General features: G+C 70.8%; 46 protein-coding genes and 2 pseudogenes (2 of these 48 running past the window's edge). 17 read left to right on the top strand and 31 right to left on the bottom strand.

Annotated elements, in window-relative coordinates; genetic code table 11:
- The 13 genes and pseudogenes from ACGGCP_RS15100 to ACGGCP_RS15040 all read right to left on the bottom strand — a co-directional run.
- Positions 1-97 (bottom strand): annotated as a pseudogene (locus ACGGCP_RS15100) (hypothetical protein) (its annotated part extends 128 nt beyond the left edge of the window); the annotation flags it as partial.
- Positions 98-306: 209 nt separating this feature from the next.
- Complete coding sequence (locus ACGGCP_RS15095; protein WP_392966291.1) at positions 307-1,086, bottom strand: HpcH/HpaI aldolase/citrate lyase family protein; 780 nt, start codon at positions 1,084-1,086, stop codon at positions 307-309.
- Complete coding sequence (locus ACGGCP_RS15090; protein ID WP_392966288.1) at positions 1,083-2,273, bottom strand: CaiB/BaiF CoA transferase family protein; 1,191 nt, start codon at positions 2,271-2,273, stop codon at positions 1,083-1,085. Before ACGGCP_RS15090 ends, ACGGCP_RS15095 begins: the two co-directional genes overlap by 4 nt.
- The gene (locus tag ACGGCP_RS15085; RefSeq protein WP_392966286.1) at positions 2,270-4,231 is read right to left on the bottom strand and encodes an SUMF1/EgtB/PvdO family nonheme iron enzyme; all 1,962 of its coding nucleotides are present in this window, start codon (positions 4,229-4,231) and stop codon (positions 2,270-2,272) included. Before ACGGCP_RS15085 ends, ACGGCP_RS15090 begins: the two co-directional genes overlap by 4 nt.
- Positions 4,218-5,129: a ribokinase gene (locus tag ACGGCP_RS15080; RefSeq protein ID WP_392966284.1), complete on the bottom strand. Its 912-nt coding sequence runs from the start codon at positions 5,127-5,129 to the stop codon at positions 4,218-4,220. Before ACGGCP_RS15080 ends, ACGGCP_RS15085 begins: the two co-directional genes overlap by 14 nt.
- The gene (locus ACGGCP_RS15075) at positions 5,126-6,478 is read right to left on the bottom strand and encodes an ADP-ribosylglycohydrolase family protein (RefSeq protein WP_392966281.1); all 1,353 of its coding nucleotides are present in this window, start codon (positions 6,476-6,478) and stop codon (positions 5,126-5,128) included. The genes ACGGCP_RS15080 and ACGGCP_RS15075 overlap by 4 nt, the downstream gene beginning before the upstream one ends.
- The gene (locus ACGGCP_RS15070; protein ID WP_392966279.1) at positions 6,475-7,620 is read right to left on the bottom strand and encodes an ADP-ribosylglycohydrolase family protein; all 1,146 of its coding nucleotides are present in this window, start codon (positions 7,618-7,620) and stop codon (positions 6,475-6,477) included. The genes ACGGCP_RS15075 and ACGGCP_RS15070 overlap by 4 nt, the downstream gene beginning before the upstream one ends.
- Before the next feature lie 60 nt (positions 7,621-7,680).
- Entirely contained in the window at positions 7,681-8,958 is a 1,278-nt protein-coding gene (locus ACGGCP_RS15065) for an ABC transporter substrate-binding protein (protein ID WP_392966277.1), read from the bottom strand.
- 38 nt (positions 8,959-8,996) lie between these two features.
- Entirely contained in the window at positions 8,997-9,830 is an 834-nt protein-coding gene (locus ACGGCP_RS15060; RefSeq protein WP_392966275.1) for a carbohydrate ABC transporter permease, read from the bottom strand.
- Positions 9,831-9,862: 32 nt separating this feature from the next.
- The gene (locus ACGGCP_RS15055; protein WP_392966272.1) at positions 9,863-10,765 is read right to left on the bottom strand and encodes a carbohydrate ABC transporter permease; all 903 of its coding nucleotides are present in this window, start codon (positions 10,763-10,765) and stop codon (positions 9,863-9,865) included.
- Positions 10,762-11,778 carry a LacI family DNA-binding transcriptional regulator gene (locus tag ACGGCP_RS15050; protein ID WP_392966269.1) on the bottom strand — a complete coding sequence of 339 codons (1,017 nt, stop codon included), beginning with the start codon at positions 11,776-11,778 and terminating at the stop codon, positions 10,762-10,764. The genes ACGGCP_RS15055 and ACGGCP_RS15050 overlap by 4 nt, the downstream gene beginning before the upstream one ends.
- 110 nt (positions 11,779-11,888) lie before the next feature.
- Positions 11,889-13,304, bottom strand: coding sequence for a hypothetical protein (locus ACGGCP_RS15045; RefSeq protein WP_392966267.1), 1,416 nt, complete (start codon positions 13,302-13,304; stop codon positions 11,889-11,891).
- A 107-nt stretch (positions 13,305-13,411) separates the two neighbouring features.
- Positions 13,412-13,786: a MerR family transcriptional regulator gene (locus ACGGCP_RS15040; RefSeq protein ID WP_392966265.1), complete on the bottom strand. Its 375-nt coding sequence runs from the start codon at positions 13,784-13,786 to the stop codon at positions 13,412-13,414.
- Between the two features lie 65 nt (positions 13,787-13,851).
- On the opposite strand from ACGGCP_RS15040, the gene ACGGCP_RS15035 reads away from it, so the two are divergent.
- The 3 genes from ACGGCP_RS15035 to ACGGCP_RS15025 all read left to right on the top strand — a co-directional run bounded on the left by ACGGCP_RS15035 (position 13,852) and on the right by ACGGCP_RS15025 (position 18,147).
- Positions 13,852-15,063, top strand: coding sequence for an MFS transporter (locus ACGGCP_RS15035; RefSeq protein ID WP_392966263.1), 1,212 nt, complete (start codon positions 13,852-13,854; stop codon positions 15,061-15,063).
- Positions 15,064-15,205: 142 nt separating this feature from the next.
- Positions 15,206-15,919, top strand: coding sequence for a hypothetical protein (locus tag ACGGCP_RS15030; RefSeq protein WP_392966261.1), 714 nt, complete (start codon positions 15,206-15,208; stop codon positions 15,917-15,919).
- Between the two features lie 230 nt (positions 15,920-16,149).
- Entirely contained in the window at positions 16,150-18,147 is a 1,998-nt protein-coding gene (locus ACGGCP_RS15025) for a glycosyl hydrolase (protein ID WP_392966258.1), read from the top strand.
- A 39-nt stretch (positions 18,148-18,186) separates the two neighbouring features.
- Here the strand turns inward: ACGGCP_RS15025 and ACGGCP_RS15020 are convergent, their stop codons facing one another.
- Positions 18,187-19,410, bottom strand: a complete 1,224-nt coding sequence (locus ACGGCP_RS15020) for an ROK family protein (protein ID WP_392966256.1) — start codon at positions 19,408-19,410, stop codon at positions 18,187-18,189.
- 98 nt (positions 19,411-19,508) lie between these two features.
- Between ACGGCP_RS15020 and ACGGCP_RS15015 the strand changes: the two genes are divergently transcribed.
- The 5 genes from ACGGCP_RS15015 (at position 19,509) to ACGGCP_RS14995 (ending at position 27,333) form a co-directional block, all read left to right on the top strand.
- Positions 19,509-21,179 (top strand): glycoside hydrolase family 13 protein, encoded by a 1,671-nt coding sequence (locus ACGGCP_RS15015; protein WP_392966253.1) that lies wholly within the window; start codon positions 19,509-19,511, stop codon positions 21,177-21,179.
- A gap of 228 nt (positions 21,180-21,407) precedes the next feature.
- Positions 21,408-22,565 carry an L-rhamnose isomerase gene (rhaI, locus tag ACGGCP_RS15010; RefSeq protein ID WP_392966250.1) on the top strand — a complete coding sequence of 386 codons (1,158 nt, stop codon included), beginning with the start codon at positions 21,408-21,410 and terminating at the stop codon, positions 22,563-22,565.
- Positions 22,566-22,580: 15 nt separating this feature from the next.
- Positions 22,581-24,602 (top strand): bifunctional aldolase/short-chain dehydrogenase, encoded by a 2,022-nt coding sequence (locus tag ACGGCP_RS15005; protein WP_392966248.1) that lies wholly within the window; start codon positions 22,581-22,583, stop codon positions 24,600-24,602.
- Complete coding sequence (locus ACGGCP_RS15000; protein WP_392966246.1) at positions 24,599-26,068, top strand: rhamnulokinase family protein; 1,470 nt, start codon at positions 24,599-24,601, stop codon at positions 26,066-26,068. Before ACGGCP_RS15005 ends, ACGGCP_RS15000 begins: the two co-directional genes overlap by 4 nt.
- A 32-nt stretch (positions 26,069-26,100) precedes the next feature.
- Complete coding sequence (locus ACGGCP_RS14995) at positions 26,101-27,333, top strand: alpha-hydroxy-acid oxidizing protein (protein ID WP_392966243.1); 1,233 nt, start codon at positions 26,101-26,103, stop codon at positions 27,331-27,333.
- A gap of 40 nt (positions 27,334-27,373) precedes the next feature.
- Here ACGGCP_RS14995 and ACGGCP_RS14990 read toward each other — a convergent pair whose 3' ends face one another.
- Positions 27,374-28,846: an RICIN domain-containing protein gene (locus ACGGCP_RS14990; protein ID WP_392966240.1), complete on the bottom strand. Its 1,473-nt coding sequence runs from the start codon at positions 28,844-28,846 to the stop codon at positions 27,374-27,376.
- 237 nt (positions 28,847-29,083) lie between these two features.
- Between ACGGCP_RS14990 and ACGGCP_RS14985 the strand changes: the two genes are divergently transcribed.
- Both ACGGCP_RS14985 and ACGGCP_RS14980 read left to right on the top strand, forming a co-directional pair.
- The gene (locus ACGGCP_RS14985; protein ID WP_392966237.1) at positions 29,084-29,557 is read left to right on the top strand and encodes a hypothetical protein; all 474 of its coding nucleotides are present in this window, start codon (positions 29,084-29,086) and stop codon (positions 29,555-29,557) included.
- A gap of 19 nt (positions 29,558-29,576) precedes the next feature.
- Positions 29,577-30,056 (top strand): annotated as a pseudogene (locus ACGGCP_RS14980) (phosphotransferase); the annotation flags it as partial.
- 198 nt (positions 30,057-30,254) lie between these two features.
- On the opposite strand, the gene ACGGCP_RS14975 reads toward ACGGCP_RS14980, so the two are convergent.
- The 10 genes from ACGGCP_RS14975 to uxaC form a co-directional block, all read right to left on the bottom strand.
- A complete protein-coding gene (locus ACGGCP_RS14975) occupies positions 30,255-30,983 on the bottom strand; it encodes an HAD family hydrolase (protein ID WP_392966234.1) in 729 nt (242 codons plus the stop codon).
- Entirely contained in the window at positions 30,980-33,604 is a 2,625-nt protein-coding gene (locus ACGGCP_RS14970; protein ID WP_392966232.1) for a family 78 glycoside hydrolase catalytic domain, read from the bottom strand. The genes ACGGCP_RS14975 and ACGGCP_RS14970 overlap by 4 nt, the downstream gene beginning before the upstream one ends.
- A gap of 8 nt (positions 33,605-33,612) precedes the next feature.
- Positions 33,613-34,920, bottom strand: a complete 1,308-nt coding sequence (locus ACGGCP_RS14965; RefSeq protein WP_392966229.1) for an MFS transporter — start codon at positions 34,918-34,920, stop codon at positions 33,613-33,615.
- A gap of 97 nt (positions 34,921-35,017) precedes the next feature.
- Positions 35,018-35,557, bottom strand: a complete 540-nt coding sequence (locus ACGGCP_RS14960) for a gluconokinase (RefSeq protein WP_392966226.1) — start codon at positions 35,555-35,557, stop codon at positions 35,018-35,020.
- A complete protein-coding gene (gene manD, locus ACGGCP_RS14955; protein WP_392966223.1) occupies positions 35,554-36,792 on the bottom strand; it encodes a D-mannonate dehydratase ManD in 1,239 nt (412 codons plus the stop codon). Before manD ends, ACGGCP_RS14960 begins: the two co-directional genes overlap by 4 nt.
- A gap of 9 nt (positions 36,793-36,801) precedes the next feature.
- Positions 36,802-38,595 carry a beta-glucuronidase gene (uidA, locus tag ACGGCP_RS14950; RefSeq protein ID WP_392966221.1) on the bottom strand — a complete coding sequence of 598 codons (1,794 nt, stop codon included), beginning with the start codon at positions 38,593-38,595 and terminating at the stop codon, positions 36,802-36,804.
- A gap of 34 nt (positions 38,596-38,629) precedes the next feature.
- Entirely contained in the window at positions 38,630-39,448 is an 819-nt protein-coding gene (locus ACGGCP_RS14945) for an SDR family NAD(P)-dependent oxidoreductase (protein WP_392966219.1), read from the bottom strand.
- Between the two features lie 9 nt (positions 39,449-39,457).
- Positions 39,458-40,663: a family 1 glycosylhydrolase gene (locus ACGGCP_RS14940; RefSeq protein ID WP_392966216.1), complete on the bottom strand. Its 1,206-nt coding sequence runs from the start codon at positions 40,661-40,663 to the stop codon at positions 39,458-39,460.
- A 27-nt stretch (positions 40,664-40,690) separates the two neighbouring features.
- Complete coding sequence (locus ACGGCP_RS14935; RefSeq protein WP_392966213.1) at positions 40,691-41,989, bottom strand: mannitol dehydrogenase family protein; 1,299 nt, start codon at positions 41,987-41,989, stop codon at positions 40,691-40,693.
- On the bottom strand, positions 41,986-43,380 hold the full coding sequence (uxaC, locus tag ACGGCP_RS14930) for a glucuronate isomerase (protein WP_392966211.1): 1,395 nt from the start codon (positions 43,378-43,380) through the stop codon (positions 41,986-41,988). The genes ACGGCP_RS14935 and uxaC overlap by 4 nt, the downstream gene beginning before the upstream one ends.
- 187 nt (positions 43,381-43,567) lie before the next feature.
- Between uxaC and ACGGCP_RS14925 the strand changes: the two genes are divergently transcribed.
- Positions 43,568-44,590, top strand: a complete 1,023-nt coding sequence (locus ACGGCP_RS14925) for a LacI family DNA-binding transcriptional regulator (protein WP_392966208.1) — start codon at positions 43,568-43,570, stop codon at positions 44,588-44,590.
- Here ACGGCP_RS14925 and ACGGCP_RS14920 read toward each other — a convergent pair.
- Positions 44,587-45,480, bottom strand: a complete 894-nt coding sequence (locus ACGGCP_RS14920) for a LysR family transcriptional regulator (RefSeq protein WP_392966206.1) — start codon at positions 45,478-45,480, stop codon at positions 44,587-44,589. The genes ACGGCP_RS14925 and ACGGCP_RS14920 overlap by 4 nt on opposite strands.
- Before the next feature lie 98 nt (positions 45,481-45,578).
- Between ACGGCP_RS14920 and kdgD the strand changes: the two genes are divergently transcribed.
- The 5 genes from kdgD to ACGGCP_RS14895 are packed head-to-tail and all read left to right on the top strand — an operon-like array spanning position 45,579 to position 50,986.
- Complete coding sequence (kdgD, locus tag ACGGCP_RS14915) at positions 45,579-46,496, top strand: 5-dehydro-4-deoxyglucarate dehydratase (protein WP_392966202.1); 918 nt, start codon at positions 45,579-45,581, stop codon at positions 46,494-46,496.
- Positions 46,493-47,854: an enolase C-terminal domain-like protein gene (locus tag ACGGCP_RS14910; RefSeq protein WP_392966200.1), complete on the top strand. Its 1,362-nt coding sequence runs from the start codon at positions 46,493-46,495 to the stop codon at positions 47,852-47,854. The genes kdgD and ACGGCP_RS14910 overlap by 4 nt, the downstream gene beginning before the upstream one ends.
- Before the next feature lie 37 nt (positions 47,855-47,891).
- On the top strand, positions 47,892-48,890 hold the full coding sequence (locus ACGGCP_RS14905; protein ID WP_392966197.1) for a Bug family tripartite tricarboxylate transporter substrate binding protein: 999 nt from the start codon (positions 47,892-47,894) through the stop codon (positions 48,888-48,890).
- 14 nt (positions 48,891-48,904) lie between these two features.
- Positions 48,905-49,444 carry a tripartite tricarboxylate transporter TctB family protein gene (locus ACGGCP_RS14900; protein ID WP_392966195.1) on the top strand — a complete coding sequence of 180 codons (540 nt, stop codon included), beginning with the start codon at positions 48,905-48,907 and terminating at the stop codon, positions 49,442-49,444.
- A 24-nt stretch (positions 49,445-49,468) separates the two neighbouring features.
- Positions 49,469-50,986 (top strand): tripartite tricarboxylate transporter permease, encoded by a 1,518-nt coding sequence (locus ACGGCP_RS14895; RefSeq protein WP_392966192.1) that lies wholly within the window; start codon positions 49,469-49,471, stop codon positions 50,984-50,986.
- 62 nt (positions 50,987-51,048) lie between these two features.
- Here the strand turns inward: ACGGCP_RS14895 and rhaS are convergent, their stop codons facing one another.
- From rhaS to ACGGCP_RS14875, 4 genes are read right to left on the bottom strand one after another with little or no spacing between them, the layout of a single operon-like run.
- The gene (rhaS, locus tag ACGGCP_RS14890) at positions 51,049-52,119 is read right to left on the bottom strand and encodes a rhamnose ABC transporter substrate-binding protein (RefSeq protein ID WP_392966190.1); all 1,071 of its coding nucleotides are present in this window, start codon (positions 52,117-52,119) and stop codon (positions 51,049-51,051) included.
- Positions 52,120-52,131: 12 nt separating this feature from the next.
- Entirely contained in the window at positions 52,132-53,115 is a 984-nt protein-coding gene (locus ACGGCP_RS14885; protein WP_392966188.1) for an ABC transporter permease, read from the bottom strand.
- A complete protein-coding gene (locus ACGGCP_RS14880; RefSeq protein ID WP_392966185.1) occupies positions 53,105-54,124 on the bottom strand; it encodes an ABC transporter permease in 1,020 nt (339 codons plus the stop codon). The genes ACGGCP_RS14885 and ACGGCP_RS14880 overlap by 11 nt, the downstream gene beginning before the upstream one ends.
- The gene (locus ACGGCP_RS14875) at positions 54,125-55,642 is read right to left on the bottom strand and encodes a sugar ABC transporter ATP-binding protein (protein ID WP_392966183.1); all 1,518 of its coding nucleotides are present in this window, start codon (positions 55,640-55,642) and stop codon (positions 54,125-54,127) included.
- Positions 55,643-56,090: 448 nt separating this feature from the next.
- Here ACGGCP_RS14875 and ACGGCP_RS14870 point away from each other — a divergent pair, with 448 nt between their 5' ends.
- Positions 56,091-57,134: an NAD(P)-dependent alcohol dehydrogenase gene (locus tag ACGGCP_RS14870; RefSeq protein ID WP_392966181.1), complete on the top strand. Its 1,044-nt coding sequence runs from the start codon at positions 56,091-56,093 to the stop codon at positions 57,132-57,134.
- A gap of 51 nt (positions 57,135-57,185) precedes the next feature.
- Here the strand turns inward: ACGGCP_RS14870 and ACGGCP_RS14865 are convergent, their stop codons facing one another.
- Positions 57,186-57,249, bottom strand: the final stretch of a protein-coding gene (locus ACGGCP_RS14865; protein WP_392966178.1) for a helix-turn-helix transcriptional regulator. Its footprint extends 806 nt past the window's final position; 64 of the gene's 870 nt are visible here — the last part of the coding sequence; its start codon lies off the right edge, out of view — the gene reads right to left on this strand; the stop codon is at positions 57,186-57,188.

Below are 57,249 nucleotides of genomic sequence, written 5' to 3'. Positions count from 1 at the left end.
CGACGAAGCCCTTGGTCGGGGCGGTGGTCGCTTCCGCAGTGGCGGTGGGCATGTGCTTGTTCTCCATGTCGTAGAGCTTCGCCGTACGCGCTTGCACCGAACTGTCCTGCCGCTGTCGCGGGGGCGGAGGGGCCTGACAGGTGGTGCCGTCGCGTCGCACGGCCTTTCGCCTTCACTGTGCGAAAGGGATCGGGACATGGACAATGCCGAAGAACTGAATGGCGCTTCAGCGCCAGTGAACTCCCTGTTCGGAAGCGGTCCTGTTCAATCGTGCTGAACAAGCGTTACGCGGTTCGCTTATGCCGCTTAGGGATTGAGGAGGCGATGGGCGCGGCCGAGCATCGCCGGGTCGACCATCTGGCCGTCCGGGAGGGTCGCGACGCCGCCCTGTTCGAGCGCCTCGATGACGGCGCGGGCCCAGGCGCGCTCCTCCTCTGAGGGAGCGAAGACCGACCTGATGACCGGGATCTGCTTGGGGTGCACAGCGACACGGCCGCGCAGGCCGAGGGCGCGGCCGCGCTCGGTGTCGGCGCGCAAGCCGTCCAGGTCCTGGATCGCGGGGTAGGCCGAGAGCATCGGGGCGGCGAGCCCGGCCGAGCGGGCCGCGACGAGGAGGCGCATGCGCGTGTGGTCGCGCACCAGGTCGTCGGTGCTGCCGAGGTCGCTCGCGAGGTCGGCTTCGCCCAGGGCGATCTCGTGCACGGCCGGGTGCGCGGCGATCGCGGCGGCGGCTTCGAGGCCGCGCGCCGACTCGATGAGCGCGGTCAGCGGGAGGCCGTCGGCGAGGTAGGCGATCGCGTCGAGTTTGCGGGCCTCGTCCACTTTGGGGATGCGCAGGCCGACCTGCGCGCCGGTCTCCCGGATCGCCCGGATCTCATGGGCCGCACCGGCGTTCACGCGCACCTGGATCGCGACCGGCGGCGGCGAGGCGAGCCAGGCGACGACGTTCTGGAGCGCCCTGCCCTTGGAACGGTCGGCGACGGCGTCTTCGAGGTCGAGGATCACGACGTCCGCGCCGGAGGCGGCGGCCTTGTCGAACCGGTCGGGCCGGTCCCCGGGTACATAGAGGGCGGTGAGGGGGTTCATACGATCCCTTTCTGGCGCAGCAGGTCCAGCTGCTCGCGGGTGACGCCCGCCTCCGCGAGCACGGCGTCGGTGTCCTGGCCGTGGCGGCGGCCGGGCCAGCGGACCGCGCCGGGGGTGGCGGAGAGGCGGAAGAGCACGTTCTGCATCTTGACGGGGCCGAGGTCCTCGTCGTCGATCTCGAGCACGGTCCCGATCGCCCGGTACTGGGGGTCGGCGAGGACGCCGCGCACGTCGTAGACGGGGGCGACGGCCGCCTGGGCGTCCTCGAACGCGGTGATCACCGCCGCGGTCGGGCGGGCGCCGATCCAGGCAGCGACCGCGTCGTCCAGTTCGTCGGCGTGCTCGGCGCGGGTGTGCCCCGACGCGAACCAGGGCTCAGTGGTGAGGTCGGCGCGGCCGACGAGGCGCATCACGCGTTCGGCGATCGACTGGGAGCTGGTCGAGACGGCCACCCAGTCGCCGTCCCCAGTGCGGTAGACGTTGCGGGGCGCGTTGTTGACCGAGCGGTTCCCGCAGCGGGCCTGGAGGATCCCGAGCTGGTCGAACGCGGTGATCTGGCCGCCCAGGAGCATGAGGATCGGCTCGATGATCGCGAGGTCGATGACCTGGCCCGCGCCGTCGCGGTCGACGCCGCGCAGCGCCACGAGCACCGCGTAGGCGGCCGCCAGCGCGGCGACGCCGTCGGCGAGGCCGAAGGGCGGGAGCGTGGGCGGACCGTCGGGCTGGCCGGTGAGGGCGGCGAAGCCGCTCATGGCCTCGGCGAGGCTGCCGAAGCCGGGGCGGGAGGCGTAGGGGCCGGTCTGGCCGAAGGCGGTGACGCGGGCGATGACGAGGCGCGGGTTGGCCTGGTGGAGGGCGTCGGGTCCGAGGCCCCAGCGTTCGAGGGTGCCGGGGCGGAAGTTCTCGATGAGGACGTCGGCGTCGGCGGCGAGGCGCAGGAGGAGGTCGGCGCCTGCGGGGTCGGCGAGGTTGAGGGTGACGGCGCGTTTGTTGCGGCCCAGGGTCTTCCACCAGAGGTTGACGCCGTCTTTGGAGGGGCCGTGGCCGCGTGCGGCGTCGGGTTTGGCGGGGTGTTCGACTTTGACGACGTCGGCGCCGAAGTCGCCGAGGAAGGTGGCGGCGATGGGCCCGGCGAAGAGGGTGGAGACGTCGAGGACCTTGAGGCCTTCGAGGGGTGCGGTCATCATTCCTCCAGGTCGAAGGCGAGGCGGAAGCCGATGTTCGGTGAGCGTTCGAGACCGAGGCCGGGGATGAGGTATTTGAGGCTGAACGAGGGCTCCTGGGGGCCGCCGTCGGTGTACCAGTCGGAGCCTTCGGCGCGGTAGTCGCTGCCGCCCTTGAGCATCGCGAAGCGGGTGACGCCGTCGGAGTGCTCGCTCTCGGTCCAGTTCCAGACGAGTGGCGTGCGGCGGTGGAAGCCGGGCTGGGCGGCGGCGAGCTGCCATTCGAACTCGTCGGGGAGGCGGGCTCCGGCCCAGGCGGCGTAGGCGCGGGCGTCCTGGAGGGACACGTCGGCGACGGGGCCGTCCGGTGCGTGGGGTCCGTGGAGGAAGCGGTTGGGGACGAGGGGCCGGTAGCGCGTTTCGGCGAGGAAGCGGGCGTATTCGGCGGCCGTGACTTCGGTGGGGGCCACGGCGACCGGGCGGCGGATCGTGACGTCGATGCGGGCCTCGCGGTCGTCGTGGAGGCGGGGCGGGAGGGGCTTCCACTCCTCGACGTAGGGTGCGCCCTGGTAGAAGCCGGTCTCGCGGCGGCGGTAGGTCACCGGGAGGCGGTAGGAGCCGGGTTCGACGCGGATGCCGCTCCCCGGGGTCGCGGAGGGGGCGGGGATGGTGCGGAAGGCGGTGCGGACGGGGAAGCGGGCGTCGGCCGAGCCGGGGTCTGCGGCGGCGGCTTCCAGGAGTGGGGCGAGCCAGTCGGGTTCGGAGGTGCCGGGGGCGAGTTCGAGGATGCCGGTGAGGCTCCTGGCGGGGACGGTGACTTGGGCGGGGTCGGTGGCGCCGGCGGTGAGGTCGTACCGCTTGCCGCCCTTGGCGAGCAGCGGGTCGCCGGTCCAGTCGGCGTCGGCGCGGTTGATGATCGTCCACAGTGTCATGCCGTGGAGGTGCCAGCGGGAGCTGTAGACGCCGGCGTCGATCGCTTCGGGGCTCGCGCCTTCGAGGGGCGCCCATTCGCCTTCGATGAGGATCTCGGCGGCGGCGCGTTGGACGCGGAGCATGCGGCGGAGGGTGGCCTTGTCGCGTTCGCTCCAGCCGACCCAGACGCCGAACACGGTGTCCCACACGAGGATGCCGGTGCCGTTCATCCACGCCGACTGGAGTTCGCCGCTGTGATCGCGGTTCCAGCGGCGGATGGAGTGCATCATGTGGCGGCGCTCGTACCAGTGCGCGCGCTGCACGCCGGGGGCTGCGGAGTCGGCGAACCACTGGGCCCAGCTGAGGAGGTGGTCTTCGACGCGCGGGTTGGCGACGCGGGATTCGCCTTCGAGGACCTGCGGCGGGTTCGTCGCGGCGAGCGCGCGGGTGAGGGCGGCGTCGCCTTCTTTGAGGGTGTCGAGGAAGACGCCGTCGACGCCGAGGTCTTGGGTGAGAGCGGCGAGCGCTTCGGCGTCGGTGCGGCCGGTGCGGCGGGTGCCGGTGTCCCAGGGGTTGTAGTCGATGAAGACGCGCAGGCCCCGGGAGTGGAACTCCCCCACGAGGTCGGCGAGGCCGGGGATGTCGCGGTAGTAGTCGAACTGGTTGCGGTCGTCGATGCCGATGACGGGGTAGGCGTGCCAGAGGACGAGGCCGTCGAGGCCGCCGTGGTCGGCGGTCGAGTCGAGGAAGGCTTCGACGGTGAAGCGCTGGTGCTCGTGGTCGAAGAGGCGTTCGTCCCAGAGCCAGACCTGGGCGACGGCGTAGGCGCGGGCGGCCCAGCGGGTCTCGGGGTGCTCGTAGGCGGCGCCGCTGTAGGCGAGGCGCCGACGGGCCTCCTCGCGCCAGGCGGCGAGGTCGGCCCGCCAGCGGGGCCAGTCGGCGGGGTCGGGCGGGGCGGCGAAGATCTTCGCCACGTCGCCTTCGTCAGGGTCGATCCGGCCGCCGGGCGGCAGGTGGGTCGGCAGGTCGAGCGGCCTGGGGACTAGCGGGTTGAAGTCATTGGGAGGCAAGGAACTTGTGCACCTCTGTTCCTGTGGGGATGGAGGGCCCGGCGCCTCGGCGCTGGACGGCGAGCGCGGACGCGGCGGTCGCGAACTCGGTGGCCTCCACAAGGGATCGCTCCATGTCGGTGTTGCGGTCGAGGGTGGCGGCGAACGCGCCGACGAACACGTCGCCCGCGCCGGTGGTGTCCTTGACGTCGACGGGGAACGCGGGGACCTTCACAGGGACGGTGCCGTGGCCGCCGACGAACGCGCCTTCGGAGCCGAGGGTGATGACCACGTCGCAGCCGTGGGCGGTGAGGACGGACATGAGAGAGCGCTCGCCGGTCCCGGCCGGTTCGCCCGCGAGCTCGGCGGCTTCGTGCTCGTTGACGATGAGCACGTCGACCTGGCTGAGCAGTTCGACGGGGAACGAGCCGCTCGGCGCGGCGTTGAGGACCACGACGGTGTCGGCGGCGCGGGCGGCGTGCATCGCGGCGGTGACGGTCGGGAGCGGCGTCTCGAGCTGGAGGACGAGCACGTCGGCGGCCCTGATCTCGGCGAGCTCGTCGTCGGTGAGGTCGACGAGTTCGGCGTTCGCGCCGGAGTTGACGACGATGGAGTTCTCGCCCTTGCGGTCCACGAAGATGACGGCGGTGCCGGTGGGGGCGTCGACGCGGCGGTCCAGGAGCGTGATCTCGGCGTTCCGGGCCTGCCCGGCGAGGCGGTCGCCCGCGGCGTCGCGACCGAGCGCCACGATGAACTTCGTGTCGGCCCCGGCGCGGGCGGCGGCGATCGCCTGGTTGTTGCCTTTGCCGCCGGGGAAGGACGCGGAGCCGCGCGAGAGGACGGTCTCGCCGGGGGCGGGGATGCGCTCGACCTCGTAGACCAGGTCGAGGTTCGCGCTTCCGATGACGACCACGCTCATTGGGATACCTCCATTGTCCGAATCGCTAGGGCGGTGAAACGCGCCCCTGCGAAGCCTGGCACAGACGTGGCCAGCCGGTCGTCGAGTGGCGCGATCCAGTGAGCCGGGAGTTTCCCGGCGCCGGTCGCCGCGCCCGCGATCGCGCCTGCGGTAGCGCCGACGGAGTCGGTGTCCCAGCCGCCGGAGACGGCGAGGGTCACGGTGCGCTCGAAGTCGCCGGAGCCGCGCGCGAGGGCGAACGCGAGGAGCGCGGCGTTGTTCAGGACGTGGACCCAGTGGAGGTGCCCGTACTCGTCGTGGAGGAGGTCGATCGCGGCTTCGTCCCCGAGGTCGCCGTGGGCGAGTTCGAGGCCGCGCCGGATCGCCTTGGCGTAGCGGCTGCGGGGCGGGACGAGGGCGAGACCGGCGGCGATGCTGGTGGCGACGGAGGCGCCGGTGACGGCCGCGGCGCTGGCGGCAGCGGTGAAGACGGCCCCGTAGAGGCCGTTGCGGCCGTGGCTGAGTCGCGCGTCCTGGAGTGCGAGGCGGGCGGCTTCGCGGGGGTCGCCGGGGCTGGCCCAGCCGTACAGGTCGGTGCGGATCTGCGCGCCGATCCAGTCGCGGAAGGGGTTGCCGACCCGGCCCGCGGTCTCGGGTTCGCGGCCGTCGAGGAGGTTGCGGTAGGTGATGCGCTCGGCGGTGAAGACCCGGCCCGCGGGGAGGAGGTCGAGCCAGGCCTGGGCGACGTCGGCGGTGGTGAAGGCGCGGCCGTGGCGTTCGAGGAGGTGGAGGGCGATGAGCGGGAAGTTGAGGTCGTCGTCCTCGGGCATGCCGTCGATGTTCTCGGCGAGGCTGGTGGGGCGGCTGCGTCGGTTCCACGGGTACTGGGCGGCGGTCGCGGGGTCGAGGCCGTGTTCGGTGAAGTAGGCGTGGAGGGGCCAGTTGCCGGTGGCGCGGGCGATGGCGCGGATGCCTTCGAGCGGGAGCTTCTCGACGGGCTTGCCGAGGAGGCACCCGGCGGCGCGGCCGAGCCACGCGCCGTGGACGCGGTCGGCGCGGTCGGCCGGGGCGTTGTCGGGCAGGAGCGGGACGGCGGCGTTCGCGAAAGTGCCGGTGAGGTCGTCGGGTTCGTCGGCGAGGAGGTGTTCGGGGTCGGGGATCCGGTCGAGCGCGCTCAGGAGTTCGCGGGCGAGGGCGCGCAGCGGTTCGGGCGCGGGCTCGGGTGAGGCGCCGCTCGCGGCGGGGTCGGCGTTCCCGCCCGCGGCGAGCCAGCGTTCGCGGATGTCGGCGGTGTCGCGGCCGTCGAGGTCGGCGGCGGCGAGGGCGTGCGGGAGGAGGTCCTCGGGCTGGGTCCAGGAGAGGCGCATCATGCGGCGGCTCCGGCGAAAGCGCTGCGGGCCTTGGCGACGCGGGCGGCGCGTTCGGCGTCGGCGGCCCACACGTCGCGGGCGACGGCGGCGATCACGGGGCCCGTGGCGGTGATGTCGGTGCGGGAGCCTTCGCTGACGCCTGCGATCCACTCGGCCGGGACGACCTCGAGGCCGCCGAGGGCTCCGGCGATCGACCCGGCCATGACGGCGATCGAGTCGGAGTCGCGGCCGTAGTTGACCGCGCCGAGGACCGCTTCGCGGTAGTCGCCGCCGGTGGCGATGAGCAGGCCGATGGCGACGGGGAGTTCTTCGATGGCCTTGGTGCGACTGGGGATGCGCGCGTCCCGGGCAGGGGCGCGGTAGTCGGGGCCGACGGTGTCGAACGGCTCGACGGCACGACGCAGCTCGGCGAGGCCGGTGCGCCAGTCGCTGATGCCCTGGGCGGCTTCGGCGACGGCGGCGACGGCGTCCCGGGTGCCGTCCTTGGCAAGGCGCAGCGCGGCCGCGACGACCGAGTCCACATCGGCTTCGGGGCGCATGGCCTCGGCGACGGCCGCCGCGTAAACGCCTGCGGCCTCGCGGCCGTAGCTGGACTGGTGGGCCCCGGCGATGTCGACCGCCTCGGCGTAGGCCGCGTCGGGGTCCCCGGCGTTGACGATGCCGACCGGAGCGACGTACATGGTCGCGCCGCAGTTCACGATGTTGCCGACCCCGGCCTCGCGGGGGTCGATGTGGCCGTAGTGGAGGCGGGTCACGAGCCACTTCTCGGCGAGGAAGATCCGGTGGAGCAGCAGCGCCTCGGACTCGAGCTCGGGGATCCAGCGCTTGTCGCCGATGAGGAGCGGCACCAGGTGCTCGGCGATCGCGTGCGCGTCGAGGTGGTCCCGTACGGCCGCGTACACGTCGACGAGGGCCGTGGTCATCAAGGTGTCGTCGGTGATGTGCCCGTCGCCCTTGTGGTACGGGGCGATCGGGCGGGCGTTGCGCCAGTCCTCGAGGAACGGGGGCACGATGCCCTCGATGAAGCCGCCGTAGCGGGCCTGGATGGCCTCGGGGGTGTTCCCTTCGGCCGCACCGCCGAGCGCGTCGCCCACCGCCGCTCCCGCGAGGGCTCCGGTCGCCTTGTCCTGCAAGGTGTCCATAGGTCTCCTTCGTGTCGGGTCCGCCGGGGCCGAGGGGCGCCGGCCCCGGCGGAACGCGTGCTAGCCCAGTTCGTTCCAGCCGTCGGTGAGCTGCGTCGACAGCTCCTCGGCGCTGATCTCATCGGCGAGGTACTGCTGGAGGGCGGGGGTGGCGTACTGGTCCTTCCACTGCGGATAGGTCACAGCGGACTGGAACGGCGCGGCCGTGAGCCCTTCGCCCGAGGTGAGGATGGCCTCCCAGCCGTTCTCACCAGCGGTGTTCTGGGCGACCTGGTCGCGGGCCGCGCTGGAGGCCGGGATGAGCCAGTCGCCCTCGGCGAGCTTCGCCTGGTGCTCGGCCTGCATGAAGAAATCGATGAACGCGGCCGCGCCCTCCACGTCGTCGCTCTCGGCCGCGACGGACATCGTCTGCGGGTTCGCGGCCTGCGCCGCGCCCGCAGTGCCCGCGAGCGGCGGCAGGACACTCCAGTTGAAGCCCTCCGGGGCGGACTCGGTGATCTGCTGGGCCACGTAGTTGCCCGCGACGTACATCGCGTACTTGCCGTCGAAGAAGCCCGGCAGCACGTCCGAACCGCTCTGCGTCAGCGAGACCGGGTCGAGCGACTGGTCATCGTAGGCCATGGCGTGGATGCGCTCGGGCACGGCGAGCTCGTTCTCACCCACCGCGATCTCCACGGCGTCGCCTTCACCCGAGAAGTACGTGCCGCCGAAGCCGAGCGAGAGACTCATGACGGCAGCGGTCGGCTGCTGCATGCCCCAGCCGACACCGTAAGTGCCGTCGGCCGTCAGTTCCTTTGCGAGCGCCTGGAACTCGTCCCAGCCCAGGGACTCCCCCGCCGGGATCTCCACGCCCGCGTCGGCGAACGCGTCCGTGTTCACGAACACCACATAGGACTGGAGCAGGGTCGGGGCGGCCACGACCGACCCGTCCGAGGCGGTCACCGACTGCCACACGTCCTCCGAGACCGCGCCCTTCACGTCCTCGCTCAGGTGCGGGCCCAGGTCGGCCAGGTAGCCCTGCTCGGCGAAGCCCATGATGTCCGCCGACTCGTCGTGGATGACGTCGGGCGCGGTGCCGCCCTGGAACTGGGTCACCAGCTGGTCGTGCACGTTGTCCCAGCTGCCCTGCACCAGCTCCACCTGCGTGTCCGGGTTCGCCTCGTTCCAGGCGGCGACGATCTCCTCGGTCGCCTTGATCGTCGTGTCCTGGAACGCCAGCGACTGGAACGTGAGCGTCGATCCTTCGGTGTCGTCGCCGCCCACGCCGAAGGCGGAGCAGCCGGTGAGCGCTAGTGGCAGTGCCAGTACGCCCGCGACGGCGCTGTTGCGAGTGCGCATGGTTTCTCTCTTTCGGTAGGCACGGGCGGGCAAGGGGATCAGCCCTTGACCGCGCCGCTGAGGAGTCCGGCCGTGAGCCGTTTCTGGATGAGCAGGAAGAACACGAGGCTCGGAATGCACGACAGGAGCGCCGCCGCCGCGAGCTGGCCCAGCTCGACCTGGCCCTCCGCGCCGAGGAAGCGCGCCAGCGCGAGCGGCAGCGTCTGCATGTCCGGGTCCTGGATGAGCACGAGCGCGAAGAAGAACTCGTTCCAGGAGTTGATGAAGGTGAACAGGCTGGTGGCGACCAGGCCCGGGGCGAGGAGGGGCATCACGATCCGGGCGAGGGTCTTCAGGCGGCTCGCGCCGTCGACCGCGCCGGCCTCTTCGAGTTCGACGGGGATGGCGGCGACGTAGCCCTGGAGCATCCACAGCGCGAAGGGCAGGGCCCAGACGGCGTAGACGAACACGAGGCCGAGGAGCGTGTTGACGAGTCCGATGTCCTTGAGCAGCAGGAACAGCGGGATGATGATGAGAATGAAGGGGAAGACCTGGCTGAGGAGGATCCAGCCGGTCGCGGCGGCCCGGAGCTTTGTGCGGAAGCGGACGAGGGCGTAGGCGGCGGGCAGGGAGACGGCGGTGACGATCGCGGTGGTGGTGACCGCGACAAGGAGGCTGTTCCCGGCGGCGGTGTAGAGGTCGGCCTTGTCGATCGCCGACGTGAAGTTGTCGAGGTTCAGCTGCTGCGGGAGGAGCCCGGCGTCGGGCGAGCGCAGCTCCTGCGGGGTCTTGAACGCGGTGGTCAGGAGGAACACGAGCGGGAACCCGAGGAAGCACATGTAGGCGAGGAGGGCGAGGTACTGGAGGGGGCGGGCGAGCCGGTTGCGGCCCATCGTTTTGGGCTGTGCCCCCTTAAAAACTGTCGTCATTGGAGGCGCCTCCGCATCTGGCCGCGCAGGTAGAGGAACAGGAACGCGCCGATCACGATCACCATGACGTTGCCCATGGCCGCCGCGTACCCGAAGTTGCCGTAGCGGAAGGCCTCGTTGTAGGCGAAAAGGCTCGGCAGCATCGTGGTCCCGCCGGGGCCTCCGGCGGTGAGCACGAAGACCAGCGCGAAGGAGTTGAAGTTCCAGATCAGGTCGAGGGTGGTGATGGCGATGACGATGGGCCGCAGGGAAGGCAGTGTGACGTGCCAGAAGCGGCGCCAGGTGCTCGCGCCGTCGATCGCGGCGGCCTCGCCGAGTTCGGCGGGGACGGACTGGAGTCCGGCGAGGAGCGTGATCGTGGTCTGGGGCATCCCGGCCCAGACGCCGACGATGATGACGACAGGGAGTGCGGTGGAGGCCTCGCCGAGCCAGTTGGTGTCGCCGGGGAGGCCGATGGCGTCGAGGGCGCGGTTGACGGGGCCGTAGTTGCGGTTGAGCATGAGCTGCCACATGATCGCGATGATCACCGGGGGCATGGCCCACGGGATGAGCGCGAGGGTGCGGGCGAGCCAGCGCAGCCGCAGGTCGAGGTTGAGGAGCAGGGCCAGGCCGAGAGAGGCGAGGAACTGCAGGATCGTGACGCTGAAGGCCCAGATGAGGCCGATCTTGAACGACTCCCAGAAGAGGCCGTTCCCGGCGAGTTCGATGTAGTTCGCGAGGCCGTTGGCGTGCGTCTCGGCGTTGAGTCCGGCTTCGGCGTCGGTGAAGCCGAGGAGGACGCCGTAGACGAGCGGGTAGACGCTGAAGATCATGACGGGCAGGAGCGCGGGGAGGACGAGGAGCCAGGCGTCGCGGCCGTCGGTGGAGCGCCTGCGGCGCACGGGTGGAGGGGTGGTCATCGGGCGGTCTCCTGCGGGGTCGATTCGCGGAGCGACAGGCTCGGGGGGATGACGAGCCTGCGGACGGGGGTGTCGGGGTCGGCGATGCGGCGGACGAGCAGTTTCGCCGCGGCGGCGGCGCGTTTGGCGGAGCCGAGGTCCACGCTGGTGATCGAGGGCGTGGCGAGTTCGGCGGCGTCGGTGTCGTCCATGCCGACCACGGCGACGTCGTCGGGGACGCGGGCACCGGCGGCGGCGAGCTCTTTGAGGGCGGCGACGGCGAGGAGGTCGTTGGCGCACACGATCGCGTCCGGTGTGGAGCGCGCGAGGAGTTCGGCGGCGGCCTTGCGTCCGGCGCGGTAGGTGAATCCTGTTGCGGTGACCTGGAGTTCGGGTTTCACGTGGAGGTCGAAGCGGTCGGCGGCGGCGAGGTATCCGGCGAGGCGGGACGAGCCGGGGACGGTGTCGACCGGGCCGTTCACGAGGGCGATGCGGCGGCGTCCGCAGGCGACCAGGTGCTCGACGGCGAGCCCGATGCCGGTGGCGGAGTCGGCGCGGACGTTGTCGAGGGCGACGTCGTCGGGGAGCGAGCCGATGACGGCGATGGGCAGGCGGCTCGACCGCATGGCGTCGACGAGTTCGGCGGTGATCCGCAGTGGACTGAGGATGAGGCCGTCGGCGTAGCCGCGGTTGAGGCTGCGGAGGAGGTCGATCTGGTCCCCGGGGTCGCTTCCGGTGGAGGACACCACGAGACGGTAGTCAGCTTTGGCGACCACGCCGGTGACGGCCCGCATCATCTGGACGTAGACGGGGTTGCCGACGTCGGCGACGGCCAGCGCGATCTGGTCGGTGCGGCCGGTGCGGAGGGTGCGGGCGCTGGCGTCGGGGACGTAGCCGAGGGCGTCGGCCGCTTCGCGGACCTTGCGGGTCAGCTCTTCGGAGGCCGAGCCCCCGTTGAGGACTCGCGAGACGGAGGCGACCGAGACCCCGGCGCGAGCGGCCACGAGCGCCAGGCTCGATCGCTTCGCAGGCATGGGCGGCCCCTGTCCTCGTCGTTGAGAACGTTCTTAAGAACGATTTCACGAACGCTAGCAGAGTTCGCCTTCATTGTCACTACTCGATTTTCGGCTTGTGAGTTCGCAGGTCAGCCGCTGAACGGCATCACCCGGGCGATCTGGATGGTGCCGTCGCCGCCCGCGGCGGGGTAGGCGACGCTGCCGTCGTCGTAGGTCTTGAAGGCTTGGAAGCTGTGGTCGGGGACGTCGATGGAGAAGTCGTCGCCAACGGCGGTTCCCATGCCGGAGTTGAGGATCCGCGCGGTGATGCCGTCGCCGTCCTCCCAGGCGAGGAGCATGAGGCCCTGCCCGTAGTTGACGAGGTGCGGGTGGGCGGACTCGATCCCGGTCTCGATCGAGTTGGAGTCGGGTTCGAACTGCTCCAAGCGGATCTCGCCGCTCTGGCTCCAGGCGGTCCAGTAGTGCGGGCCGTCGCCGGTGAAGATGAGGTCGCCGCCGAAGAGGGTGCCGTCGCAGACGCCGAAGGCGACCGTCTCATAGGGATCAGGTTGGGCTATACGGCATTCGTTGTCCGTGGCGCAGACCATCCCGAACTCCTCGTTGCCGGGGTTCCAGACGATCCGGGTGTTCCAGCTGTGGCTGCAGCCGACTTCGAACGCGTCGGGGTGGTCGACGAGGTTCCCGTCCTTGTCGACGACCTGCATGCGGTCGCCCTGGTGGATGTCGACGCAGTCGCCGTTGGCGACGGTGATGGCGACGCCGAAGTACGCGGCGAAGTGCTCGCCGTCGGTGGCGAGGCGGCCGTGGTGCTGGTACCACCAGATGAAGCGGGCGCCGTCGTCGTAGCCGCCCAGGCCGTCGCCGAGGTTGGTGACCTCGCGTTCCCAGACCTGGTTGCCGTCGTTGTCGAAGCGCACCATGTGCATCGTGTTGCACGGGCTGGACTCGCCGCCGCAGAGCTTCCCGCCACCGCAGTCGCCCTCGCGGGTCACGAGCACGACGACGCCGTCCGCGTCGGCGATGACGTCCTGGAGGTCGATGCCCTCGAACGCGATCGGGTCGCCTTCCAGCTTGTCGTCGCAGTCGAGCTTGCCGAGGTGGATCTGGTCATCGGTTCCCACCCAAGCGAGCCAGGACCCGCCGGGCCTGGCGGCGATGGCCATCGGCAGACGCTCGGTGTCGCCTTCCTGCCCGTACCCGATCGCGTTCGCGTCGACCTGGGTGACGGTGACTTCCGGTGCGGCGCCGGGGACCCGCTCGCACTCCCCCACCGCTTCGGGCGAGGGGGACTCGGGCCCGGCCAACGCTGCCGCGTCGGGGGCTTCGTCAGTGGTCGCGGCGGCGGCGGTCTCGGAGGCGTCTGCTGGGGATTCCAGTGGCGCGTCGTCGCCTTCGGAGGCGGTGGGCGAGGTCGCCAGGGCCGTGGCCATGGTCGTCCCCGCGAAGAGGAGCGCCGCCGCGGCGGCCACTATGGAGATGCGTTTCCAGTTCGCCAAGCGGGGCTTCCGTTCGTCGGAGGCCTCAGGCTGCGAAGGTCTACTCATTGCCGGTTTCGTCCTTCGGTATGCCCGCGCGCGGCCGGGCCGCGCGTGGAATGTGGATCGAGCAAGCCGACCCTACCCACAGCGCGATGACCGTTCACATGCCGCCCTCAGGCGCTCGCCTCCTGCGCGAGGTGCACCGTCTCGATGTAGCGGGCGATGGCGTCCCGGTTGCGGGACATGGTCGCGATGCGCTCGGTCATGCCGTCGAGCTCGCGTTCGAGGAGGTGGAGGGTCTCGGGAGTGGCGTCGTAGACGTGGATGTCGCCTGGCTGCTTGAGGCAGGGCAGGACTTGGCGGATGACCCGGGTCGGCATCCCGGTGTCGAGGAGGCCCCGGATCTGGAGGGCCTTGTCGACGCTTCCTTCGCCGTAGTTGCGGTAGCCGTTGGCGCAGCGGTCGGGGATGAGCATCCCGGTCTCCTCGTAGTAGCGCAGCATCCGCCGGGGGATGCCGGTCCGCTCGGACAGCTCGCCGATTCGCATATGTCGCACCTCACTCGGTCTTGGCTTGACCCTCACATAGGTGTGAAGGTCGGAGGGTACAGGGTATGACCACAACGCATGCCGATCGTATTCCCGATCAGACGAAACCTGTTGCGCCCGAACGCCTCCCGCTCTGGCCGCTGCTCGCGCTCACCACGGCCGCCTTCATGGCGATCCTCACCGAGGCGCTGCCCGCCGGGGTGCTGCCGGAGATGGCCGCGGGGATGTCGGTGAGCGAGTCCGCCGCCGGGCAGACCCTCACGATCTACGCGCTGGCCACGGGGTTCTCGGCGATCCCGGTGGTGACGGCGACCGCGTCGTGGCCCCGGCGGCGGCTGATGCTCGTCGCGGTCGCGGTGTTCGCGGTCGCCAACGCGGTCACGGCGCTGTCGTCCTCGTACGTCCTGACGATGGGCTTCCGGCTCGCTGCGGGGGTCGCGGCGGCGGTCGTGTGGGCCGAGCTGGTCGGGTACGCCAGGAGGCTCGCGCCGCCGCACCTGCAGGGGCGCGCGATCGCGCTGACGATGGCGGGCGTGCCGCTGGCGCTCTCGCTGGGCATCCCGCTGGGGTCCTTCCTTGGCGACCTGTTCGGGTGGCGGATGACGTTCGGGCTCATGGCGATCGTCTCGGTGCTCCTCATGGCGTGGATCCGGGTCGCGGTGCCGGAGTTCCCGGGGCGGAAGGCGGGCGAGCGGGAGCCGATCCTCGCGGCGCTGCGGCTGCCGGGCGTGGTCGCGGTGCTGTTCACCGTGGCGGCGTACATCCTCGCGCACAACATCCTGTACACGTACATCGCGCCGTTCCTGGCCGCCAACGGGATGGACGGCAGGCGTGAGGCGGTGCTGCTGGTGTTCGGCGTCGCCTCGGTGGCGAGCATCGTGGTGACCGGTGCGCTCGTGGACCGGCGGCTGCGGCTGCTGACGATCACCGGCGCGGTCCTGTTCCTGGTCGCGGCCGGAATCCTCACCGTGTTCGCGTCGAACCCGGTCATGCTGTTCCTCGCGGTGGCCCTGTGGGGCCTCGGCTGGGGCGGCGTGCCGACGGTGATGCAGACGGCGGTCAACGACGCGGGCGGGGACCGGGCGCAGCCGCTGCTCGTGACCACCTGGAACTCGTTCATGGCGGGCGGCGGCGCGCTGGGCGGGGTCATGCTGGGCGCGTTCGGTGCGGGCTCGTTCCCTTGGGGCGTAATGGCATTGATGGTGCCGGTGCTCGTCGTCGTGGTCGCCGCGCGGGCGCACGGGTTCCCGAGCAGGCGCCCGGGTCTGGAGCCGTGAGGTTCCCGAAACCATAGACACACATCTATGCATTGACCGGATGCGGTGCTGGCCATAGTATGGCGAAAAGTCGCCCGAAAACCTTTTCGGACGGTTTCGGGTGGCTACCGGCCTTACCTGCCGACACTCACGGAGGTATGCAGTGGAAGAACAGCAAGCGACGAACCCGCGGTTCTCACGCCGCGCCGCGCTCCTCGGCGCGGTCGCCGCACCGGCGGCCGGGGCGCTCGGCTCCCTCGCGTTCGCCGAGGGCGCGGGCGCGGCCCCGCCCACGGGCACCGTCCGCGTCTACTGGCTGCGGCCGACCGACGTGCCGTACGACCAGCGGTACCCGGACGGGATCGCGAACGTCATGCGCGAGACCCAGCGCTACTACCGGCAGGAACTGGGCGTCACGTTCCGCCTCAACGACCCGGTCGTGGAGGTCGTCGCGGGCGAGCACGACGCGGCCTGGTACGAGAACACCCCCAACGGCGGCGAGGAGTACTGGTGGGTGGTGTTCAACATGCAGCAGGAGCTGATGCGGCGGCTCGGCCTGAACGCGCCCGACCGCCGGTGGATCAACATCGGCGAGATCAGCGCCGAGAAGGAGGGCGTCTCCGGCGGCGGCGGTGGCGGCGGCTGGGCGATCCTGTCCGGCCACGACGCCGACGGCGCGGCGGGCCTCGGCGGCGACATGAACCGCTGGTACGGCGGCATGGTCCACGAGATGGGCCACGCCCTCGGGCTCCCGGACTCGAGCTTCACGGACGGCACCCCGATGTCAGCGTCGTTCTACTCGTACCCGAACTGCCACTTCAACACCCAGCAGAAGAACGGCATCCGCAACGGCCCGTACGGCAGCTTCCTGTCGTAAGGGGACGGTTCGGGAGCGCCGCGCGGGTCCTTACCCGCGCGGCGCTCGTGCGTCGCGGAGCCGCCGCACGCGCCGAACCGACTCAGTGGCGTCCGAGCCGTTGACATCGATGAATTGCTATGGATATCCTGTGGTCGGCTTAACCGATTCAGTTTCTGAAACCCCAGGTCAGAGCCGTACACCGGATCCAACCCCTCCTGCGAGGGCCCTTCGTTCCAAAGGAGACGCAAGTGCCTTTCCCCGCATTCCGCGCACCCCGCCGCGCCGTGATCACCTTGGGCGCCGCCGCCGTCGCGGCCGCCAGCGTGCCGCTCGCCGCGAGCGCCGAGACCGCCCGGGCCTCCCGGGTGAAGATCGTCGACAGCTGCGCCACCCGCGAGACGCGCGCGCTCTTCCAGTACATGCTCGACCAGCAGGGCCAGGGCATCCTGTTCGGCCACGAGCACTCCCTCACCGACGGCTTCACGTTCAGCGAGTTCACCGAGACGACCTCGGACGTGGAGGCGACCACGGGCGACTATCCGGCCGTGTTCGGCTGGGACACCCTGATCCTCAACGGGTTCCAGAAGCCCGGCGTGTACGGCGGCACCGTCGAGCAGAACATCGAGGCCTTGAGCTGGGCCTTCGAGAAGTCCGACGCGCTCGGCGGGATCAACGTGCTCAGCGCGCACATGTACAACTTCGTCACGGGCGGGGACTTCTGGGACACCGCGGGCCGCGTCGTCAGCCAGATCCTGCCCGGCGGACCGAAGCACGCCGACTTCAACGAGTTCCTCGACCGGATCGCGGCGGCCGTCAAGGGCGCCAAGCGCGCCGACGGGACGCTCATCCCGGTCGTGTTCCGGCCCTTCCACGAGAACACCGGCGGCTGGTTCTGGTGGGGCGCGGGGCACTGCACCAGCGCCGAGTTCATCGAGATCTTCCGGTACACCGTGGAGTACCTGCGCGACACCAAGAAGGTCCACAACCTCCTGTACTCGTACTCGCCGAACTCGAGCTTCGGCGGCGACCCCACGAACTACATGAAGACCTACCCGGGCGACGAGTTCGTGGACATCCTCGGCTACGACGCGTACGACAACTCAGCCGGCTCCGCGGAATGGCTGGCGGGCACGATGAAGGACCTCGCGATGGTCGTGGACCTCGCCGCGGACCGCGGGAAGGTCCCCGCGTTCACCGAGTTCGGCGAGTCCGGGGAGGAGGGCCGCAACCTCGCCTGGTTCACCGACCTCCTCGGCGCGCTCAAGGCCGACCCGGGCGCGAGCCGCGTGTCGCACATGCTCACCTGGGCGAACTTCGGCGGGAACAACCGCGCGTACGTCCCGTTCCCGGGGCACGCGATGGAGCCGGACTTCGTGTCCTACTACGAGGACCCGTACTCGCTGTTCGCCTCCGACCTCGAAGGTGTGTTCGACGCCCCCACGTACGCGGCTGCGGCCGCGCCGTTCCTGCACCTGGTGACCCCCACCGACCGCCAGCGCGTCACGACGACGGAGACGACGGTGCGGATGCGCCTGACCGGGGCGACCTCGCGGAAGGCCCAGTACTCGGTGAACGGGGGCGCGCCGGTGACGCTGACGCGGGACTCGGCCGGGTTCTACTCGGGCAAGTGGGCGATCGATCCGTCCTGGCTGGACAACCGGACGGTGACGGTCACGGTGAGCGCCAAGGTCGGGTCGAAGACCATGACGGACTCGGCGCTGGTGTTCCTCGGCGAGGTCGAGCCGCTTCCGGCGGGGTGGATCGACGACTTCGAGGGGTACGCCGGGGACGACCTGACGTTGAGCGAGGCGTACAGCCACGTCAACGCCAACACGACGAAGCTCAGTGCGGAGCACAAGGCTTCGGGCGCTTACGGTCTGGCGTACTCGTACGATTTCGCGAACGCGGGGTACACGGGCATCGGGAAGTCGGTGGGCGCGGACTGGACGGCGCTCGGGGCGTTGAAGCTGTGGCTCAAGGGCGACGGCTCGACGAACGGCATGACGATCCAGGTGGTGTCGAAGGGCGCGTACTTCGAGTACAACACGGGCCTGTCGAACACGGCCGGGGCCGAGGTGGTCGCGCCGTTCAGCGAGTTCAGGCCCGCGCCTTGGGACACGGGGCACACGGACGAGCTCCTGGACGCGGAGCACCTGGCGGAGGTGTCGGCGTTCAACCTGTACCTGGGCTACGGCGGGGCGACGGCGAGCGGCACGGTCTACGTGGACGACATCCGCGCGGAGTAGCCGGTTCTTGTGGGGCCGGGGCTTTCGGGTTCCGGCCCTTCAGTGTGCGAGGGGTTCTTCGGCGGTCGCGGGGGCGAGGGCGATGGCGTTGGCGCGCACGATCTGGAGGGCGCGGACGAGGGCGCCGGTGCTGACGACGCCGCCGTGGAGGGTGGAGGCGACGAGTTCGGGCGCGGGCGGGTGGGTGAGCTCGTCGAGGCGGGCGGCGGCGAGGGCCAGGAGCGGGCCGAGGGAGTCGGCGACCGCGCCGGTGAAGACGATGCGTTCGACGTCGAGGAGGCCGCCGAGGACCGCGCAGATGCGGGCGAGGCGCTCGGCCATGCGGTCGAGGAGGGAGAGCGCGGCGGCGTCGCCGGACCCGGCGGCCTGGAAGACGAGTTCGGCGCCGAGGTTCGCTTTGGGGGTCTTCATGATCAGGCTTGATTCGTCCACTGTGCCGGTGGCGCGGAGTTCGAGGGCCCAGGTGCGGAGCAGGGCCGCGATGCCGTGGGTGGAGCCGACGCCTTCGACGAGGGAGAGGAGCCGCAGTTCGCCCGCCGCGCCGCGTCTGCCGCGCACGAGGTGACCGTCGACGACGTAGCCCGCGCCGAAGCGCTCGCCGGACATGAGCGTGATGTAGGAGGACGCGCCGACGCCCGCGCCGAGGGCGCCTTCGGCGAGGGCGGCGAGGTTGGCGTCGTTCTCGACCTCGGTGAGCCAGCCGCGTTCCCTGAAGTGGGCGGCGAAGCCGGGGTTCATGCGGGACCAGAACTCGAACTCGCCTTCGGGAGAGGCGCCGTCGAGGTCGGTGGGGGCGGGCACGCCGACGCTGATGCACAGGACCGCGTCCGCCTGCACGCCCGCGTCGGTGAGGGCGCGGGCGATGACGGCGTCGGCGACGGCGGTGCGCGGCTCGGTGCCGTCGGGGTCGAGGGCGGTGTGGGCGCGGGCGAGTTCGCGGCCGCGCATGTCGGCGACTGCGGCGGTCAGGCAGTGCTCTCCAGCGTCGACGCCGACGACGACTCCGGCGCTGGAGCGCAGCTCGTAGCGGCGGGCGGGGCGGCCCTTGCTGTACTCCCCCGCCGCGCGGGCGTTGGGCAGCTCGCAGAACCAGCCCTGCGACACGAGGTCGTCGCACAGGGCGATCACGGTCGATCGGGTCAGGCCGGTGGCGGCGATGGCCTCGGTCGCGGTGAACGCGCCGGTGTCCCAGGCGTAGTCCAGCACGGCGGCGGCGTTGGCCCGCTTCTGCGGGTACGCGTGCTTCTCGTCTTCTCGGGGCAAGTCTCTTGACACCTCGGCTCTCCGTGCTTCAGTATTGCAGAGCGAGTTGATTTTCTAACTAGATTTAATCACGGTATCAATTTTCGAAAGGCAACTCAATGACCGAGCTGCTGACCAGCACCACCGACGCCACCCCGCCGCAGCGCCTGGACGCCGACTGGTGGCGACAGGCCACCGTCTACCAGATCTACCCGCGCAGCTTCGCCGACGCGAACGGCGACGGCATCGGCGACCTCCCCGGCATCACCTCCCGCGTCGACTACCTCGCGCGGCTCGGCGTCGACGCCGTGTGGCTGAGCCCGTTCTACCCGTCCGAGCTGGCCGACGGCGGCTATGACGTCGCCGACTACCGCAACGTCGACCCGCGCCTGGGCACCCTCGCCGACTTCGACGCCATGGTCGCGGCCCTGCACGGGGCGGGCATCAAGCTCATCGTCGACATCGTCCCCAACCACTCCTCCGACCAGCACGAGTGGTTCAAGGAGGCGCTGGCAGCGCCGAAGGGCTCGCCCGAACGGGACCGGTACGTCTTCCGCGACGGCCTCGGCGAGCACGGCGAGCTGCCGCCGGCCGACTGGAAGTGCATGTTCGGCGGCCCCGCCTGGGACCCGGTCGGCGACGGCCAGTGGTACCTGCACCTGTTCGCCCCCGAGCAGCCGGACTTCAACTGGCACAACGAAGAGGTGCGCGCCGACTTCCTCAAGACCCTCCGGTTCTGGTCCGACCGGGGAGTGGACGGCTTCCGCGTCGACGTCGCCCACGCCCTCGCCAAGGACCTCCCCGAGAACCTGCCTTCGGAGGCCGAGCTCGCCGCGATGGACACCGCCACGGGCACGCACCTCTTGTGGGACCGCGACGAGGTCCACGAGATCTACGCCGGGTGGCGCGAGGTCTTCGACGAGTACGACCCGCCGCGCATCGCCGTCGCCGAGGCGTGGGTGAACCCGCCCTCGCGCCGCGCCCGCTACGCCAGCGCCTCCGGGCTCGGCCAGGCGTTCAACTTCGACCTGCTCGAAGCGGACTTCGACCCCGAGGCGTACCGGCGGATCATCGTCGACAACCTCGACCAGGCCGCCGCCTCCGGGTCGTCCACGACCTGGGTGTTCTCCAACCACGACGTGGTGCGCCACGCGACCCGGTACGGCCTGCCGCCCAACGGCGACCGGCCGCGCCACTACAACCGGACGTGGCTGCTCTCGGGCGGCACCGAGCCGGTGGTCGACACGGAGGCGGGGCTGCGCCGCGCCCGCGCCGCGACGTTGTTCATGCTCGCGCTGCCCGGCAGCGCGTACCTGTACCAGGGTGAGGAGCTGGGGCTGAGCGAGGTCGCGGACATCCCTGACGCGGCCCGGCAGGACCCGACGTTCTTCCGCAGCCCCGGCGTGGACGTGGGCCGCGACGGCTGCCGCGTCCCGCTCCCGTGGACCGCAACAGGCCGGTCGTTCGGGTTCGGCGACGCGAAAGCGCATCTGCCGCAGCCGGAGTGGTTCGGGGCGGCGTCGGTCGAGGCGCAGTCGGACGACCCGGCCTCGACGCTCAACCTGTACCGCGACGCGCTGGCGCTGCGGCGGGAGCTGCAGGCCGACGAGTCGCTGACGTGGGCGCCCTCGGAGCCGCAGGTGCTGCACCTGCGCCGGGCGAACGGGTGGGAGGCCGTGGCGAACTTCGGTTCGACGGCGGTGCCGCTGCCCGCCGGAGAGGTGCTGCTCGCGAGCGGGCCGGTCGACGGCGAGCTGCCCGGCGAGACCACGGTCTGGCTGCGGAACTAGGACCTGGCCCCGCCTCCGGTGCGAACGCGCCGGAGGCGGGGGCTGGTGCGGTCGCGGCGTTTGGGGTACGCTCATGCTCGGCAACTGAATGAATCGATTCAATAAATGTTTCGGAATTCAAGTATCAATTGACACTCGATTGCTTGACAAGGCCAGTTGAGAGCCGATTTACAGTATTGAATCGTTCAAATCATCTTCGGCTCGGGCCGGAGGGAAGGAGCACGGGTCATGGACGCCCCGCAAGTGAAGGCAGCGCTGCGCAGGCTGAGCATCGAGGTGCCCTCGTGGGCCTACGGGAACTCGGGCACCCGCTTCAAGGTCTTCGGCCAGGCCGGCGTGCCGCGCGACCCGTTCGAGAAGCTCGCCGACGCCGCCGAGGTCCACCGCTACACCGGCGCGGCCGCGACCGTGTCGCTGCACATCCCCTGGGACAAGGTCGACTCCTACGCCGAGCTCGCGGCCCACGCCGAGAACCTCGGCGTCGCGATCGGCGTCATCAACTCGAACACGTTCCAGGACGACGACTACATGCTCGGCTCGGTCTGCCACCCCCAGGCGGCCGTGCGGCGCAAGGCGGTCGACCACCTCCTGGAGTGCGTCGACATCATGGACGCCACCGGCTCCTCCGACCTCAAGCTCTGGTTCGCCGACGGCCTCAACTACCCCGGCCAGGACGACCTGCGCGCCCGCCAGGACCGCCTCGCCGAAGCGCTCGACGAGGTCTACGCCCGCCTCGGCGCGGACCAGCGCATGATCCTGGAGTACAAGTTCTTCGAGCCCGCGTTCTACGCCACCGACGTGCCCGACTGGGGCACCGCGTACGCGCACACGCTCCGCCTGGGCGACAAGGCGAAGGTCGTGGTCGACACCGGCCACCACGCCCCCGGCACCAACATCGAGTTCATCGTCGCGTTCCTCCTCCGCGAAGGCAAGCTCGGCGCGTTCGACTTCAACTCCCGCTTCTACGCCGACGACGACCTCATCGCCGGTGCCGCCGACCCGTTCCAGCTCTTCCGGATCATGCACGAGGTCGCGCGCGGCGGCGGCCTCGACGCGGGTGTCAACTTCATGCTCGACCAGTGCCACAACATCGAGCCGAAGATCCCCGGCCAGATCCGGTCCGTGATGAACGTGCAGGAGGCGACCGCGAAGGCGCTCCTGGTCGACACCGACGCGCTCGGCAAGGCGCAGGCCGACGGGGACGTGCTGGGGGCCAACGCGGTCCTCATGGACGCCTACAACACCGACGTGCGCCCGCTGCTCGCCGAACTGCGCGAGGAGCAGGGCCTCGCGCCCGACCCGATGCGGGCCTTCAATGCCTCCGGGTACGCCGAGAAGATCGCCGCCGAACGCGTCGGCGGGGCGCAGGCTGGTTGGGGTGCTTAAGGAATGGGAGACACCGTGAAAGACCTCATCGCGCGCTCGAACCGGCTCGGGGCCGACAAGCGCAACACCAACTACGCGGGCGGCAACACCTCCGCGAAGGGCACGGACACCGACCCGGTCACGAGCGAACCGGTGGAACTGCTGTGGGTCAAGGGCTCCGGCGGCGACCTCGGGACGCTGACCGAGGCCGGACTGGCCGTGCTGCGGCTGGACCGCATGCGCGCCTTGGTGAAGACCTACCCGGGCGAGGAACGCGAAGACGAGATGGTCGCCGCGTTCGACTACTGCCTGCACGGGCGCGGCGGGGCCGCGCCGTCGATCGACACCGCGATGCACGGGCTCGTCGAGGCCGCGCACGTCGACCACCTGCACCCGGACGCGGGGATCGCGCTGGCGACCGCCGCCGACGGCGAGGCGCTGACCCGCGAGTGCTTCGGCGACCGCGTCGTGTGGGTCGACTGGCGCAGGCCCGGTTTCCAGCTGGGCCTTGACATCGCGGCCGTGCAGGCGGCGAACCCGCAGGCCATCGGGTGCATCCTCGGCGGCCACGGCATCACCGCGTGGGGTGCGACCTCCGAGGAGTGCGAGGCGAACTCGCTGGAGATCATCGCGAAGGCGCAGGCGTTCATCGAGGAGAGCGGCAACACCGAGCCGTTCGGCCCGGCGGTGGCCGCGTTCGCGCCGCTGCCGGAGGCCGAGCGCCGCGAGCGGGCCGCCGCCCTCGCGCCGGTGGTCCGGGGCCTGGCCTCTCAGGACAACCGCCAGGTCGGGCACTTCACCGACGAGGAGGAGGTGCTCGATTTCCTCGCCTCCGCGCGGATGCCCGAGCTCGCGGCCCTCGGCACGTCGTGCCCGGACCACTTCCTGCGCACCAAGGTCCGGCCGCTGGTCCTCGACCTCCCGCCGACCGCGTCCCTTGAGGACACCGTGGCGAGGTTGCAAGAGCTGCACGAGGCCTACCGGGCGGACTACCGGGCCTACTACGAGCGGTTCGCGACGGCGGACTCCCCCGCGATGCGCGGCGCGGACCCGGCGATCGTGCTGGTGCCGGGCGTGGGCATGTTCTCGTTCGGCAAGGACAAGCAGACTGCGCGGGTGGCGGGCGAATTCTACGTCAACGCCATCAACGTGATGCGGGGTGCGGAGTCGATCTCCACGTACGCGCCCATCGCGGAGTCGGAGAAGTTCCGCATCGAGTACTGGTCGCTCGAAGAGGCCAAGCTTCAGCGGATGCCGAAGCCGAAGGCCCTGGCCACGCGGGTCGCACTCGTCACGGGCGGCGGCTCCGGGATCGGCCGGGCCATCGCGCACAGGCTCGCAGCTGAAGGCGCGTGCGTCGTCGTCGCCGACCGGGACGGCGAGGCCGCCGCGACCGTGGCCGCCGAGCTCGGCTCGACCGACGTGGCCGTTCCGGTCACTGTGGACGTGACCGATGAAGACGCGATCAAGGCGTCGATCGCACAGGCGGCCTTGGCGTTCGGCGGGGTGGACCTGATCGTGAACAACGCGGGTCTCTCGCTGTCGAAGCCGCTGCTGGAGACCACGGCGGCGGACTGGGACCTGCAGCACGATGTCATGGCGAAGGGCTCGTTCCTGGTGAGCCGTGAGGCCGCCCGGTTGATGATCGCGCAGGGCATGGGGGGCGACATCGTCTACATCGCGTCGAAGAACTCGGTGTTCGCGGGCCCCAACAACATCGCGTACTCCGCGACGAAGGCCGACCAGGCGCACCAGGTGCGGCTCCTCGCAGCCGAGCTGGGCGAGCACGGCATCCGGGTGAACGGGATCAACCCGGACGGCGTCGTGCGCGGCTCGGGGATCTTCGCGTCCGGTTGGGGCGCGAACCGCGCCGCCGTCTACGGCGTCGAGGAGGAGAAGCTCGGCGAGTTCTACGCGCAGCGGACCCTGCTCAAGCGCGAAGTGCTGCCCGACCACGTGGCCGACGCGGTCTTCGCGCTCACCGGCGGCGACCTCTCGCAGACCACCGGGCTCCACGTGCCGGTGGACGCGGGCGTCGCGGCTGCGTTCCTGCGATGAGCGGCAAGCGTTTCGCCGCCGTCGACCTGGGAGCGTCCTCAGGGCGCGTGATCGCCGCGCACCTGGACGGGGACCGGATCGAACTGGCGGAGGCCGCGCGGTTCCCGAACCGCTCGGTCGATGTGCGCGGGCGGCTCTACTGGGACGTGCTCGGCCTGTGGTCCGGCGTCCTCGACGGCCTGCGCGCCGTCGGCGACGCGGTCTCGGTCGGCGTGGACTCGTGGGCGGTCGACTACGGCCTCGTCGACGCCGACGGGCACCTCGTCGGGAACCCGGTCAGCTACCGCGACGGCCGCAACGCCGCCGCGCGGGAACGGGTGCTCGGTGCGGCCGACCCCGCGGCGTGGTTCGCGCGCACCGGGATCCAGCACCAGCCGTTCAACACCGCGTTCCAACTCGCCGCCGAAGACCGGCGGACCCTCGACCGCGCTGACCGCGCACTGCTCATCCCCGACCTGCTCGGGTACTGGCTGTCCGGCGTCAAGGCATGCGAGGCGACCAACGCGTCCACGACCGGCCTCGTCGACCAGGCCACCGGCGACTGGGACCCCGGACTCCTCGACACCGTCGGGGTCCGGCCCGGCCTGCTCGGCGCGATCACGCCGCCGGGGACGGTCCTCGGGCCGGTGCTGCCCGAGATCGCCGCCCGGACCGGACTCGGCCCGGAGACCCGCGTGGTCGCCGTGGCCTCCCACGACACCGCCAGCGCGGTCGCCGCCGTCCCGGCCGAGAAGGACGGCTTCGCGTACATCTCCTGCGGCACTTGGTCGCTCGTGGGCGTCGAACGCGAAGCGCCGGTCCTCACCGAGGAGGCCCGGCTCTCCGGGTTCACCAACGAGGCCGGAGTCGACGGGACGGTCCGGTTCCTGCGGAACGTGGCCGGGCTGTGGCTGCTGTCGGAGTCGCTGCGTACGTGGGAAGCCGAGGGGCTCGACATCGACCTCGCGGACCTGCTCGAACGGGCCGGGCGCTTCGAGCGGCTGCGTTCGGTGGTCGACCCCGACGACGCCCGGTTCGCCGAGCCGGGGAACATGCCCGAGCGGATCCGGGCCTACTGCGCCGAGACGGGCCAGCCGGTCCCGGAGGACCCGGTGGCGGTGGCGGCGTGCGTGGTCGACTCGCTCGCGCTGGCGCACCGGCGGGCCGTCCTCGCACTCGAGACGCTGACCGGCGAGCCGGTCGCGACGGTGCACATGGTCGGCGGCGGGACCCGGAACGCGCTGCTGTGCCAGGCGACGGCCGACGCGACGGGCCTGCCGGTCCTCGCCGGTCCGGTCGAGGCCACCGCCTTGGGCAACGCGCTGGTCCAGGCGCAGGCGCTCGGCCTCATCGCCGCGGGCCCGGAGAGCCGGCGGGCCGCGGCGCGCGCCTCGACGCGGTCTCGACTCTACTCACCCCAAGGGCCGCAAGGCGTTTGGGAGCGCGCTGCGGCACGCTTGCACGACCTCCCCATCCGGGCCGCGTGAAGGCCCGTGAACGAACACCGATTGGCCCTCGCATGACGAAACGACAATTCCCCCGTCCCAAGGACCTGCTGCCCTTGGTGAAGTTCAAGAAGCCCGACTTCAACGCGAAGCGGCGGCGGCTCAAGGCGGCGCTCACGATCGAGGACCTGCGCCTCATCGCGAAGCGCCGCACCCCGCGCGCCGCGTTCGACTACACCGAGGGCGCGGCCGAGGCCGAGCTCTCGCTGGCGCGGGCGCGGCAGGCGTTCAAGGACATCGAGTTCCACCCGGCGATCCTGCGGGACGTGTCGCAGCTCGACACCGGCTGGGACGTGCTCGGCAGGCGTTCCGAGCTGCCGTTCGGCATCGCGCCCACCGGGTTCACGCGGATGATGCACACCGAGGGCGAGCGCGCCGGTGCCGGTGCGGCGGCGGCCGCGGGCATCCCGTTCGCGCTGTCCACAATGGGCACCACGCCGATCGAGGACGTGGCCGAGGCGGGCGGGCCGGACGGCCGCAACTGGTTCCAGCTGTACATGTGGAAGGACCGGGACCGCTCGATGGCCCTGGTCGACCGGGCGGCGGCGGCCGGGTTCGACACGCTGCTGGTCACTGTGGACGTGCCGGTCGCGGGGGCGCGGCTGCGCGACAAGCGCAACGGGTTCGCGATCCCGCCGGAGCTGACGGCGAAGACGTTCTTCGACATGGCGAGGCACCCGAACTGGTGGTTCGACATGCTCACGACCGAGCCTTTGGCGTTCGCGTCGCTGAGCCGCTGGTCGGGCACGGTGGCCGAGCTGCTGAACACGATGTTCGACCCGACGGTGGACTACGAGGACCTGGCCTGGATCAAGGAGCAGTGGCCGGGCAAGGTGGTGGTGAAGGGCGTGCAGACCGTCGCGGACGCGAAGCGCCTGGCGGACATGGGCGTCGACGGAATCACCCTGTCGAACCACGGCGGGCGGCAGCTCGACCGGGCGCCGGTCCCGTTCCACCTCCTGCCGGAGGTCGTGCGCGAGGTCGGCCGGGACACCGAGGTGCACGTGGACACGGGCATCATGTCGGGCGCGGACGTCGTCGCGTCGATCGCGCTGGGCGCGCGGTTCACGATGATCGGCCGGGCGTACCTGTACGGGCTCATGGCGGGCGGGCGCGACGGCGTGGACCGCACGATCGCGATCCTCAAGGAGGAGGTCGAGCGCACGATGAAGCTGCTCGGCGTCGCCTCGCTGGAGGAGCTGGAGCCGGGCCACGTGACCCAGCTCCAGCGTCTCGTCCCGCGCTAAGCGGTTTTCGGGAGCCCCTGGCGATCGCCGGGGGCTTTCGCTATACGCCGAGCCAGGACTGGGGTCCGGCGTAGGCGTCGAGGAGGTTCGGCACCGCGCTGGCGGCGTCGAGGGTGTAGCTGTAGAAGTCGGACGGGTTGAAGGCCGAGCCCCGGGTGATCTGGTCGCCGGTGCAGTCGACGAGAATGCTGCCGCTCTGGCGCAGCTGCGCGGCCGCGTCGGGGTAGAACGGGTCGTTGACGTTGTCGAAGTAGGAGTTCTCCAGGACCATCTTCGTCGCGCCGCGGGCGTAGTTGCCGTAGCCCGAGATGTCCTGCAGGTAGTTGTTGTACAGGTGGGCGTAGGCGACGTTGTCGGTGCTGGGGTTGCGCTGGTTGGTGCCGTGGATCCAGTTGTGGTGGATGGTCATCCGGGCGGTGACGTTCTCGGTCCAGCCGATGCCGAAGGACTTGTTGTTGGGGCCCAGCTCGTTCCAGGAGACCGTGAGGTTCGTGGTGTCCTTGCGCGAGTCGATGAGGCCGTCGTTCATGTTGTAGATGCGGTTGTGGTCGATCCAGACGTTGCTTGCGGTGTCCATCTGGATGGCGTCGTAGTCGTACGCGTCGTCGCCGGGGTCGTCGTCGGCCATGAGCGTGTCGCGGATCGTCAGGTTCCTGATGATGACGTTGTTGACGCCGGTGCCGAGGAAGAAGCCGCCGCCGACGATCTGGCCCGAGGTGCCGACGCCGATGATCGTCTTGTTCGAGCCGACCCTGATCTCCTTGCCCTTGGGGCTGATGTTGATCGTGCCCGAGACCTTGATGATGTGGGAGCCGGAGGCCGCGGCGTACTGCTCCAGGGCCGCCTGGGTGGTGACGGTGACGGTGGTGCCGCCCTGGCCGCCGGTGGTGCCGTTGCCGAAGCCCTCGAGGTCGTCGACGTGCCCGGGCCGGGTGGAGGTGCCGACCGGGACGAGCGCCCACTGCTGGTTGGTGCCGCCGGTGGCGGTGTACTGGGAGATGCGTCCGCCTTGGGCGGTGGACCACTCCCAGACGTCCAGGGCCTTGCCGGAGGCGCGGTTCACGAAGGTGGCGTAGCCGCCGCTCTCGGTGATCTTCCACTGCTGGTTCGTGGAGTTCGCGTCGCCCCACTGCTGGACTTTCGCGCCGTCCGCGGTCGAGCCGCTCGCGACGTCGAGGACCTTATTCGAGTGCCGGGCTTGAATACGGTAGTAGCCGCCGCCTGCGTCGACGAACCTGAACTGCTGGTCGTAGGAGCCGTTGGAGGCCCATTGGACCGCTTCGGCGCCGTTGTCGAGCGAGGCCGCGCGGATGCCCATGACGAGCCCGGAGTGGCGGGACTGCAGGTTGTACCAGGTGCCGACCTCGAAGGCATCGGCCTGCTGGGTGTTCCAGACGCTGATGCCGGTGGCGGCGAGGACGGCGCTCACGAGGACCGCGAGCGCGAGCGCCAGGCGCCTGCCCCGGGTGGCGAGTGCCCGCGGCGGGGCGCTCGCGGGCGTGGTGGTGGACATGGAGGTGCCTTTCGGTCGGAGGGGGCGACGGCCGGATATCGATGACCGTCACATTTATTTTCATCAATTTACATAACCCGAGGAGGCCTGGCAAGCGCTCCGCGGCGTCGAATGCGGACGGTGACGACTGCCGGTGAGCACGGTCTTGCGATACCGTTATCAGTGCCCGCTTCACCATGGGCCCCACGCACACCGCGGCACGGCACCGCTCATCCCGCTAGGACAGCCAAGCCCCGTATGGAAGACCCCGCTCTCAGCGACCTGCCCGCCTCCACCCGCGCCGCCGTGCTCACCCTCGGCGGCCTCTGCGGCCTCGGGCTGCTGTGCGCCGCCGGGCTGGCCCTGGCGATCGTCAGCGCCGCTCACCTGCGCTCCACGGGCGCGCCCGTGCCCGACGGAGCCGCGCCCGCGCTCTACCGCTTCGCCGCCGGCACCCTCGCGGTCGCCGTCTGCCGGGGCGCGCTCGCCTCGATGGTGATGCGCCGCAGCGCCATCGGCCGCCGCCTCGCCTGCCTCGTAGAGACCGGTGTCATCGCCCTCGGCCTGCTCTCCTGGTACAACGGCCCCGGCTTCGAAGGCCCCCGCGCGGGCCACACCGCCGTGACCGCCGACCTCGCCTCCTGGTTCGGCGCGACAGCGGGCATCGTCGTCTCGATCGCGGTCATCCTGCTCCTGTGGACGAGAGCCTCCGAGGCTTGGTGCGACCGCTGAGCGCCACTAGGATTCGGGCATGGAGCAGATAGGCGGCGGCCGCGCGTCCCAGGTGTTCGCCCTCGACGACCGGAAGGTCCTGCGGCGCGGCCCGTTCGACGCCGCCGCGGAGGCGAATCTGATGCGGTACCTGCACGCCCTGGGGTTCCCGGTCCCGGAGGTGTTCGCGCCCGAAGGCGCGGACCTGACGATGGAGCGCCTGCACGGCCGCACCCTCGGAGCCGAGGTGAGCGCCGGATTGATCAGCGTGCCCGAGGCCGCCAAGATGCTCCTCGAACTGCACGACCGCCTCCACGAGATCGACGCCCCGCCCGGCCTGCCCGGGTCGCCGCGAGGCGTCGCGATGGACGACGGCGGCCTCAGGAAGGTGCTCCACCTCGACCTCCACCCGGAGAACGTGATCGTCACCGACCAGGGCCCGTTCCTCATCGACTGGACCAACGCGGCTGCAGGTGCGCCGGAGAACGACCTGGCCGTCACCTGGGCGATCATCGTCGGCATCGACACCGCCGAGCTCGGCCCCGAACTGGCCGCGCAGCTCTCCTGGTTCGAAGCGGCCCGCGCCGAACTCGTCGGCGCGTTCCGGGAGCGGACAGGACCGCAGGCGCTGGCGAACGCCGTCGCCTACCGCACCGCCGACCCGAACACGGACGCGGCCGAAGCCGCGCGACTGCGAGACGCCTTCGCCCGCAGCGTCTTACGGCAGGAAGTCGAGGACGTGGACCAGCCCGCGCTCGCCCGTGCCGGGCCTGGCCGGGAGGATGTAGGCCCTTGCGCCGATCGCGGCCGCGCCGCCGTCCCGTGCGGCGTTGTCGCCGACCATGAGCGTCGCAGCCGGGTCGGCTCCCAGCGCTTCGCAGGCCAGCCGGAACAGCTCCGGGTCGGGCTTCTCCCTGCCGTGCTCGAACGAGACCACGCAGGCGCCGACGAGGCCGTCCAGGCCGAGGCAGGCGAGGTGGACGCGCGGGTCCCACGCGAAGTCGCTCACGATGCCGACCTTGATCCCCTTGGCGTGCAACGCCCGCAGCACGGGCTCGGTGTCGGGGAACGGAACCCAGGAGCCCGGCGCCTGGAGGTTCGCATAGGCAGTGTCCTCAGCGCCCCGGATGAAGTCGACCTCCTTCCACCACGCGTAGATCGCCGCGCGGTGCCGCTCGGCGGACAGGTCGCGGCCCTTCTGGGCCGCCTGGACCTCGGGGAGGCGGTAGGTCTCCGTAAGGTCCCGGGCGATCGCCTCGGAGCCCAGGGCCTCGAGGCGATCGGTCCGGTCGGCGGCCTCGGCGAAGCGGCGCAGCCACTCCTCCAGGTCGATCAGGCGGAAGATCGTGTTGCTGAAGTCGAACAGGACCGCCTCGACCGGCGGGACGGGCCCGGTCGGCTCCGCGGGGCGGAGGAAGTCGGCGGCGCGGTCGTGGAGGCTGCTCACCCCGCCACTCTAAGCGGACGCACGAAGTCGAAGGCGCCTTCGGTCGCCGCCGCCTCCTGGCCGTTCGGGAAGCGGATCCGGCAGGTGGATCCGGGCGGGACCGCGAGCGTGAGATGGAACTCGCCGTCCTCGGCCCTCCATGCGACGCCGATCCGCCCCTGCGGAGTGTCGAGCGATCCCTTCGCCCACGTGAGGCTCTCGTGCAGGACGGGGGCGACGGTGAAGGACTCCCAGGCGGTCGAGCCCTCCTGCTGGCGCAGGCCGAGCGTGTGGGTGTGCAGGAAGCGGATCACCGCGCCTTTGCTGTAGTGGTTGAGGGAGTCGTGGGCGTCGCCTCGCTCGTCGACGCCGTCCCAGTCCTCCCAGATCGTCGTCGCGCCCCGGTCGAGCATGCCGAGCCACGACGGCGAGGTGCGCTGGAACAGCAGGTCGTAGGCGACGTCGGCGTGGCCGGTGTCGGCCAGGACTGGAAGGAGGTCGGCGGTGGAGAGGAACCCGGTAGTGAGGTGGTTCCCCTTCTCGCGGATGAGTTCGACGAGGCGGGCGGCGGCCTGCGTGCGCAGGCGCTTGGGCATCAGGCCGAAGTTCAGGGCCCGGACGTAGCTCGCCTGCGTGTCGGAGCGCGTGCGGCCGTTCACGTCGAGGAACTCGGTGTGCCAGGCGTCGCGCACCGCTGCGGCGGTCGCGTCGTAGTGGAGGGCGTCCTCCTCGCGGCCGAGCACGGAGGCGACCTTGGCGAGCGTCGCGACGGATCGGTACAGGTAGGCGGTGCCGATCTCGCCCTTGTCGGCCATGAACCAGGCCGTCGGGTTCGTCTTGACCGGGTCGACGAGCGTGCCGTCGGGGCCCTGCTCCTTGGGCTCGCACCACTCTCCCCAGTGGAAGGAGCCGTCCCAGAGGTGGCGCTCGTGCGGGGCCGGTTCGGGCGAGCGCTCGATGCGGGAACGATGGCGGGCCGAGGCGGCGGTCGCGAGCTGCCACGCCGCCCAGCGGACCATCGCGTCCCAGTTCTCTTCCAGCACTTGCACATCGCCGTACGCGGTGTAGAGCTCCCAGGGGACGGCGGTGATCGCGTCGCCCCAGCCCGCAGAACCGGTCATCATCGCGAACTGGGTGTCGGGATGCGACTTGATCTGGCGCCCGTCCGGCGAGAAGTTCGCGATCCGGCCGTCCGGCAGCTGGTCGTCTCGGACCGAGCGGAGCCACTTGCGGCTGAAGCCGAGCACGTCGTACAGGCGCGTCGCGGTGGGCAGGAAGACCTGGTAGTCGCCGGTCCAGCCGAGGCGTTCGCGGGTCGGGCAGTCGGTCGGGACGTCGACGGCGTTGCCCTGGAAGCTCCACTTCGCGACCTCGTGGAGACGGTTCAGGTCCTCTTCGCTGCAAGCGAACTCGCCCACCGGCGCGAGGTCCGTGTTGACGATGCGCATGCGCAGGGCGTCGGGGTCGAGCGGGGCGTCGCGCTGGAGGCGGGCGTACTGGAAGCCGTGCACGGTGTGGCGCGGTTCGAAGGCCGCGCCGGAGCCGTCGGAGACGACGACGTCGCGCTGCACGAACGCGATCGGCGGTTCGCCGGGCTTGAACGAGTCGAGATTAGAGGTGGAGAGGTCGCCGTCCGGGCCGACGTGCTCGCCGTAGTCGATCACCGTGCGGGTCCCGGCCGGGCCGAGGTCGGTCAGGGCGATCCAGCCGGAGGCGTTCTGGCCGAAGTCGGCGACCCACACGCCGTCCCCGACCTCGGCGACCTTGACGGCCGGGCGGGACTCGACGATGCGGACCGGCGGCGCGGGCGACCAGCCGACGGCCGGGGCGCTCACCTGGTCGACCAGGACCGGGACCGGTTCGCTCAGGGGCGCTTGGAGGTCGAGGGTCTGGCCGTCCATGAGGTCGGCGCGGGTGATCGGCGACGGCGCGCTCGTCCACGACCCGTTGGTCCCGACCACCTCGCTCGTGCCGTCCTCGTATTCGAGGTGGAGTTCGGCCCGGGCTCCGAGAACCGTGCCCCACTGGGCGGGCTCGCGGAACGCGCCGACCTGGCCCCGGTACCAGCCGTCCGAGAGGACGATCTCGATCCGGTTGCCGCCCTTGCGGATCGCGCCGGTGACGTCGGCGGCCTGGGCGTAGAGGGTCCGGTCGTACGAGGTCGAGCCCGGCGAGAGTTCGGCCGTGCCGGCGCGCTCGCCGTTCACGAACGCCTCGTAGACGCCGAGCGCGGTCGCGTAGAGCCGGGCCGAGCGGACCTCCCGCGCGTTGAAGGTACGCGCGAGGACGTGGGCCCCGCGCCTGCCGTAGCCGGGGTCCTCGGCCTCAACCGGGGAGATCCACCTCGCGGTCCAGTCCGCGTCGAGCAGACCGGACTCGAAGGCGTGCCGGGCGGACCATGCGCCGCCCGGCGCGCGCACGCGCCATTCGACCCGCTGCGCGCTGGCGAGCGGGGCCCAGGGCCAGGCCACCAGGCGGTGCCCGGCGGCCTCGGCCGAGACGGTCGCGCCGTCCACGACGGCCTCGATTTCGTAGGAGGGCGCGTCGGAGGCGGGCTTCCAGGACAGGCGCGGCGCGGGCCCGGAGACCGGGAACTGGTCGCCGCCGGAGTCGATACGCAGGTCGTAAGGCGCTGGGTGCATCGTCTTCCCTATCGGACCGATTTGATCTTGAACATGATGATGAGGCCGCCGATCATTGCCAGCGCCGCACCGGTGAGGTAGAGCAGCGTGTAGTTCTTGTCGCCGCCGTCGGCGACGCCGAGCGTGATGATGAACGGCGCGAGCAGCGGCGCGACGGCGCTGGGGATCTTCTGCGCGAACGCCACGACGGCCATGTAGCGCCCGGCCTGGGCCCGGTCGGGCAGGACCGCGAAGACGATCGCCTGGTCGACGGCAGCGAACACGGCGATGGCGAGCTGCATGAGGACCGCGCCGACGATGAGCTGCGGCATCGAGTACGCGAAGGCCTCGGCGATCGCGCCGCCCACGAACAGGAGCGCGCCGATGAACGTGAACAGCTTGCGGCGCTGGAGCTTGTCCGAGAGGAACCCGCCCGCGATGGCGCCGGCGGTGGCCGCGACGATGCCGAGCATGCCGATGGTCGCCACGATCCCGGCGACCTCCTTGACGGGCATGTCGAGGCGCTGGGCGTAGAAGAAGGTGCCGAAGGCGGTGTTGAAGTACAGGCCCATGAAGAAGATGAAGCGGCCGAGCCAGTTCCAGCCGAAGTCGGGGTACTTGCGCGGGTTGAAGCCGTAGCTGGCGACCAGGCTCTTGACGGTGACTCCGGTGCCTTCGCCCACGAGCTCGCGGGAGTCGCCTTCGGGCTTGAAGATCGGGAACAGGACGAGCAGGACCGCGCCGACGAGGCCGGGCACGACGAAGACCAGGAGGGTGCTGGAGGCGACCGCGTAGGCGATGCCGATGCCGAGGACGGGCGCGATCTGGGTGGAGACGTTCGCGAGCGCGGAGACCTTGCCGCGCTGCTCTTCGGGGACGCGGTCGGCCTGGAGGTTCTGGACGGCCTGCCCGGCGGTGGACCAGCCGATCATGCCGACGACCCAGGCGAGGCCGACGGTGAGGAGGCTCGGGGAGGCGGCGATGGCGACGAGGCCGATCATGCCGAGGACGGTTCCGGCGAGCATGAAGGGCGTGCGGCGGCCGAGTTTGGAGCGGACGCGGTCGCTCCAGAGCCCGATGAGGGGGCTGAGGACGAGGTAGGTGAACTGGGCGGTGCCGGTGACGTAGCCGAGGAGTTCTTCGCGGCCGGGGGCGAGCTCGTCGATGCGCACCGCGAGGGAGTACGAGATCGGGACCATGATGGCCATGGAGGCGCCGAAGCTGGCGAGCATGATCCAGGCCAGGTAGGCCTTGCTGACGCGCTCTAGTGGCGGGGCCGTGATCTGGCCCGCGGGGGGTTCGGGCGCCACCGCGGTGGCCTGGTTGTCGTCGGTCATGTCGACTTCCTTGTCGCTTGGATTACGAGGGATACACCTGTTGCCGGGGGTGCTGCTTGTGTCGATATGGATTTGTGAGCAAAAGGGGCTGAACGGACTACGGAACGAATGGCTCGAGGTCGTTGGAACGTTTCAGATGGGTGTGGATCGTCGCGACCACGGCCTGCGGTGAGTCCTCGATGCCGACGGTGAGGCCGGGTTCGCCGGGTTCGAGCGGTTCGAGGGTGGCGAACTGGGAGTCGAGGAGGCCCGGCGGCATGAAGTGCCCGGCGCGGGCGTGCATCCGGGCGGCGATGAGCTCGCGGGAGCCGTGGAGGTGGACGAAGCGCACTTCGGTTCCGGCGGCCGCCGCGATGGCCTCGCGGTAGGCGCGGCGCAGGGCCGAGCAGGCGACGACGGCCGGGGTCCCGGCCGCGAGGCCGGCGCGGATCGCCGCGCCGACCTCGGCGAGCCAGGGCCAGCGGTCCTCGTCGGTGAGCGGGGTCCCCGAGGCCATCTTCTTGACGTTGGCCTCGGGGTGGAGGTCGTCGGCGTCGGTGAACGCGCCTCCGACCGCCGCGGCCAGCGCCGCGGCGATCGTGGACTTGCCGCAGCCGGAGACGCCCATGACGACGACCGCGAGGGGTTCGGTGCTCACCAGTCGTGGACCGTTCCGTCGGCGAGGCGGTTGTACGGCAGGTAGGCCTGCACGTACGGGTATTTGCCCGCTTCGTCGGTGTCGAGCTCGACGCCCAGGCCCGGTTGGTCTCCGGGGTGGAGGAGCCCGTCGGTCCAGGTGAAGGACTGCTGGAAGACCTGGTCGGTCTTCTCGCCGTGCTTCATGTACTCCTGGATGCCGAAGTTGTGGATGGACAGGCCGAGGTGCATGGCGGCGGCCATGCCCACGGGGCTGATGTCGGTGGGGCCGTGCATGCCGGACTTGATCTGGTACTGCGCGGCGTAGTCGAGGACCTTCTTCAGGTGGCTGATGCCGCCGGTGTGGGTGACGGCGCTGCGGACGTAGTCGATGAGCTGTTCGCGGATGATCTGCTGGTAGTCCCACACGGTGTTGAAGATCTCGCCGATGGCGAGGGGCGTGGTGGTGTGCTGGCGGACCAGGCGCAGGGCCTCCTGGTTCTCGGCGGGCGTGACGTCCTCGAGCCAGAACAGGTCGTACGGTTCGAGGGTCTTGCCGAGCTTCGCGGCCTGGATCGGGGTGAGCCGGTGGTGCGCGTCGTGGAGCAGCGGCAGCTCGGGGCCGAACTCGTTCCTGACGGCTTCGAAGACCGTGGGCAGGTGGCGGAGGTAGGAGCGGGTGTCCCAGTCCTCCTCGTTCGGGAGGGCGCCGCGCTGGGCCGGTTCGTGGTCGTAGCGGACGCCTTCCATCGCTTCGAAGGTGGCGTTGGAGGCGATGCCGTAGATGGACTTGAGGCCCGGGACGCCGGTCTGGACGCGGATGGCCTTGTAGCCCTGCTCCTGGTGGGAGCGGATGGAGTCGAACAGTTCGGCGGTGTCCTTGCCGGAGGCGTGGCCGTAGGCGAGGAGCCCGGTGCGGGAGGCGCCGCCGAGCAGCTGGTAGACGGGCATGCCGGCGGCCTTGCCCTTGATGTCCCACAGCGCCATGTCGACCGCGGCGATCGCGGCCATGGTGACGGGGCCGCGCCGCCAGTATGCGGAGCGGTAGAGGAACTGCCAGGTGTCCTCGATGCGGTGGGCGTCGCGGCCCAGCAGCAGCGGGACGACGTGGTCGGAGAGGTAGGCCACGACGGCGAGTTCGCGGCCGTTCAAGGTCGCGTCGCCGAGGCCGGTGAGGCCGTCGTCGGTGGTGAGTTTCAGGGTGACGAAGTTCCGGTCGGGGCTGGTGACGATGACTTCGGCTCTGTCGATGATCACGGGAGACTCCTAAGAGGATTGGCCGGGCTTGCGGCCGTCGAGGCCGGTCCAGCGGCGGCGCAGGGAGAACGCGGAGGACTTGGGCTTGCGGTCCCGAGTGAACACGCCCTTCTTGTTCCCGTCAACGCGGTGGATGCCCGGGCCGGTCTGGAAGTCGGCGAAGTTCCAGATCTGCTCGCCGATGAACTCCGGGATGCGGTCGAACACGCGGTGGTAGGTGGCGAGGAAGTCGGTCTGGTACTCCTCGCTCCACGGCGAGTCCCACACCGAGTGCAGGCCGGGCTGGGTGTCGGTGCCGTACTCGCTCATCATGACCGGCTTGCCGAAACGCTGGACCCAGCCGCGCAGTTCCGTCTCCAGGACCTGCTCGGCCTTGGCGAGGTCGCCGGTGAAGACGTACCAGCCGTAGTAGCGGTTGATGGAGAGCACGTCGAACAGGTCGCCGATCCGGTCATTGGCCGGAGTCGCGAACATGACGGCGGCGTAGGTCAGCGGGCGGCTCGGGTCGAGTTCGCGGGCGAGCTTCACCAAGGGCTCGAAGTACTCGCGCGCTCCATCCTCATTGGAGGCCGGTTCGTTCGCGATGCACCACATGACGACCGAGGGGTGGTTCTTGTCGCGGGCGATCAGCTCCCGCAGGTGCTGCTCATGGGCCGCCCGCGTCTCGGCCCCGAACGTCTCGTCGGAGAACGTCGGCTTCGGTCCGACTCCGGTCAGGCCGCCCTGGACGCCGAGGTTGAGGCCGACAGCGGCGGTCTCGTCGATGACGACGAAGCCGTGCCGGTCGGCGTAGTCGAGGACTTCCTCGTCGTACGGGTAGTGGGCGGTGCGGAAGGAGTTCGCGCCGGTCCACTTCATGAGCTCGAAGTCGTGGACGAGGTAGGCCTGGTCGTGGCCCTTGCCGCGCACCGGGGTGTCCTCGTGCTTGCCGAAGCCGGTGAAGTAGAACGGCTTCCCGTTGATGAGGAACTCCGTGCCCCGGACCTCGACGGTGCGCACGCCGAAGGACTGCGTGTAGGAGTCGACGGTCTCGCCGTCGGCGGCGAGTTCGACGACCAGGTCGTAGAGGTAGGCCGCGCCGGGCTGCCAGAGGTTGACGTCGGCGATGCGGAGGGTGCCGGTGGTGCCCTTGCCTTCCGCGACCACGGCACCGGATTCGTCGACGGCGCGCACCCGCACTTCGGCGTCGCCGCTCGTCTCGACGCGGTAGTCCACCAGGCCGTCCGCACCGTCCACATCGGTGAGTACGGCGACGTCGCTGATGTACGTCTGGGGCGTGCTGTAGAGCCGCACCGAGCGGGCGATCCCGGCGTAGTTGTAGAAGTCGTGCAGGTACGACTGCGACTCGCGGCCGTCCTCCCCCACCGTGACCGTGCCCGGCGGGATGGTCGTGTTCGTGAGCCGGTTGTCGACGGCCACCGAGAGGCGGAACTCCTCGCCGGGCGCGACGACGCCCGTGAGGTCGGCTTCGAACGGGAGGTAGCCTCCGGCGTGCTCGGCGACCAGGGTGTCGTTCGCGTACACCTTGGCGGCGTGGGTGACCGAGCCGAAGCGGAGCACGGTCCGCTCCCCCGTCCAGCCGCGCGGGACCCGCACCTCGCGCTGATACCAGGCGACGCCGACGTGGTTGCGGATGTCGGGGTCGGTGAAGAGGTCGTTGTAGCTGGCCGGGACCGGCGCTTCGAGCTTCGTGTCCAGGCGTGCGGCCCAAGGGGTCTCGCCTGCCGTGGTGTCGAGGGCGAAGCGCCACAGGCCGTCGAGCCCCACGAGTTCGCGGGTCGGGCTGGTGCGGGTTGCGAGCATTGGTTCTCCTGCGCGTCGTTGCGGTGGTCGGGTGCTAGATGGTGTCGCCTGCGTCGGCGAGGAGGGTCGAGCCGGTCATGAGGGCCGAGAGGTCGCTGGCGCAGAACAGCACGACGCGGGCGATGTCGTCCGGGACGCCGATGCGGCCGAGCAGGCCGGTGCCCATGTTCGCGGCGATCTGGGCGGGGTCGAGCTGGACGCCCATCGCCTCGGCGGCGGCCGTCGCGGCGGCCATGTTGCCTTCGGTCGGGACGAAGCTCGGTGCGACGCCGAGGACGCGGATGCCCTTGGGCGCGAACTCGAGTGCGAGCTGCTTCGTCAGGCCGCGCGCGGCGTGCTTCGAGCCGACGTAGGCGGCCAGGCCGGGCGCGGTGCCCTTGAAACCGGCGGTGGAGACGACGTTGACGATGACGCCGCCGCCGTCCATGCGGGCCGCGGCCTCCTTCGCGCCGAGGAAGACACCGCGCGCGTTCACGGCGAACACCTGGTCCCAGGCCTCGACGCTCATCTCGGCGACGGGCACGCTCGGGAAGACCCCGGCGTTGTTGACCCAGATGTCGATCCCGCCGAGCCGGGCGGCGGCGAGTTCGCCTGCGGCGGCGACGCTCGCGGCGTCGGCCACGTCCATGGCGGTGCCGACGGCGGTCGCGTCGTGCCGCTCGGCAATCTCGGCGGCGGCGCGCTCGGCCAGCGTGCCGTCGATGTCGCCGATGAGGATGTCGGCCCCGGCTTCGGCGAGGCGCAGCGCGATCGCCTTGCCGAGGCCGCGCCCGCCGCCGGTGACGACGGCGCGGCGTCCGGCGAGGGACACGAGTTCGTGGAGGGACTTGGCTGAGACGTCTGGAATGGTCATCGTGTTCTCCTAGGCGATCTCGGCGCCGTTGGCGCGGGCGATGCCGCCGAGCCAGGCGAGGCTGGGCTTCGGAGTGCGGACGAAAGTGGTCCGGTCGACCTGGACGAGGCCGAACGTGGGCGCCCAGTGGCCCCACTCGTAGTTGTCCAGGAGCGACCAGTGGAGGTAGCCGCGCAGGTCGACGCCGTCGTTCACGGCGGCGTGGAGGGCCTGGAGGGCGCCTTCGGTGTAGGCGATGCGGCGCGTGTCGTCCGAGGTGGCGATGCCGTTCTCGGTGATGAGGATCGGCAGGCCGGTGACCTCGTGGGTGTGGCGCACGGCGATGCCGATCGCGTCGGGGCGGAAGGCGGTGCCGACGAGCGTGTTGTCCGGGTGCGGCGGGTAGGGCTCGATGCCGTCCTCGCCGACCCACTGCGCCGAGTAGGACTGGACGCCGACGAAGTCGTCGCCTTTCGAGCCCTCCAGGTACAGGTCCTCCCAGATGTACTGCAGCTCTTGCATCTTGGCCTCGCAGCCGGGGCGGGCCTCGAACGCGCGGTTGGCGACCGACCATCCGACCTTGGCCCCGGTGCGCTCGCGCACGAGGTCGCGGACGGCGTGGTGGGCCTCGACGAAGCGCTTCCCGATCTCCGGTTCGGGGGCGGGCAGCGGCGGGCGCGGGCCGTCGTCGACAGTGGGGCTCTGCCACTCGACGCCCGCTTCGGTGGCCTGCTGCATCTTGAGCGCCAGGCCGGTCATCATGGCGAGCATGTTGGGCTCGTTCATGGTCACGACCCATTCGACGCCGTCCAGGATGGAGGTGGCGGTCTCGACGTAAGCGCGGAAGCGGTCGATCGCGGGCGGGGCGGCCCAGCCTCCTTCGGCGGCGAACCAGGCCGGGTTGGTGAAGTGGTGCAGGGTGACCACGGCCTTGAGGCCCAGTTCCAGTGCGGTCTCGATCATGAGGCGGTAGTGGCCGAGCTCGGCGCGGGAGAACTCGCCGGGTACCGGCTCGATGCGGGCCCATTCGATGCCGAAGCGGTAGCTGTTGAAGCCGTTGTCGGCCAGCAGCCGCATGTCCTCGCGGTAGCGGTGGTACGAGTCGCAGGCGTCGCCGCTGCGCTCCATGCCGGGCATCCGGCCCTCGTTGGCCCAGAAGTCGGAGTTGAGGTTGTTGCCCTCGATCTGGTGCGGCGCGGTGGAGGCGCCCCACAGGAAGCCGTTCGGGAAGCTCATCGGTTCAGTCTCTGCTCTCTGTCTCATTCAGACGGTCGGAATCAGGTCGGTGGCGTGCGCGAGTTCCGCGCGGAAGGCGTCGTCCGCTGCGAGCGCAGGCGAGAGTTCGGTCAGCAGCTCTTGCGGCGACGGCCGCGCCGGGCCTTGGGCGAGGAGCCATGCGGCGATCGCGGCGGCGCAGCCGCTCGCCGGGCGTCCGGCGGCGCGTTCGGCGAGTGCAACGGGGGCGATGCGGAGGCGGAGCTTGGTGCGGGAGTCCTCGTTGATCTGCGACAGGCGGTGCTCGATGCGCGGGTTGGCGAAGCGTTCGAGGAGCGCGGCGCGGTAGTCGCGGACCTCGACGTCGGGGAGGTGGCGTTCGGCCTCGTCCCACAGGGCTTCGACCTGGTTGCGGCACAGCGGGTCGGCGATGGCGTCGGCGACCGTGCGGTGTCCGCGCAGGGTGCCTGATGCGGCGAGGAGGGTGTGGGCGCCGTTGAGGAGCCAGAGCTTGCGCCGCTCCCAGGGTCCGATGTCGTCGGTGAAGCGGGCTCCGGCGGTCTCCCAGGCCGGTCGGCCGGAGGGGAACTCGCCGCTGAGGACCCAGTCGCTGAACGGTTCGGCGACCACGGGCGCGCGGTCGAGGCGGCCGGTGGCGCGGGCGACCAGCTCGATGTCGGCGGGCGCGGTGCGGGGCGTGATGCGGTCCACCGAAGTGGACACGAAGGCGACGCCGTCGAGCACGCCGGGGAGGCCGGCCTTCTCGGCGAGCCGGGTGAGGGCGCGTTCGACGGCGGCGCCGTTGCCGGGCAGGTTGTCGCACGGGACGACGGCGATGGGCGGCGCGCCCTTGCGGTGTCGTGCTGCGAGTCCGGCGAGGACGCGGCCGAGTGCGGTGCGGGGCGATGCCCAAGCGCGGTCCCGCAGGCACTCGATGTCCGCCGCCACCTCGGGGTCGGCGAGGTCGGGGTTCCCGTTCGGGTCGAGGCGGTATCCGGCCTCGGTAATCGTGAGCGTAAGGATCGCGACCGCCGGGTCGGCGAGCGCGGCCGTGAAGTCGTCCACGTCATCCCCTGCCACTGCCCGCACGATGCTGCCGATCGGCTCGCACAGGTCGTGGTCGGCGGCGCGCTCGATCAGGGTGTACACGCCGTCCTGGGCCGCGAGGGTCGCGGCGGCCTCCGGTGTGCGGCCGGTGTAGGCGGCGATGCCCCAGTGCGCGGCGTCGGCCGCTTTCGCGGTGTACCAGGCCTGGTGCGAACGGTGGAACGCGCCGAGCCCGAGGTGGACGATGCGGACGGGGGGCTTGTGCGGCAGCACGTCGCGGCCGAGGGGCGGGATGTTCACAGCTTGAACACCCGCTTCGGCTGGTCGGCGACGAGTTCGCCGATGATCCGCTCCGCTTGCGCCATTGTGACGCGGCCTTCGGCGACGAGCCGGGCGAGGAACGCGGCGTCGGCGCGGCGGGCCGTGTCGTGGCGCGCGGGGATCGACAGGAACGCGCGCGTGTCGTCGATGAAGCCCGACCCCCGGGAGAACCCGGCGGTCTCGGTGACGGAGGAGCGGAAGCGCGCGATCGCGTCGGGCGCGTCGAGGAACCACCAAGGGGCGCCGATGAACACGCTCGGGTAGAAGCCCGCGAGGGGCGCGAGTTCGCGGGAGAACACGGTCTCGTCGACGGTGAAGAGGACGAGGTGGAACCCCGAGGCCAGGCCGTAGCGCTCCAGGAGCGGGCGCAGGCCGCGCGTGAAGTCGGTGCGGACCGGGATGTCGTGGCCCGTGTCGGGTCCCAGAGCGGCGAGGGTCGCGGTGGAGTGGTTGCGCAGGACTCCGGCGTGGAGGGTCATGACCAGGCCGTCTTCGACGCTCATGCGCGCCATCTGGACGAGCATGTGGCCCCGGAACTCGCGCCGCTCGGCGGCGTCGGCGGTCCCGGCGAGCACGAGTTCGAAGAGGCGTTCGGCCTCATCGGGTTCGAGGTCGGCGGTGTAGGCCTCTTCGACGCCGTGGTCGGCCGAGACCGCGCCGTGCGCGATGAAGTGGCGGCGGCGCTCTTCCAGGGCCGCAAGGTATCCGGCGAAGGTGGCCGGTGAGCCGGTGGCGGCGAGGAGGCGGTGCACGTTGTCGGCGAAACCGGCGGCGTCGGGGTCGAGGTACCTGTCGGGGCGGAACGTGGGGGCGACGCGGCCGCCGAGGTCGGCGGCGCGGACCGCGTCGTGGTCGGCGAGGTCGTCGAGCGGGTCGTCGGTGGTCGCCAGGAACTCGATGCCGAAGCGGCGGAACAGGGCCCGGGGCCGGAACGCGGGCTCGGCGAGGCGGGCGGCGATCGTGTCGTAGGCGGCGTCGGCGGTCGCGGCGTCAAGCGGGGCGTCGACGCCGAGGACGCCGGTGAGGGTCTCGTCGAGCCAGTATCCCGAGGCCGTACCGGCGAAGAGGTGCGTGCGGGCGGCGAAGACCCGCCAGGCCGCGCGGGGGTCCGCGGCGGCCAGCGCGCGGAAGTCGGCCAGGTCGACGCCGTCGGCGTGGAGCAGGCGTGTGACGTAGTGGTCATGGCGCACAAGGAGGTCGACGGGGTCGGTGAAGGGCGTGTCGGTTGCCAGCCAGGAGGCGGGGACGTGGCCGTGCGGCGAGACGATCGGGGCGTCTGAGACCAGTGCGTACAGGTCTCTGGCGACGGCCCGGATCTGCGGATCGGCGGGGAGGAGCCGATCGGGGTCGCGGCGTTGCGGCTGGGTCATGCGGGCAATTCAAACACGTGACTTAGCAATTGTCAATCGATTGCCGTCACGATTTGATTGCGACCCTCGACGCGTCGAACATGGCCGGGCTCCGGTATGATCGACACACCCCGTGTCGGAAACCGACAACACGGCACCAATCGATTGCCGGTTGACAACCCCCGGCAACAAGCGCGAAAGGGGAGGCATGGAGCAGTCCGACGCCGCGACCCGCCCCCGCAACGGCGATCGCAAGGCGCCCCCGACGATCTACGACATCGCCCGGATGACGGGCGTGAGCCCCTCGACGGTGTCGCGGGCGCTGAACAAGCCGGGCCGCCTCAACGCGCAGACCGAGCGGCGCATCCGCGACGCCGCCAAGGAGCTCGGCTACCGGATCAACCCGATGGCGCGGGCGCTGCCGACCGGGAAGACCGGCACCCTCGGGCTGCTCGTCTCGGACATCACCAACCCCGCGTACTTCGACCTCGTGCGCGGGGCCGAGCGGGTGGCCTCCGAGTCCGGGATGACGATCGTCTTCGCCGACTCGCAGGAGTCGCCGGAGCTGGAGCGGGCCACCGCCGAGCGGCTGCAGACCTCTGTGGACGGTCTGCTGCTCGTGGGCTCGCGTCTCGAGGACGCGCAGATCCAGGAGCTCTCCTCGGTGAAGCCGCTCGTGGTGGTGAACCGGCTCGTGGACGGCATCCCCGCCGTCATCCCCGACGTGCGGCCGGGCATCACGACGGCACTGGAGTTGCTGCGCGAGGCCGGGCACCGCCGGATCGCCTACCTCGCCGGGCCCGAGGCCTCGTGGATGAACGGGCAGCGCTGGCAGCACGCGTTCGAGATCGCGGTGGAATGGGACATGTCCATCGTGGAGATCAAGTCGAACGCGCCGACCCGCGAGGGCGGCGCGGAGGCGTTCGGGCGGGTCAAGGCCGCCGACGTGAGCGCCGTGCTCGCCTACAACGACCTCGTCGCGCTGGGCCTGCTGCGGGAGTGCCGCGACCACGGGCTGGACGTGCCGGGCCGGTTGAGCATCATCGGCTTCGACGACATCTTCGGGGCGGATCTGCCGACCCCGGCGCTGAGCACGATCCGGATGCCCCTGGCCGCGCTCGGCGAGCACGGGATCAGGCGGCTGCTCATCGAGATCGACGGCGGCGCTTCGGAAGACGAGTCGGCACTGCCGACGGAGTTCGTGGGCCGGGAGTCGATCGGGAGCGCCTAGACGGCGTTCAGGAGGGCGTCGAGGGCCGGGTTGCCGTGGCGGTGGCGCCAGACGCCGTAGAGCTCCACGGTGTCCGAGGGCAGGTCCTCGATGTCCATGAAGACCAGGTTCGAGAGGTTGAACGCGCTCGCCGACGAAGGCACGAGCGCGACCCCGAGCCCGGCGTTGACGACCGACAGGACCGTGTGCACCTGGCTGATGTGCTGCACGTACCGGGGCTTGAGGTGCGCCTGCTGGAACGCGGCAACGACGAGCTCGTAGAAGTACCAGGCCTCTGAGGGCGAGTACGTCACGACGTCGTGCTCGGCGATGTCCTCCATTGTGGGTGTCCGGTCGAGGCGGGTCAGCGGGTGGTTCCGCGGGGCCGCGAGGATGAGCGAGTCCCTCGCCACCAGCCGGGAGTCGAGCAGGTCCGAGCGCGGCACCTGGCGGACCAGGCCGATCTCGATCTCCCCCGCATGGAGGGCGTCGAGCTGCGCGTGCGTGACCATCTCGCTGAGGACGAGGTCGACGCCGGGCAGTTCCGCCGCAGCGATGCTGATCCAGCGGCCGAGGACGGTCAGGGCCGAGACCGCCGTGAACCCGATGCGGATGGTGCCCGCCGTCCCGGCCGCGACGCGGCGGGCGCGCAGCGGCGCCGTGTCGGCCGAGGACAGGAGCCTGCGAGCCTCGTCGAGGAAGATCCGCCCGGCCGGGGTGAGCTCGGCGCCGCGCTGCGTGCGCAGGAACAGGTCGAAGCCGACGGCGCGTTCGAGGCGCTGGATCTGGCGGCTCAGCGGCGGCTGGGTCATGCGCAGGCGCTCAGCGGCGCGGCCGAAATGCGATTCCTCCGCGACCGCCACGAAACCCCTGAGTTGGTCGAGTGTGTACCCGATGTCGCCTGTGGCCATGCCCTGAAGGTATCACCTGATGTCGAATGAGTGTTGGACCGGTATGAGCGGAGGGGGTTACGGTACGGGCCGAATCCACGAACAGGAGACTGCCGCACATGTCGCGATACACCCCCGCAGAGATCCAGCGCGCGCTGGGCGAGGGCCTGCTGTCCTTTCCCGTGACCCACTTCCAGAAGGACCTCTCCTTCGACGAGGACGGTTACCGGAAGCACTTGGGGCACTTGGCGTCCTACCCTGCGGCGGGTCTGTTCGCGGCGGGCGGCACGGGCGAGTTCTTCTCGCTCACGGCAGAAGAGGTCGGCCGGGTCGTGCGCGTCGCGGTCGACGAGGCCGCCGGGACCGTGCCGATCATCGCCCCGGCCGGGCAGGGCACCGCCCAGGCCGTCGCGTTCGCGAAGGACGCCGAGGCCGCCGGGGCCGACGCCGTGCTCCTGTTCCCGCCGTACCTTACCGAGGTCGGGCAGGACGGCCTCGCCGCGCACGTCCGCGCGGTCTGCGAGGCGACCTCCCTTGGCGTCATCGTCTACCACCGCTCCAACGCCGAGTACGGCGTCGGCACCGTCGAGCGCCTCGCCGCCGAGTGCCCGAACCTGGTGGGCTTCAAGGACGGCGTGGGCGACATCGAGTTCATGACCCGCCTGTACGCGACCCTCGGCGAGCGACTGCTGTACATCGGCGGCCTGCCCACCGCGGAGACGTTCGCGCTGCCCTACATTCAGCTCGGCGTCACCACGTATTCCTCGGCGATCTTCAACTTCGTGCCAGAGTTCGCGATCGAGTTCTACAACGCGGTCCGGGCCGGGGACCGCGACGAGGTGTACCGGCGGCTGCGCGGATTCGTGCTGCCGTACCTGGACATCCGCAACGCCGGCAAGGGGTACGCGGTGTCGATCGTCAAGGCGGGCATGACGGCCGTGGGCCGCTCCGCCGGACCCGTGCGCCCGCCGCTCACCGACCTGGGCGAAGGCGAACTCGCCGCGCTCGCGAGCCTGATCGAGCAGTCGGCCTCATGACCCGACTCGAACCGGCCGCTGGCCCAGCGGAACAGGCGACCACCCCCGCAGTGACCGCGATGCGCGTCGTGCCCGTCGCCGGGCAGGACTCCATGCTGCTCAACCTCTCAGGGGCGCACGCGCCGTACTTCACACGCAACCTCGTCATCCTCACCGACGAGTCCGGGAACACCGGCGTGGGCGAAGTGCCCGGCGGCGAGGCCATCGCGCAGACGCTCCGTGACGCCGCCGATCTCGTACTGGGGTCGTCGATCGGCGCGTACCGGACGGTCCTCGAAGCGGTGCGACACCGCTTCGCTGACCGCGACGCGGCCGGGCGCGGACGGCAGACCTTCGACCAGAGGATCACCGTCCACGTCCGGACCGCGCTCGAAGCGGCCCTGCTCGACCTGCTCGGCAAGCACCTCGGCGTGCCCGTGGCCGAGCTCCTCGGCGACGGCCCGCAGCGCGCGAGCGTCCCGGTCCTGGGATACCTGTTCTTCGTCGGCGACAAGGGGAAGACGGACCTGCCGTACCGGGACGGGTCCACAGAGGACGACGCGTGGCTGCGGCTGCGCGATGAGGCGGCGATGACCCCCGAAGGCGTCGTGGCCCTCGCCGAGGCCGCCGAGGCGCGGTACGGGTTCCGGGACTTCAAGCTCAAGGGCGGCGTGCTGCCCGGCCGCGAGGAGGCCGAGGCCGTCAGGGCGCTCGCCGAGCGGTTCCCCGATGCCCGGATCACCTTGGACCCCAACGGGGCCTGGTCGCTGAACGAGGCAATCGGACTGTGCCGAGACCTGGACGGCGTGCTCGCCTACGCCGAGGACCCGTGCGGGGCCGAGAACGGCTACTCCGGGCGCGAAGTGCTCGCGGAGTTCAAGCGCGCCACCGGGATGCGAACGGCCACGAACATGATCGCCTGCGACTGGCGGGAGTTCGCGCACGCGGTGCGCTCCGACGCCGTCGACATCCCCCTGGCCGACCCGCACTTCTGGACCATGGCGGGCTCGGTGCGCGTCGCGCAGGCCTGCGAGGCCTTCGGCCTCACCTGGGGTTCCCACTCCAACAACCACTTCGACGTCTCACTGGCGATGTTCACCCACGTCGCCGCCGCCGCGCCCGGCGAGATCACCGCGATCGACACGCACTGGATCTGGCAGGACGGGCAGCGCCTCACCGCCGCTCCGCCGCGCATCGTGGACGGACGCATCGAAGTGCCGACCGCGCCCGGACTCGGCGTCGATATCGATGAGGCCCAAGTGGATGCAGCTCATGAGCAGTATTCGAGAAACGGGCTGGGCGCGCGCGACGACGCGGCCGCTATGCAATACCTTGTCCCCGGATGGAACTTCAACCCCAAACGCCCATCACTGGGCTAAATCTGTGGTTATTCGATCACTTAGAGGAGCAGACACCATGCAACACCCCCTCCCCCGACGCGGACTGCTCGCCGGTCTCGCAGCGGTGCCCTCGCTGGCCGCCCTCGCGGCCTGCCAGGTGCAGGGCGGCTCTGACGAGGCGGCGGCGGAATTCCCCACCCGCGCCGTCGACTTCTGGGTCCCCTTCGACGCCGGCGGGTCCGGCGACCTCATCAGCCGCGCGGTCGCCAAGGCCGCCGAGGAGCCGCTGGGCGAGTCCCTGCCGGTCACCAACAAGCCTGGCGCCAACGGCGCCGTCGGCCTCAAGGAACTGCTGGCGGGCAAGGCGGACGGGTACACGATCTCCCTCGCCGTCAAGTCGCTGTTCGCCATCGGCCCGCTCGTCGTCGACGACCCCGAAGCGGTCACCATCGACCAGCTGCGCATCATCACCACGCTGACCAACGAGGGCTACGTGCTCGTGGTGCACGCCGACTCTCCCTTCCAGACGCTCGACGACCTGCTCAAGGCCGAGGCCGTGAACTACGGGACCACCGGTGTGGGCACCGGCTCGCAGCTCTCGGCCGGTCTGCTGTTCGGGCTCAACAACGTCAACGCCACTGACGTCCCGTTCGACGGCGGCGGCCCGACCGTGACCGCGCTGCTCGGCCAGGACATCGACGCGGCGTCGCTGTCGCTCGCGGAGACCATGCCGCACATCGAGGCCGGCGACATGCGGCCGCTGTGCGTGTTCTCCGAGGAGCGCAGCGTCTACCTCAACGACGTGCCGACCGCGCTGGAGCTGAACTACAACATCCTCGTCGACCAACGCCGGTTCATCGTCGTCCCGGCCGACACCCCCGACGACGTCGTGGGCGTGCTGACCCTGGCGTTCGAGGAGGCCCGCGAGGGCGGCGAGTACGGCCAGTTCCTCGAGGACAACTACATGGAGCGCTGGGAGGTCGACGGCATCGAGGCGGAACTGCACCTGTCCGAGGCCACCGAGCAGTTCGCGGCGCAGCTCTCCGAGTCCGGCGTCGACCTCGGCAGCGCGTAATGGGTGAGGCGGTCATGGCCGATTCAGTCCCGAAGGAGACGCGGCCCGACGAGGCGCGTGCGGAGCAGCCCGAGGCGGCCCCCGAAGAAGTGCACGACGGGCCGCGGGCCGGCGGCCGCGTCCAGTCGATCGTGGCGGGCGCCGTGCCCGTGGCGCTCGGCGCAGTGGCGGCCTGGCTGAGCTTCGGATTGAACATCGGGAGCCTCACCGAACCGGGCCCCGGGCTCTGGCCGCTGATCGTGGCCTGCCTGCTCGTGGCGTCCGGCATCGGGATCATCGCCGTGACCGCCAAATCCCGCAGGGACACCGAGGCGTTCACGCGCGGGACGGTCGCGGTGCTCGCCGCCGCGGGCGGCCTGGCGGTCTACGCCTCGCTGTACGAGATCGTGGGCTTCGAGGTGCCGACCGTGCTGCTGCTGTTCGCGTGGCTGAAGATCCTCAGCCGCGAGTCGTGGCTCATGAGCGCGATCCTGGCGGTCGCCGTCACCGCGGCCGCGTACGCCCTGTTCATCGTCGGGCTCAACGTGCCGCTCCCCCACATCATCGTCTTCTAGTCAGTCCCCACTGGAGTACTCAACGTGGACTTCTCCTCTGTGCTCTCCGGGTTCACGGTGGCGTTCGAGTGGCAGAACATCCTGTTCTGCCTGCTCGGCGTCACCGTGGGGATGCTCATCGGCGTGCTGCCGGGCCTCGGCCCGGCCGCGACGATCGCGATCCTGCTGCCCGTCACCTACAACCTGGAACCCACGGCGGCCGTCATCATGCTCGCCGGGATCTTCTACGGCGCGCAATACGGCGGCACCATCACCTCGGTGCTGCTGAAGCTGCCCGGCGAGGCGTCCACAGTGGTCACCGCACTGGACGGGCACGCGCTCGCGCGGCGCGGCGAGGCCGGCCCCGCGCTCGGGATCGCCGCGATCGCCTCGTTCATCGGCGGCACCGCGTCGATCATCCTGCTCACGTTCATCGCCCCGGCCCTGGCGGGCGTGGCGCTGGCGTTCGGCCCGGCCGAGTACACGGTCCTGGCGCTGATCGGTATCTTCCTGGTCGGCACGCTCGGGAACGGCTCGGTCATCAAGAGCGCCGCCGCCGCGGCTGCGGGCCTGCTGCTGGCCACGGTGGGTCTCGACCCGCTGCTGGGCACGCCGCGGTTCACGTTCGGCACCGACCAGCTCGCGGACGGCATCGACTTCACGATCGTCGCCATGGGGCTCTTCGGGGTCGGCGAGATCCTGTACAACCTGGAGCACCGGGACCGGCCGCAGACGTCGGTGCCGTCGTTCGGGCGGGCGATCCCCAGCCGCCTGCACTGGCTCAGGTCGCGGCTGGCGATCCTGCGCGGCTCGGTCACCGGCTTCGTCCTCGGCATCCTGCCGGGCGGCGGCGCGACGATGGCCTCGCTCGTGGCGTACGCGGTCGAGAAGCGCACCGCGAAGGACCCGTCGCGGTTCGGCAAGGGCGCGGTGGAAGGCGTCGCCGGGCCGGAGTCGGCGAACAACGCGGCCGCCACGTCGTCGTTCATTCCGCTGCTGACGCTGGGCATCCCGGCGAACGCGACCATGGCGGTGCTGTTCGGCGCGCTCATGCTGCAGGGCATCACGCCGGGCCCGCAGCTCATGACCGACCACCCGGACGTGTTCTGGGGCGTCGTCAACTCGATGTACCTGGGCAACATCCTGCTGCTGGTCCTGAGCATCCCGCTCATCGGCCTGTTCGTGCGGATGCTCAAGGTGCGGCCGGGCATCCTCGCGCCGATCACCATCGTGATCACGATGATCGGCACCTACTCGATCCGCAACAACGCGTTCGACATGCTGCTGGTGATCGGCCTGGGCCTGCTCGGGTACGGGATGCGCAAGCTCGGGTTCGAGCCGGGGCCGTTCGTGCTCGCGTTCGTGCTCGGCTCGCTCCTGGAGGCCTCGTTCCGCCGCTCGATGCGGATCTTCGGCGGCGACGTGAGCGAGTTCGTGCAGCGCCCGGTCTCCGGGACGCTCGTGGCGATCCTCGTCCTCACCGTCGTCATCGTGCCGCTCCTGCGGAAGGTCCGCACCCGCCAGACGGCGACCGCGGAGGCCGCCGGGGTCAAGGAAGGCTAGGGCTTTTCCACTGGGGTCGAGGGGCCGAAGGCGCATCAGCGCCTTCGGCCCCTTCGCGTTCGCTAGAAGTCGAAGTCGTCGATGTTGTCGGCGTTGAAGCGGGTCGGCGGGCCGAGGGTGACCACGCCCTGCGCGCCGACGGTGTACTCGCCGAGGTCCCCGGCGGTGAAGACCTCGCCTTCGGCGCCGGTGATGATGCCGGACGCGGCGGCCGCGCCGGTGTAGGCGGCGAGCTCGCCGAGGGCGGTCGGGTCCCAGAGCGCGAACTCGGTGACCGTGCCGTCCTTCACGAACTCCCGCATCTGGTTCGGGGTGCCGAGGCCGGTGAGCGCGACCTGTCCCTTGTACTCGGAGCCGGAGAGGTACCGGGCGGCGGCCGCGATGCCGACGGTGGTGGGCGAGACGATCGCCTTGAGGTCGGGGTGGGCCTGGAGGAGGCCCTGCGTCTCGGAGAACGACTTCTCGTCCTCGTCGTCGCCGTAGACGACCTCGACCAGCTCCATGTCGGCGTAGGACGGGTTCGACTCGAGCTCGGCCTCCATCACGTCGATCCAGGCGTTCTGGTTGGTGGCGTTGGCCGTCGCCGAGAGGATCGCGATCTCCCCGGTGGCGTCGATCTGCTCGGCCGTCATCTCCAGGAGGGCCAGGCCCACTTCGTCGCTGTTCACCTGGCTCACGAACAGGTCCCGGCAGGCGGGGTCCACATCGGAGTCGAAGGTGACGACGGTCGAGCCGCCCGCGCGGGCCTGGTCGAGCGAGGAGCACAGGGCGTTGGGGTCGTTGGCGGACAGGAGGATCACGTCGGTCGCCTGCTGGCTGAGCGTGTCGATGTAGCTGACCTGGGACGAGGCCGAGGCGTCGGACGGGCCGGTGTACTCGTACTCGCCGCCCAGCTCGGCCGCGACGCCCTCCGCGCCGGTGCTGGAGGCCTCGAAGTACGGGTTGTTCACCGATTTCGGGAGCATCGCGTAGGACAGGCCGGTCGCGTACTCGGCCTCGGGGTTGGCGGTGCCGCCAGTGCCGGTGGCGCCGTCGCCCTCGTCGTCCCCTTGCGTGGTGCCGCCGCAGGCGGAGGCGGCGAGGAGGACGGCGAGCAGCGGCGCGGTGAGTGCGAGGGTTCGCTTGCGGGACATCGGGTTGCCTTCCTAGGTAGGGACGGTGCGGCGTCGGCGCAGGCGGTCGCCTGCGGCGGCGAGCAGGTTCGGGGCCAGGACCGCGGCGATCAGGAGCGCCCCGGTGACGACGGTGAGCGCCTCGGTCGAGACGTGCGCCAGGCGCAGCGCGTTCTGCAGGGCGGTCAGCAGGACCACGGCGGCGAGCACGCCCGGCAGGTTGCCCTTGCCGCCGAAGATCGAGACGCCGCCCAGCAGCACGACGGCGACGACGGTGAGTTCGAGGCCGTAGGCGTTGTCGGCGCGGGCCGAGGAGTAGCGCAGGGTCCAGAAGACGCCCACGAGGCCCGCCATCGCGCCGGAGGCGACGTAGAGCCAGAACTTCAAGCGCCGCACGTTGATCCCCGAGTAGGCCGCGGCGACGTCGTTCGCGCCGACCGCGTAGACCGACCGGCCGACCGGCGTCGCGTGCAGCAGAAGGCCGACCGCGAGCGCCAGCGCGATCATCGGGACCACGATGTTCGGGATGCCCGTGGTGCCGATGGAGCCGAGGGTCCAGCCGGTGAAGTCCCTGGGCCAGTCGGCCACTGCCGTGTCGCCGAGGAGCACGTAGGACAGGCCGCGGTAGAGGGCGAGGGTGCCGATGGTGACGGCGAGCGAGGGCAGGCCGAAGCCGGTCACGAAGAGGCCGTTGACGGCGCCGAGGAGCGCGCCGATGAGCACCGTGAGGGGCATGATCGTCTCGAGTGCCAACCCGCCGTTCCACATCACGCCCATGGCGGCGCTGGTCAGGCCCGCGGTGGAGGCGACGGAGAGGTCGATCTCGCCGGTCGCGACGATGAGGGTCATGACGAGGGCGAGCAGCAGGACCGGGGCGAGGTCGACGACGATGTGCCCGGCGTTGCGGGCGGTGCCGAAGTGCTCGACGGTCTGCGCGGCGACGATGAGGAACGCGGCCGTGATCGCGATGAGGACCGCGTCCCACGAGGCGAGGCGGCGCACGAGGTCAGTCCACATGGGAGCCCTTCTTTCGCAGTGCGCGGGCGGCGCGGAGGGCGACGAGGCGGTCGAGGCCGACGGCGGCGAGGATGAGCGCGCCGACGATGGCCTGCTGCCAGAACGGCGGGATGCTGAGCACCGGTAGCGCGTTGTCGATGACGGTGAGGAGCAGGGCTCCGAGTCCCGCGCCGAGGACGGTGCCGGAGCCGCCGAAGATCGCGACGCCGCCCACGACGACGGCGGCGACGATGTCGAGTTCCATGCCGTACCCGGCGGAGGCGTCGACGGTGCCGAAGCGGGCCGCGTAGAGGACCCCGCCGAGTCCGGCGAGGGTCCCGCAGAGGGCGTAGGCGGCCATGAGCCGCCTGCCCGCCGGGATGCCCGCGAGGCGGGCGGCCTCGGGGTTGGAGCCGAGGGCGTACAGGTCGCGGCCGGAGCGGAAGTCGCGCAGGTAGACCGCGACGGTCGCGAGGACCGCGGCGGCGATGAGGAAGAGGTACGGGACGCCGAGGAGGGTGCCGTTGCCGAAGTCGAGGAAGCCGCCGGGCAGGTCGGAGGCGTTGACGCGGGAGCCTCCGGCGGTGAAGTAGACGATCCCCCGGTAGACGTAGAGCGTGCCAAGGGTGGCGACCAGCGGCGGGACCTTGCCGAAGTGGACGATCGCGCCGTTCACTGCGCCGCACGCGAGCCCGGTCAGGAGCCCGATGAGGACCGCGAGCGGCACGGGCGTGCCGTCGCTGAGGCCGCTCGCGGTGAGGTAGGCGGCGAGGCCGAGCGTGGAGCCGACGGAGAGGTCGATGCCGCGCGTCAGGACGACGACGGTCATGCCGGAGGCGAGGAGGACGGTCACGGCGGCCGCGAAGAGCAGGTCGCGCACGGACTGGCCCGAGAGGAACCGGGCGTTCACGGCGGCGGTCGCGCCGACCAGGACGGCGAGCGCGAGCAGCAGGCCTAGCGCGCGAAAGCGCAGGACGAGGTCGAGGAGGGCGGACCCGGTGGGGTTGCGGGACTGGGCGAGTGCGGTCAACTAGGCCTCCGCGTTCTGGCCGGTGGCGAGGCGCATGACGGCCTCTTCGGTGGCTTCGGCGCGGGAGAGCTCCCCCGCGAGGCGTCCTTCGCGCATGACCAGGACGCGGTCGGCCATGCCGAGCACTTCGAGGAGCTCGGAGGAGACCATGAGGATCGCGACGCCGTCGGCGGCGAGGTCGGCGAGGAGGCGGTGGACCTCGGCCTTCGTGGCGACGTCGATGCCGCGCGTGGGCTCGTCGACGATGAGGAGCCGCGGGTTCGTGGCGAGCCATTTGGCGAGCACGACCTTCTGCTGGTTGCCGCCCGAGAGGGTGCCCGCCGGGTCGGTGAGGCGGCCGTACTTGGCGTGGAGCCTCGCGGTCCACTCGGCGGCTTCGCGCCGTTCGGCGCCGCCGGTGAGGAATCCGAAGCGGGCCAGGCGGTTCCGGCGGGCGAGGGTGGCATTGCGCATGACGGAGAGGTCGAGGAGGAGGCCCTGCTGGCGGCGGTCCTCGGGGACGAGCGCCGCGCCCGCGCGCATGGCGGCGCGTGGGTCGCCGGAGGGGAGGTCGCGGCCGAGGAGGCGGACCGTGCCGGCGTCTCGGGGTTCGACGCCGAAGACCGCTTGGACGACTTCGCTGCGGCCCGCGCCGACGAGTCCGGCGAGGGCGACGATCTCCCCCGCGCGGACGCTGAACGCGATGTCGCGGCAGCGGCCTTCGCGGGTGAGGCCCGCGACTTCGAGGACGGTGTCGCCGGGTTCGCTTGCGCCCCTGGGGAACATCGCGGCGAGTTCGCGGCCGACCATGCGGCGGATGAGTTCGTCCACGGTGACGTCGCCGACGGGGTCGGTAGAGACGTGCGCGCCGTCGCGCATGACCGTGACGCGCTGGCACAGGGCCTCGACCTCGTCGAAGCGGTGGGAGATGAAGAGGATCGCGGTGCCTTTGGCGCGCAACGCGTTCACGACCTCGAAGAGGCGTTCGACCTCGCGGGCGGTGAGGGCGGCGGTGGGCTCGTCCATGACGAGGACGCGGGCGTCGAGGGAGATGGCCTTGGCGATCTCGACGAGCTGCTGGTCGGCGATGGAGAGGCCCTTGGCGGGCCGGTCGGGGGCGAGGGGGATGCCGAGGCAGTCGAAGAGGTCGGCGGCCTGCCGGTGCATCGCGGCGCGGTCGATGCGGCCGAAGCGGCCGCGCGGCTGGCGTCCGATGAAGAGGTTCTCGGCGACGCTGAGGTCGCCGAAGAGGGCCGGCTCCTGGTAGATGACGGCGATCCCGGCACTGATGGCCGCCGCGGGCCCGCTGAAGGCGACCGGCGCACCGTCCATTTCGACCGTTCCGGCGTCCGGGGTGTAGAGCCCGGCGAGGATCTTGATGAGCGTGGACTTCCCGGCGCCGTTCTCGCCGACGAGCGCGTGCGCCTCCCCCGCATGGAGTTCGAGGCCCGCGCCGCGCAGCGCGCGCACCGCGCCGAAGGACTTCTCGACCTCCCGCAGCGCCGCCACCGGGCGCTTCGCTGTCTCGGCCGTCGCCATCACCGCCCTCTATCATTAGATCCATATAGTGAATCGTTTCAATAGATCGATCTACAAGAACGATACAAATCAACCGCTCCCCGGGTCAAGACGATCACGGTGGGCAATTCGATTGACACCGATCCGTGACTGCCGCATCGTGCTCACCCGGGCGGCACATCCGGCGCCCCGCGGCTGTGCCCGGTCGGCATGGGCCGCAAGTCCAGGGCTCCGGAGACGGAATCGCGCTCACCTCCGCCGATATCTGATAGCCACAGCGGGCCTCACCTGCGTCAACACCGCGAGGGGGGCAGCGCTGTTCCCCCTCTCGCGCGCCCCGGTCAAGACCCGGTCATTGGCGCTCCCCCGAAACGGAGCGACGATTCGGGTGGGCCGGAAACATGCGCACATCGCCATCCGACGATTACGCTCACCGGTGTCCGAAACCGCCGACCGATCTGGAGCCACCGTGCCGACCGCCAACGCCTGGGCCGCGCCATCCGCGACCGAACCGCTCGTCAAGACCACCATCGAACGCCGCGAGCTCGGCCCCCGCGACGTGCTCATCGAGATCAAGTACGCCGGGATCTGCCACTCCGACATCCACACCGTGCGCGGCGACTGGGGCCCGCAGCAGTACCCGCTCGCGGTCGGCCACGAGATCGTCGGCATCGTCACCGAGGTCGGCCCCGAGGTCACCAAGCACGCCGTCGGCGACCGCGCCGGGATCGGCTGCATGGTCGGCTCGTGCCGCGAATGCGACCAGTGCCTCCAAGGCAACGAGCAGTACTGCCGCAAGGGCATGGTCGGCACCTACGGCGCGGTCGACGCCGACGGGACCATCACCCAGGGCGGCTACTCGACCCATATCGTCGTCGACGAGCACTTCGCGCTCCGCATCCCCGAGGGCATCCCCTTCGAGGCCGCCGCGCCGCTCCTGTGCGCCGGGATCACCATGTACTCGCCGCTGCACCACTGGAACGCGGGACCCGGCATGCAGGTCGCCGTCGTCGGCCTCGGCGGGCTCGGCCACATGGGCGTCAAGCTCGCCCACGCCCTCGGCGCCGAGGTCACGGTGATCTCCCAGTCGCTCAAGAAGCAGGAGGACGGCCTCCGCCTGGGGGCCGACCACTACTACGCGAGCGCCGACCCGGCCACGTTCGAGACCCTCGCCGGGCGCTTCGACCTCATCGTCAACACCGTCTCGGCGAAGATCGACATCGACGCCTACCTCGGCCTGCTCAACGTCGACGGCACGCTCGTCAACGTCGGCGCCCCGCCCGAGCCGCTCCCCGTCGCCGTGTTCAGCCTGATCATGCAGCGCCGGTCCTTCGCGGGCTCGACCATCGGCGGCATCGCCGAGACCCAGGAGATGCTCGACTTCTGCGCCGAGCACGGCATCGCCTCCGACGTCGAGGTCATCTCGGCCGACCAGATCAACGAGGCCTACGAGCGCGTGCTCGCCTCCGACGTGCGGTACCGCTTCGTCATCGACGTCGCGACCATGAAGTAGCACAAGCGAACACGAACGCCGGGACGCAAAATGCGTCCCGGCGTTCGCTGTTCACCTGACCTCTGCCTCCACAGGGGACGCCATGTCGAGGAGCGCCAGCGCGTCGTCCTCGGGG

This window comes from Glycomyces sp. NPDC048151 (genome assembly GCF_043202775.1).
Taxonomy (GTDB): Bacteria; Actinomycetota; Actinomycetes; order Mycobacteriales; family Micromonosporaceae; genus Glycomyces.
The sequence above is the reverse complement of the archived record's forward strand: the minus strand, read 5'-3'. Positions and strand labels throughout refer to the sequence as shown.

What these genes read in the sequence shown, in the direction of transcription:
- ACGGCP_RS15095 (WP_392966291.1), bottom strand. Translation starts at nt 1,086, where the DNA reads ATGAACCCCCTCACCGCCCTCTATGTACCCGGGGACCGGCCCGACCGG.
- ACGGCP_RS15090 (WP_392966288.1), bottom strand. Translation starts at nt 2,273, where the DNA reads ATGATGACCGCACCCCTCGAAGGCCTCAAGGTCCTCGACGTCTCCACC.
- ACGGCP_RS15080 (WP_392966284.1), bottom strand. Translation starts at nt 5,129, where the DNA reads ATGAGCGTGGTCGTCATCGGAAGCGCGAACCTCGACCTGGTCTACGAG.
- ACGGCP_RS15075 (WP_392966281.1), bottom strand. Translation starts at nt 6,478, where the DNA reads ATGATGCGCCTCTCCTGGACCCAGCCCGAGGACCTCCTCCCGCACGCC.
- ACGGCP_RS15070 (WP_392966279.1), bottom strand. Translation starts at nt 7,620, where the DNA reads ATGGACACCTTGCAGGACAAGGCGACCGGAGCCCTCGCGGGAGCGGCG.
- ACGGCP_RS15065 (WP_392966277.1), bottom strand. Translation starts at nt 8,958, where the DNA reads ATGCGCACTCGCAACAGCGCCGTCGCGGGCGTACTGGCACTGCCACTA.
- ACGGCP_RS15060 (WP_392966275.1), bottom strand. Translation starts at nt 9,830, where the DNA reads ATGGGCCGCAACCGGCTCGCCCGCCCCCTCCAGTACCTCGCCCTCCTC.
- ACGGCP_RS15055 (WP_392966272.1), bottom strand. Translation starts at nt 10,765, where the DNA reads ATGACCACCCCTCCACCCGTGCGCCGCAGGCGCTCCACCGACGGCCGC.
- ACGGCP_RS15050 (WP_392966269.1), bottom strand. Translation starts at nt 11,778, where the DNA reads ATGCCTGCGAAGCGATCGAGCCTGGCGCTCGTGGCCGCTCGCGCCGGG.
- ACGGCP_RS15045 (WP_392966267.1), bottom strand. Translation starts at nt 13,304, where the DNA reads ATGAGTAGACCTTCGCAGCCTGAGGCCTCCGACGAACGGAAGCCCCGC.
- ACGGCP_RS15040 (WP_392966265.1), bottom strand. Translation starts at nt 13,786, where the DNA reads ATGCGAATCGGCGAGCTGTCCGAGCGGACCGGCATCCCCCGGCGGATG.
- ACGGCP_RS15035 (WP_392966263.1), top strand. Translation starts at nt 13,852, where the DNA reads ATGACCACAACGCATGCCGATCGTATTCCCGATCAGACGAAACCTGTT.
- ACGGCP_RS15015 (WP_392966253.1), top strand. Translation starts at nt 19,509, where the DNA reads ATGACCGAGCTGCTGACCAGCACCACCGACGCCACCCCGCCGCAGCGC.
- rhaI (WP_392966250.1), top strand. Translation starts at nt 21,408, where the DNA reads ATGGACGCCCCGCAAGTGAAGGCAGCGCTGCGCAGGCTGAGCATCGAG.
- ACGGCP_RS15000 (WP_392966246.1), top strand. Translation starts at nt 24,599, where the DNA reads ATGAGCGGCAAGCGTTTCGCCGCCGTCGACCTGGGAGCGTCCTCAGGG.
- ACGGCP_RS14995 (WP_392966243.1), top strand. Translation starts at nt 26,101, where the DNA reads ATGACGAAACGACAATTCCCCCGTCCCAAGGACCTGCTGCCCTTGGTG.
- ACGGCP_RS14990 (WP_392966240.1), bottom strand. Translation starts at nt 28,846, where the DNA reads ATGTCCACCACCACGCCCGCGAGCGCCCCGCCGCGGGCACTCGCCACC.
- ACGGCP_RS14985 (WP_392966237.1), top strand. Translation starts at nt 29,084, where the DNA reads ATGGAAGACCCCGCTCTCAGCGACCTGCCCGCCTCCACCCGCGCCGCC.
- ACGGCP_RS14970 (WP_392966232.1), bottom strand. Translation starts at nt 33,604, where the DNA reads ATGCACCCAGCGCCTTACGACCTGCGTATCGACTCCGGCGGCGACCAG.
- ACGGCP_RS14965 (WP_392966229.1), bottom strand. Translation starts at nt 34,920, where the DNA reads ATGACCGACGACAACCAGGCCACCGCGGTGGCGCCCGAACCCCCCGCG.
- uidA (WP_392966221.1), bottom strand. Translation starts at nt 38,595, where the DNA reads ATGCTCGCAACCCGCACCAGCCCGACCCGCGAACTCGTGGGGCTCGAC.
- ACGGCP_RS14945 (WP_392966219.1), bottom strand. Translation starts at nt 39,448, where the DNA reads ATGACCATTCCAGACGTCTCAGCCAAGTCCCTCCACGAACTCGTGTCC.
- ACGGCP_RS14940 (WP_392966216.1), bottom strand. Translation starts at nt 40,663, where the DNA reads ATGAGCTTCCCGAACGGCTTCCTGTGGGGCGCCTCCACCGCGCCGCAC.
- uxaC (WP_392966211.1), bottom strand. Translation starts at nt 43,380, where the DNA reads ATGACCCAGCCGCAACGCCGCGACCCCGATCGGCTCCTCCCCGCCGAT.
- ACGGCP_RS14925 (WP_392966208.1), top strand. Translation starts at nt 43,568, where the DNA reads ATGGAGCAGTCCGACGCCGCGACCCGCCCCCGCAACGGCGATCGCAAG.
- ACGGCP_RS14920 (WP_392966206.1), bottom strand. Translation starts at nt 45,480, where the DNA reads ATGGCCACAGGCGACATCGGGTACACACTCGACCAACTCAGGGGTTTC.
- kdgD (WP_392966202.1), top strand. Translation starts at nt 45,579, where the DNA reads ATGTCGCGATACACCCCCGCAGAGATCCAGCGCGCGCTGGGCGAGGGC.
- ACGGCP_RS14910 (WP_392966200.1), top strand. Translation starts at nt 46,493, where the DNA reads ATGACCCGACTCGAACCGGCCGCTGGCCCAGCGGAACAGGCGACCACC.
- ACGGCP_RS14905 (WP_392966197.1), top strand. Translation starts at nt 47,892, where the DNA reads ATGCAACACCCCCTCCCCCGACGCGGACTGCTCGCCGGTCTCGCAGCG.
- ACGGCP_RS14900 (WP_392966195.1), top strand. Translation starts at nt 48,905, where the DNA reads ATGGCCGATTCAGTCCCGAAGGAGACGCGGCCCGACGAGGCGCGTGCG.
- rhaS (WP_392966190.1), bottom strand. Translation starts at nt 52,119, where the DNA reads ATGTCCCGCAAGCGAACCCTCGCACTCACCGCGCCGCTGCTCGCCGTC.
- ACGGCP_RS14885 (WP_392966188.1), bottom strand. Translation starts at nt 53,115, where the DNA reads ATGTGGACTGACCTCGTGCGCCGCCTCGCCTCGTGGGACGCGGTCCTC.
- ACGGCP_RS14875 (WP_392966183.1), bottom strand. Translation starts at nt 55,642, where the DNA reads ATGGCGACGGCCGAGACAGCGAAGCGCCCGGTGGCGGCGCTGCGGGAG.